Origin of the sequence: Brasilonema sp. UFV-L1, from assembly GCF_012912105.1 — a bacterium.
GTDB lineage: Bacteria > Cyanobacteriota > Cyanobacteriia > Cyanobacteriales > Nostocaceae > Brasilonema.
Map to the genome: position 1 here is coordinate 1 of NZ_QMEA01000030.1, position 53,057 is coordinate 53,057.

At 39.6% G+C, this 53,057-nt stretch carries 48 protein-coding genes and 1 pseudogene; 22 read left to right on the forward strand and 27 right to left on the reverse strand.

Features of this window, described 5'->3' with window-relative positions; translation table 11 throughout:
- Positions 1–24 precede the first annotated feature (24 nt).
- From DP117_RS11475 to DP117_RS35365, 4 genes are all read right to left on the reverse strand, one after another.
- Positions 25–828, reverse strand: a complete 804-nt coding sequence (locus DP117_RS11475; RefSeq protein WP_169218434.1) for a DUF3598 family protein — start codon at positions 826–828, stop codon at positions 25–27.
- Positions 829–907: 79 nt separating this feature from the next.
- Positions 908–1,810 carry an ABC transporter permease gene (locus tag DP117_RS11480; RefSeq protein WP_169218435.1) on the reverse strand — a complete coding sequence of 301 codons (903 nt, stop codon included), beginning with the start codon at positions 1,808–1,810 and terminating at the stop codon, positions 908–910.
- A 200-nt stretch (positions 1,811–2,010) separates the two neighbouring features.
- Positions 2,011–2,718: a methyltransferase gene (locus DP117_RS11485; protein WP_211176048.1), complete on the reverse strand. Its 708-nt coding sequence runs from the start codon at positions 2,716–2,718 to the stop codon at positions 2,011–2,013.
- Positions 2,682–2,975, reverse strand: a complete 294-nt coding sequence (locus tag DP117_RS35365; RefSeq protein ID WP_211176049.1) for a methyltransferase dimerization domain-containing protein — start codon at positions 2,973–2,975, stop codon at positions 2,682–2,684. Before DP117_RS35365 ends, DP117_RS11485 begins: the two co-directional genes overlap by 37 nt.
- A 629-nt stretch (positions 2,976–3,604) precedes the next feature.
- Between DP117_RS35365 and def the strand changes: the two genes are divergently transcribed.
- Entirely contained in the window at positions 3,605–4,168 is a 564-nt protein-coding gene (gene def / locus DP117_RS11490) for a peptide deformylase (RefSeq protein WP_169218436.1), read from the forward strand.
- 21 nt (positions 4,169–4,189) lie between these two features.
- Positions 4,190–4,387, forward strand: coding sequence for a hypothetical protein (locus DP117_RS11495; protein WP_169218437.1), 198 nt, complete (start codon positions 4,190–4,192; stop codon positions 4,385–4,387).
- A gap of 154 nt (positions 4,388–4,541) precedes the next feature.
- Here DP117_RS11495 and DP117_RS11500 read toward each other — a convergent pair whose 3' ends face one another.
- The gene (locus DP117_RS11500; protein ID WP_169218438.1) at positions 4,542–4,934 is read right to left on the reverse strand and encodes a carboxymuconolactone decarboxylase family protein; all 393 of its coding nucleotides are present in this window, start codon (positions 4,932–4,934) and stop codon (positions 4,542–4,544) included.
- A gap of 1,584 nt (positions 4,935–6,518) precedes the next feature.
- Between DP117_RS11500 and DP117_RS11505 the strand changes: the two genes are divergently transcribed.
- From DP117_RS11505 to DP117_RS11515, 3 genes and pseudogenes are all read left to right on the forward strand, one after another.
- Positions 6,519–7,595, forward strand: coding sequence for a response regulator (locus tag DP117_RS11505; protein ID WP_169218439.1), 1,077 nt, complete (start codon positions 6,519–6,521; stop codon positions 7,593–7,595).
- 748 nt (positions 7,596–8,343) lie between these two features.
- Positions 8,344–9,105: pseudogene (locus DP117_RS11510) on the forward strand (Hpt domain-containing protein); the annotation flags it as partial.
- A 134-nt stretch (positions 9,106–9,239) separates the two neighbouring features.
- The gene (locus tag DP117_RS11515) at positions 9,240–11,294 is read left to right on the forward strand and encodes an NACHT domain-containing protein (RefSeq protein ID WP_169218441.1); all 2,055 of its coding nucleotides are present in this window, start codon (positions 9,240–9,242) and stop codon (positions 11,292–11,294) included.
- A 61-nt stretch (positions 11,295–11,355) separates the two neighbouring features.
- On the opposite strand, the gene cobA is transcribed toward DP117_RS11515, so the two are convergent.
- The 5 genes from cobA to DP117_RS11540 form a co-directional block, all read right to left on the reverse strand.
- Positions 11,356–12,102, reverse strand: a complete 747-nt coding sequence (gene cobA / locus DP117_RS11520; protein WP_211176050.1) for a uroporphyrinogen-III C-methyltransferase — start codon at positions 12,100–12,102, stop codon at positions 11,356–11,358.
- Positions 12,103–12,203: 101 nt separating this feature from the next.
- Entirely contained in the window at positions 12,204–12,962 is a 759-nt protein-coding gene (locus tag DP117_RS11525) for a sirohydrochlorin chelatase (RefSeq protein ID WP_169218442.1), read from the reverse strand.
- Positions 12,963–13,111: 149 nt separating this feature from the next.
- Positions 13,112–13,795 carry a manganese catalase family protein gene (locus DP117_RS11530; protein WP_169218443.1) on the reverse strand — a complete coding sequence of 228 codons (684 nt, stop codon included), beginning with the start codon at positions 13,793–13,795 and terminating at the stop codon, positions 13,112–13,114.
- A 189-nt stretch (positions 13,796–13,984) separates the two neighbouring features.
- On the reverse strand, positions 13,985–14,365 hold the full coding sequence (locus DP117_RS11535; protein ID WP_169218444.1) for a DUF4359 domain-containing protein: 381 nt from the start codon (positions 14,363–14,365) through the stop codon (positions 13,985–13,987).
- A gap of 459 nt (positions 14,366–14,824) precedes the next feature.
- Positions 14,825–16,906, reverse strand: coding sequence for an AarF/ABC1/UbiB kinase family protein (locus DP117_RS11540; RefSeq protein ID WP_169218445.1), 2,082 nt, complete (start codon positions 16,904–16,906; stop codon positions 14,825–14,827).
- A gap of 426 nt (positions 16,907–17,332) precedes the next feature.
- On the opposite strand from DP117_RS11540, the gene recN reads away from it, so the two are divergent.
- Together recN and DP117_RS11550 are read left to right on the forward strand one after the other, a co-directional pair.
- A complete protein-coding gene (gene recN / locus DP117_RS11545; RefSeq protein WP_169218446.1) occupies positions 17,333–19,075 on the forward strand; it encodes a DNA repair protein RecN in 1,743 nt (580 codons plus the stop codon).
- Positions 19,076–19,673: 598 nt separating this feature from the next.
- On the forward strand, positions 19,674–20,192 hold the full coding sequence (locus DP117_RS11550; RefSeq protein WP_169218447.1) for a hypothetical protein: 519 nt from the start codon (positions 19,674–19,676) through the stop codon (positions 20,190–20,192).
- Between the two features lie 441 nt (positions 20,193–20,633).
- On the opposite strand, the gene DP117_RS11555 is transcribed toward DP117_RS11550, so the two are convergent.
- Positions 20,634–21,569, reverse strand: coding sequence for a DUF4922 domain-containing protein (locus DP117_RS11555; RefSeq protein WP_169218448.1), 936 nt, complete (start codon positions 21,567–21,569; stop codon positions 20,634–20,636).
- Between the two features lie 139 nt (positions 21,570–21,708).
- The gene (locus DP117_RS11560; RefSeq protein WP_169218449.1) at positions 21,709–22,593 is read right to left on the reverse strand and encodes an alpha/beta hydrolase; all 885 of its coding nucleotides are present in this window, start codon (positions 22,591–22,593) and stop codon (positions 21,709–21,711) included.
- A gap of 539 nt (positions 22,594–23,132) precedes the next feature.
- Here DP117_RS11560 and DP117_RS11565 point away from each other — a divergent pair.
- The 4 genes from DP117_RS11565 to DP117_RS11580 all read left to right on the forward strand — a co-directional run bounded on the left by DP117_RS11565 (position 23,133) and on the right by DP117_RS11580 (position 26,975).
- On the forward strand, positions 23,133–24,614 hold the full coding sequence (locus DP117_RS11565) for a CIA30 family protein (protein WP_169218450.1): 1,482 nt from the start codon (positions 23,133–23,135) through the stop codon (positions 24,612–24,614).
- Positions 24,615–24,704: 90 nt separating this feature from the next.
- Entirely contained in the window at positions 24,705–25,049 is a 345-nt protein-coding gene (locus tag DP117_RS11570; RefSeq protein ID WP_169218451.1) for a hypothetical protein, read from the forward strand.
- Between the two features lie 162 nt (positions 25,050–25,211).
- On the forward strand, positions 25,212–25,460 hold the full coding sequence (locus DP117_RS11575; RefSeq protein ID WP_169218452.1) for a peptidoglycan-binding domain-containing protein: 249 nt from the start codon (positions 25,212–25,214) through the stop codon (positions 25,458–25,460).
- A 402-nt stretch (positions 25,461–25,862) separates the two neighbouring features.
- Positions 25,863–26,975, forward strand: a complete 1,113-nt coding sequence (locus DP117_RS11580; protein WP_169218453.1) for a serine hydrolase domain-containing protein — start codon at positions 25,863–25,865, stop codon at positions 26,973–26,975.
- A gap of 42 nt (positions 26,976–27,017) precedes the next feature.
- On the opposite strand, the gene DP117_RS11585 is transcribed toward DP117_RS11580, so the two are convergent.
- The 4 genes from DP117_RS11585 to DP117_RS11600 form a co-directional block, all read right to left on the reverse strand.
- The gene (locus DP117_RS11585) at positions 27,018–28,214 is read right to left on the reverse strand and encodes a hypothetical protein (RefSeq protein ID WP_248277626.1); all 1,197 of its coding nucleotides are present in this window, start codon (positions 28,212–28,214) and stop codon (positions 27,018–27,020) included.
- A 107-nt stretch (positions 28,215–28,321) separates the two neighbouring features.
- Complete coding sequence (locus tag DP117_RS11590) at positions 28,322–29,641, reverse strand: amino acid permease (protein ID WP_169218455.1); 1,320 nt, start codon at positions 29,639–29,641, stop codon at positions 28,322–28,324.
- An 88-nt stretch (positions 29,642–29,729) separates the two neighbouring features.
- Positions 29,730–31,085 carry a serine hydrolase gene (locus tag DP117_RS11595; RefSeq protein ID WP_169218456.1) on the reverse strand — a complete coding sequence of 452 codons (1,356 nt, stop codon included), beginning with the start codon at positions 31,083–31,085 and terminating at the stop codon, positions 29,730–29,732.
- A 176-nt stretch (positions 31,086–31,261) separates the two neighbouring features.
- The gene (locus DP117_RS11600; protein ID WP_169218457.1) at positions 31,262–31,540 is read right to left on the reverse strand and encodes a prolyl oligopeptidase family serine peptidase; all 279 of its coding nucleotides are present in this window, start codon (positions 31,538–31,540) and stop codon (positions 31,262–31,264) included.
- 342 nt (positions 31,541–31,882) lie between these two features.
- Here DP117_RS11600 and DP117_RS11605 point away from each other — a divergent pair, with 342 nt between their 5' ends.
- From DP117_RS11605 to DP117_RS11620, 4 genes are all read left to right on the forward strand, one after another.
- A complete protein-coding gene (locus tag DP117_RS11605; protein ID WP_169218458.1) occupies positions 31,883–33,223 on the forward strand; it encodes a YncE family protein in 1,341 nt (446 codons plus the stop codon).
- Positions 33,224–33,307: 84 nt separating this feature from the next.
- The gene (locus tag DP117_RS11610) at positions 33,308–34,489 is read left to right on the forward strand and encodes an MBOAT family O-acyltransferase (RefSeq protein WP_169218459.1); all 1,182 of its coding nucleotides are present in this window, start codon (positions 33,308–33,310) and stop codon (positions 34,487–34,489) included.
- Between the two features lie 334 nt (positions 34,490–34,823).
- Positions 34,824–35,792 (forward strand): DUF459 domain-containing protein, encoded by a 969-nt coding sequence (locus tag DP117_RS11615; protein ID WP_169218460.1) that lies wholly within the window; start codon positions 34,824–34,826, stop codon positions 35,790–35,792.
- A gap of 118 nt (positions 35,793–35,910) precedes the next feature.
- Positions 35,911–37,125, forward strand: coding sequence for a hypothetical protein (locus DP117_RS11620; protein ID WP_169218461.1), 1,215 nt, complete (start codon positions 35,911–35,913; stop codon positions 37,123–37,125).
- Between the two features lie 198 nt (positions 37,126–37,323).
- Here DP117_RS11620 and DP117_RS11625 read toward each other — a convergent pair whose 3' ends face one another.
- Positions 37,324–37,512, reverse strand: coding sequence for a hypothetical protein (locus DP117_RS11625; protein ID WP_248277627.1), 189 nt, complete (start codon positions 37,510–37,512; stop codon positions 37,324–37,326).
- A gap of 328 nt (positions 37,513–37,840) precedes the next feature.
- Between DP117_RS11625 and DP117_RS11630 the strand changes: the two genes are divergently transcribed.
- Together DP117_RS11630 and DP117_RS11635 are read left to right on the forward strand one after the other, a co-directional pair.
- Complete coding sequence (locus tag DP117_RS11630) at positions 37,841–39,334, forward strand: PLP-dependent aminotransferase family protein (RefSeq protein WP_169218463.1); 1,494 nt, start codon at positions 37,841–37,843, stop codon at positions 39,332–39,334.
- A gap of 154 nt (positions 39,335–39,488) precedes the next feature.
- Positions 39,489–39,701 (forward strand): hypothetical protein, encoded by a 213-nt coding sequence (locus tag DP117_RS11635; protein WP_169218464.1) that lies wholly within the window; start codon positions 39,489–39,491, stop codon positions 39,699–39,701.
- 305 nt (positions 39,702–40,006) lie between these two features.
- Here DP117_RS11635 and DP117_RS11640 read toward each other — a convergent pair whose 3' ends face one another.
- The 6 genes from DP117_RS11640 to DP117_RS11665 form a co-directional block, all read right to left on the reverse strand.
- Complete coding sequence (locus DP117_RS11640; protein WP_169218465.1) at positions 40,007–41,581, reverse strand: GMC family oxidoreductase; 1,575 nt, start codon at positions 41,579–41,581, stop codon at positions 40,007–40,009.
- Positions 41,582–41,770: 189 nt separating this feature from the next.
- Positions 41,771–42,373 carry a heme-copper oxidase subunit III gene (locus tag DP117_RS11645; RefSeq protein WP_169218466.1) on the reverse strand — a complete coding sequence of 201 codons (603 nt, stop codon included), beginning with the start codon at positions 42,371–42,373 and terminating at the stop codon, positions 41,771–41,773.
- Between the two features lie 446 nt (positions 42,374–42,819).
- Positions 42,820–44,502, reverse strand: a complete 1,683-nt coding sequence (gene ctaD, locus DP117_RS11650) for a cytochrome c oxidase subunit I (protein ID WP_169218467.1) — start codon at positions 44,500–44,502, stop codon at positions 42,820–42,822.
- A 29-nt stretch (positions 44,503–44,531) separates the two neighbouring features.
- A complete protein-coding gene (locus DP117_RS11655) occupies positions 44,532–45,443 on the reverse strand; it encodes a cytochrome c oxidase subunit II (protein ID WP_169218468.1) in 912 nt (303 codons plus the stop codon).
- A gap of 75 nt (positions 45,444–45,518) precedes the next feature.
- The gene (locus tag DP117_RS11660; RefSeq protein ID WP_169218469.1) at positions 45,519–46,124 is read right to left on the reverse strand and encodes a DUF2231 domain-containing protein; all 606 of its coding nucleotides are present in this window, start codon (positions 46,122–46,124) and stop codon (positions 45,519–45,521) included.
- Positions 46,121–46,621, reverse strand: a complete 501-nt coding sequence (locus DP117_RS11665; protein WP_169218470.1) for a DUF2231 domain-containing protein — start codon at positions 46,619–46,621, stop codon at positions 46,121–46,123. Before DP117_RS11665 ends, DP117_RS11660 begins: the two co-directional genes overlap by 4 nt.
- Before the next feature lie 623 nt (positions 46,622–47,244).
- On the opposite strand from DP117_RS11665, the gene DP117_RS11670 reads away from it, so the two are divergent.
- From DP117_RS11670 to DP117_RS11680, 3 genes are all read left to right on the forward strand, one after another.
- Positions 47,245–48,306 (forward strand): DUF3445 domain-containing protein, encoded by a 1,062-nt coding sequence (locus DP117_RS11670; protein ID WP_169218471.1) that lies wholly within the window; start codon positions 47,245–47,247, stop codon positions 48,304–48,306.
- 271 nt (positions 48,307–48,577) lie between these two features.
- The gene (locus DP117_RS11675; RefSeq protein ID WP_169218472.1) at positions 48,578–49,369 is read left to right on the forward strand and encodes a YdcF family protein; all 792 of its coding nucleotides are present in this window, start codon (positions 48,578–48,580) and stop codon (positions 49,367–49,369) included.
- Between the two features lie 105 nt (positions 49,370–49,474).
- The gene (locus DP117_RS11680) at positions 49,475–49,696 is read left to right on the forward strand and encodes a hypothetical protein (RefSeq protein WP_169218473.1); all 222 of its coding nucleotides are present in this window, start codon (positions 49,475–49,477) and stop codon (positions 49,694–49,696) included.
- 179 nt (positions 49,697–49,875) lie between these two features.
- On the opposite strand, the gene DP117_RS11685 is transcribed toward DP117_RS11680, so the two are convergent.
- The gene (locus DP117_RS11685; RefSeq protein ID WP_169218474.1) at positions 49,876–50,145 is read right to left on the reverse strand and encodes a ferredoxin-thioredoxin reductase variable chain; all 270 of its coding nucleotides are present in this window, start codon (positions 50,143–50,145) and stop codon (positions 49,876–49,878) included.
- Positions 50,146–50,733: 588 nt separating this feature from the next.
- Here DP117_RS11685 and DP117_RS11690 point away from each other — a divergent pair.
- Entirely contained in the window at positions 50,734–51,294 is a 561-nt protein-coding gene (locus DP117_RS11690) for a Uma2 family endonuclease (protein WP_169218475.1), read from the forward strand.
- Between the two features lie 60 nt (positions 51,295–51,354).
- On the opposite strand, the gene DP117_RS11695 is transcribed toward DP117_RS11690, so the two are convergent.
- The 3 genes from DP117_RS11695 to DP117_RS11705 are packed head-to-tail and all read right to left on the reverse strand — an operon-like array spanning position 51,355 to position 52,495.
- Entirely contained in the window at positions 51,355–51,792 is a 438-nt protein-coding gene (locus DP117_RS11695; protein ID WP_169218476.1) for a hypothetical protein, read from the reverse strand.
- A gap of 26 nt (positions 51,793–51,818) precedes the next feature.
- Complete coding sequence (locus DP117_RS11700) at positions 51,819–52,235, reverse strand: PIN domain-containing protein (RefSeq protein WP_169218477.1); 417 nt, start codon at positions 52,233–52,235, stop codon at positions 51,819–51,821.
- Positions 52,232–52,495, reverse strand: coding sequence for a hypothetical protein (locus DP117_RS11705; protein WP_169218478.1), 264 nt, complete (start codon positions 52,493–52,495; stop codon positions 52,232–52,234). The genes DP117_RS11700 and DP117_RS11705 overlap by 4 nt, the downstream gene beginning before the upstream one ends.
- Positions 52,496–52,573: 78 nt before the next feature.
- Between DP117_RS11705 and DP117_RS11710 the strand changes: the two genes are divergently transcribed.
- Positions 52,574–52,792: a hypothetical protein gene (locus DP117_RS11710; protein WP_169218479.1), complete on the forward strand. Its 219-nt coding sequence runs from the start codon at positions 52,574–52,576 to the stop codon at positions 52,790–52,792.
- Positions 52,793–53,057 lie beyond the last annotated feature (265 nt).

Below are 53,057 nucleotides of genomic sequence, written 5' to 3' on the forward strand. Positions count from 1 at the left end.
TGTACTCAGGTCGGTGTAGGTAGTTCACCGACGTTCTGTGACTAAAGTCAAGCTAACCCATTCGCCTTTATCGCTGTAGTTGCGAATCATCCGTTGTCGTAAATTCGGTTGGATAAGCCAACCAACCTCAAGAAAAAATGGTTGACGTAATTGCAGTTTGAGTGGAGAAGTCGCAGAAGCACCATCAGGGAGAAGTAGAACTTGTATCTGCTTTTGTGGATCTTGGTTAAAGTGGATGATAGAGTCTTTTACAATTGCTGTTGAAGTGATTGTGTGTTGGTCAAAGGTTAAACTTTGCGTTAATCGTCCAGCGCCATCAAGTTGTAGTTGCATTTTGGTGGAGTAACTTTGGGTAGAACGCCAATCTGGATATATTGTCACTGCTTCACCCTGCCATTCTCCCAGAAGGTCATCGACTTTTAAAGGTGGATTTTGTACTGGTTGAGTTCCAGCCAGATGTTCTCGAATCAGGGTAAATTGGTTTAGCTGGAGGTTTTTGTCAAACAACTGAACTAGGCGTAAGCGGCGATTTTCGGAAATGAAACCAAATTCTGCCCCAAATTCGGAAAATGGACCAAGTTGGATAGAACCTTGAGAAAACGCTCCATTCTCAAACAACAGAATACCGCGTCCTAAGGACGAATATTCTAAAATTTTTTCATTTCCCGCCAAGCGGATAGTTTGGCGGATAGTTTGGTTGTTGTTTAACCCTTGCAAGGAAACGACACTGGGAATATCTTCTAGAATTTCACCTTGAGGCGAGAAACGGGTAAATGAACTCTGCCATTCACCCAGGTTGTTTAGTAAAGCTTCCCACTGCGATCGCATAAGTTAGAGTTTTGAGCTATGGACGATATATTATAGCTTATAAAAAGTAAATTTTGTGATTATTCATCATTCATAAATCCTAGCTTTTTGCAAATCGCCACAAAGCAAAAAGACTCCCTAATAGTCCGACTACTGTTCCAAAAAAGAGGAGAATCAAAGGCAATAGTAAAGTTTGTAACAGACTGAGTTGCATACCGTTGCTCAGAAATCGAAGAAACTCAGGTTGATTGACTAACCACTTGTTAAGAAGCTGTTGAGTGCAGATGATGAAACCCGAAGCAGTCGCACCGCCAAGAAAGCCACAAGTCACTCCTTGTAAGATAAATGGCAGATAAATCCATGCTGAAGTTGCGCCCACAAGTTGCATAACTTCAATTTCCCGACGACGGGCTATGACAATGAGGCGAATGGTTGTTGAAGTCACACTAACTGCAGTTAAGGTAAAAACAATTGTAATCGTCAGTGACACCCAGTTTAAAGCTTTATGTAATTGGGCGATTTTTTTGACAGCTTGATCCACATACTGTACAGCGTCAACTCCTTGTAACTTTGCCAGTTGCTTTGCTAAAGTTGGCACAGCAGAAGAATTGCGTGCTTTGACTTTCAATTCATCTACTAAAGGATTATGACCAAGTTGCTCAGTTGCACCTTCAATATCAGAAATCCCTAATTCTTGGACTAATTTTTTCCAAGCTTGCTCTTTGGTAATTGTTTTAATATCTTCTACTTGTGGCATTGTTGCGACTTGTGGCAAAATCACTGCTGCCCTTGTATCTGGCTTAAGATAGACAGAGACTTCCAACTGGCTACCAAAATGATTGAGCAGTTTTTCTAATTGCCAAGAAGTTTGCAGGCTTATACCAAATAAGAATAGTAAAACAGTCACAGTACTGACAGCTGCCCAGTTCATCCATCCACCACGTTGCAAACCCAAGAAGGTTTCTTTGAGCAGATAGTCAAGTTTAGTGATCAACCTCGGCATTTGATACCTCAGTGTTTTTGAGAAAACAACAGTATCTTTTATACCCGAAAGCATGATAGATAGCCAGAGAAATATCTACATATCATGACTACGGGAATGAATATTGAAGTAAAAAAATAACTCAACGTGTTCTCCAAAGATACTGAGGCGCAGACTGCAAGTTCAGCACCTCCTTGTTTTAATCAATCACCAAAACTAACTCATGGTTTTCTTGCGGTTATAAGTGAATAGTAGCCATAGGTTGGGGTGACTGATATATCTTCAAATCCACATTCTGTCAGAATTTGCTCAAGTTCTCCTGCTGTGAATTGCTTACCTTCAGTCACCCAGATCATGCACATTGAAAATGAAGTAGCAACCACGGGGCTATCTTTCGTATCCGATAGTAATATTTCGTGAAGGTAAATGTGACCTCCTGATGGTAATGCTTCAAAGCTGCGTCGAGCCAAATACAGACACTTTTGCCAACCCCAATCATGAAAGATATTACTAAATAAAATTGCATCGTAACCATTCGGAAAAGGGTCTTTGAAAAAATCCAGAGCGTATGTGTCTACTTGGTCTTGCAATCCAGCTTGAGCAATGTATTCTTCTTCTGCAATCTGACATACTGTTGGCAATTCCAAAATAGTGCAACGTATTTGTGGGTAGCGTTGAGCCAAGGCAAAACAAAAGGCTCCAGAGCCACCTCCAATATCGAGAAGACGGTTTACACCTTCAAAGTTACCTCGCAATGCAGCGCCTAATGCGGGAGAGACTGTCTGGCTGTGCATATGTCGGGTAAAGACTCTAGCTTGTTCCAGTTCTACTTCGTGAGTTTCCCAGATATCTTTCTGTTCGTAGATAGTTGATTTGTCCTTGCGTAGAGCTTCTAGCAATGTTGAGTGCGATAGTGGAGTCGTTCGCATAAAATGCAATATACCACCCCAGTAGTAAGGACTGTTTGTAAGTAATAATTTTTACATGAATCGGGTAAGTGAAATTTGCCGTTGTGCTGCACGAGATAACCTAGTGATGCTAATACTCCCAAAAGCGCCTCAGTCGCACGTCCTCCTAAAGACAACTTTTTTGCTACATCTTCAGCTGTTGCTGGAGCTTCATCTAGAAAAGGAAATAGCCCGACTTCGTCTGCAACAGTCAGTGTAGGAAAATGGAACATAGACATCCATGTATCCCAAAGCAATCTATCATCACAAGTTTGTATAGCAAAATGTGTTATTTTATGGTAATTATACATTAATTACAAAGGAAGATGTAGATTCTACTTATTAATATCACAAAGTCCTTTATAACAGGACTTACGCAAAGAAACCCGGTTTATACGAAAAATCGTCTGTTTCGCAACCAAATACGAACGAAGAAACCGAGTTTCTAGCAGATGGTGCGTAAGTCCTTTACCAACGAACTCAGTCGAGATGAATTGGTGGCGATCGCCCGTAGTATGAAATAACCCTCTCCTCAAGAAGCACACACGCCGGTTTGAGTGTACCTCCGCCTGGAAGTTTGACTTTTTTCTGGCGTTTAAACTAGTGTTTCACCACAGGAACTTCGCCGGGTACACAAACCCGGTTTCGATAAAGTTACCGGGTTTCTCAACAGATCGTTCAGCCTGCACAGTTGCTTTGACAGGCTACCTACATCACCGATAAAAACACAAGAGAAAGTTTAGGTAGGTGTAGGCATTGCATTCGGTGATGATGGGTTTTACCCAATTTAGCTACGGGACTGGAATTGTTAAGATTAAAGAACTCAGAATATATTAAAACCTAGCCCACACACGTGAGTTACAGGACCATGCCCATAGAAATCGCTGTTGAAAAGAAAAAGTTACAAAAACCGCCATTAGAACTTCATTACTTAGGCGATCGCGTTCTTCGTCAAGGAGCAAAGCGCGTATCTAAAGTAGACGAAGAAATTCGTCAAACGATACGTGAAATGCTGCAAACTATGTACAGCAAGGATGGCATTGGTTTGGCTGCACCTCAAGTGGGAGTTCATAAACAACTGATTGTCATCGACTGCGAACCGGATAACCCAGCTAACCCACCACTGGTATTAATTAACCCCACTATCAAACAGTTCAGCCGTGAGATCTGCGTGGCGCAAGAAGGATGTTTGAGTATCCCAGGAGTCTACATGGATGTCAAGCGTCCGCAAGTTGTCGAAATTGCTTACAAAGACGAACATGGGCATCCCCGAACATTAAAAGCTGGAGATTTACTTGGACGTTGCATTCAGCACGAGATGGATCACCTCAACGGCGTGGTATTTGTAGATCGTGTAGAAAACTCTTTAGCTTTGACGCAAGAGCTCTCTAAGCATGGGTTTTCACATCAGGCTGTAAAACCAATAAAATGAGGTAGTTAGATAGTGAATATAATGACTCCAAAAAGCGGTTTATTCTTGGCTGGTTCTTGTATTACAGCTATAGCCGCAGTCGGTTCAATGTTTGAACTCGCTTCTGGACAACCAGACTTCGGTACTCAAACAACTGCAATCATTCTAGCAATAAGCATTCCACTGACAGGATTATTTTTCGTTGCTGCAGTTAGGGATGCTAGAGCTAATATTAAATAAGCATCAGGTATAAAGTAAGGAAAAGGAAAAAAGAAAAGAGAAAAAAGAAATCATTTGACTTTTTACCTTTTCCCTTTTACTAAAAGTTGATCATTTCGTTGGAATTGCTGATCAAAATTTGATCATAGAAACAGCATGAGGTAAGGATAAGTCCTTACGTCTTGAATTGCTCATCTACTGGAATTTGGTAACCGTTGGCAAGGCGATTGGTTGTATTGGCTGTAGCAATAATTCCCATCAGTTCGCCAAACATGACATCGCTCATCCCTTTTGCATGCGCTGCTGCTGTGTGTGAGGCGATACAGTACTCGCAACCATTTGTCACACTCACAGCAATGTAAATCAGTTCGCGCATCAGAGGATCGAGTTCGCCAGGGCTAGTCATCACTTCTTTGACTGTTTCCCACGTTCGCCGTAGAGTGGGAGGATGGTTCGCTATGGCTTTCCAGAAATTGTTAATGTAGTCAGTCTTACGAATCACGCGAATGTCATCGTAGACTAAACGAACTTCGTCATTAGCTTCTTCGTATTCAATCAGTTTGTTCATTGTTTAAGATGTTCCCCAACTGTATTGGCTTCATGAAATCTACATAAATTTGCCAATCGCCTGAGTAAGGTAGATTGAGTGTATATTTTTTTCTTTATAGTTGACTTCGTATTTACTAGTCATCAATATATTTTTATTCTTACTCGCTTCTTGCCAGAACATCATCTAAGAATTAACCCTAGAGAATGCAGAAGATGCGAAGGAAATAGACGTACGCAGGGTTATAGCTCATTTTAGACTACCGAAAGAAGTATTTGTATACAAAAGTTTTATACCCTTTGATGATTGCCAAAGTACTGGTAGTATTTCATACTTTTATTTGTCCAAAGACTTATATTTTTTTCATTTTATACACTGAAATACATAAAATTTTCATGAATTTTATCTTTTTTGTTAGGTTACTTAAGTACAAGCACTGAAATTATTAACAGTTTCAAATTCTCTGACAAACTAGACTGGAACAAATGCAATTTTTCATGCTTTTTTCACTTACTTGTAGTACTTTTCATACATTTTTTAACTTTTTGATGAAAATTATAGTAATCTAAATGTTAGTGAGTATGCTATTTACCATCTACCCACTCACTAAAACTTTCTATTTTCTCTGGTATGTACTCGACAAGTTGAGTACCACTGGACATTTCTGAATGTGGCACTCAAACCTCTCCAGGGTGACGATTCATTACAAAACAACGTCACATTGTGTTACCGCTACGTATGATGAAATTACCTTGTTATGAAACAGTGACCTTTGGCTCTCATGGCGTAACGTTGCTGTATGAGTTATTATTACAGTCATTATTACTATGAGTTTACCATTCTTGTCGTTCAAACAATCATCTACTTAGGTGAAAGAAAAGTTGGTGGACAGCCGTCTAATGGCAATGGTAGGTAAGATGAAAACATGCCTCTTGTTGTTGACAAAGATATCAGTAATTCCTTTTTTGGTTTTTAAAAATAGTTTATAAAGCTCTGTTTGAGAAATAGTTGTCCGCTTTGCAAACTTACTTTCATCCCTCATTATGCGGTAAACCTTATGACCAATTACCTTGTTAATTTTCAGTTATCAATTATCAATTATCGATTTTATAAATGCTCATTGTTCATTGTTGATTGATTCTGAAGTCGTGGGATCATTGATAATTGTTCATTGATTTTGACTGAATGTACTCCTCAGTATAACTCAGTACAATCGTTAGATAAGTAGCTTAAACTCTGGTGCGCAAGCCATCCGTTATTTCTCCCTGACTGTCATAAGAAGCAGCAGAACTGAGCAAAACTCAAAACCAGCAAAGCTACAAAATTTACCAGGAATTAAGCATCTCCAAACATCACTCTCCCTGACGGGGAGCACTCTTCGTTTTCAGCAATTGAGTACTATAGGCTTACTTGTGTACTTGCTTTTTATAAACAGGTATAAGTCATGCTGAAACGACTTCTTAATCAGAGAAAGTAAAGTTTGTGGCAACAATATAGAGACTAAGTTACTAGTTATCAATAGCATATTTTTTCTACTATACAGCCACAAGTACTTATCTTCATGTCCAAATCATTCTTTCTGTCGAAAATTATTGATTTATGAATATGACGACACTTCCTATTGGTAGATACAGATTTTTTCAAACATTACAGCCATTATCTCTACTAGGAAAAATGACCAGCAAACCTCTTACTGGTTGTTGGCAAGTTTTTAGTCCGTCAGTTTCTTGGTCAATCTATTTAGATGAAGGGAAACTGATTTATGCTTGCTATACAGATAAAATGTTTGATTTAATTGACAGACATTTAGAGCGTTTAAGTGAGCAATTTCCTACTATTAATCGTGGAATTTCTAAACAATTGCAGACAGTATTTAACGCAGGGCTTGACAATCAAGAAATACTAAATCCAGATTATTTAGCTATTTGCTGGTTAGTGAATCAAAAGTATATAACTCCTGCTCAAGCTGGAGTGTTGATAGAACAATTAGCAATAGAAGTGCTTGAGCCATTTCTGAAGATAAAAGAGGGAAGTTACGAATTTACCTCTGAGAGTTTCATAAATGATATGCCAAAGTTCTGTCATCTAGATTTATGCTTGATAGTCGAAAAATGTCAATATTACTCACAAAATCAAGGAAATACGAAATCACGAAGTAAACGACAGCGCTTTTACTCTTTTGCATCAAAAATCTGGCAGCCACAAAAAAAAACTGAGCAAAAGTTTACAAATACAAACAGTGCGCAGACGACAGAAGTTAAGAATAACGATGGTAAACAGCAGCAGAATTATCAAAAGTCATCTGAAGTAAAAGTTTATAAAATTGTTTGCATTGATGATAGTCCTGTCATCATCAATTCAATCAGTAATTTCTTAGATGACAAAATGTTTTCTGTGATTGCAATCAATGATTCTTTAAAAGCGTTAATGCAAATTATCCGTGTCAAACCTGACCTCATTTTACTAGACATTGAAATGCCAAGTTTAGATGGCTATGAACTGTGTTCTTTGTTACGAAAACATTCATATTTTCAAAATACGCCAGTGATTATGGTTACGGGTAGAACAGGAATAATAGACAGAGCAAAAGCAAAGATGGTTAGAGCGACAGGCTATCTAACCAAGCCTTTTACACAGGTAGATTTGCTAAAAGTTGTCTTTCATCATATCGAAGGTTTATAAGTCATGTAACACTTGTGCTAAACTTCGTCTGTTGTAGCTGGTTTTGGATTTCAATAGTTTAGTATGAATTGGGTTAATCCCTGCGATTCTATAAAATGATTTATCTAATTCATGTCTTCTCTTTGCGCACTATGGTGTGCCTCTGCTGACTTTAAAAATCAAACGAAAACTTGACAATTAGTTTTTAAAGAATGCTCATGATGAGCAGTTTTTCTTTTTATATTAGCTTCAAAATATATCAGGCTCATCAAAAGTTAAATATCTATTCTTTACAGTTAGAAGAATTCAAAAATTAACTGTTTGTAAAAGATAAAGCAGAGTACTGATGCCTATACAGCTAAAAGAATAGCTGCTTAATGAATGGCAATGTAAATTTGAATTTCTGTATGAATAGTTCAAATATTATACTTGTCGTAATACAAACCCTAAACAACTTGGAGATTACTCAATACCCCACTCATTGCATTCTGAATTCTGAATATGAGTTCTTATTTACAGGATTTTTCTAGCAAGATAAACAATTATTAATAGTCCAAAATAGGGAAAGTATTTTGTATTTTTTCATACTTTATACTATCTCACATTGCTTCAATCCCCTAAATTTATGATGGGGGAGGTTGATAATTTTGATCGCTCCTTTGTGGTACGAAGTGCCATATTTTGAATTTTTAACCCCTTGTAAGTGCAGAACACACGTCAAAGGTGTTCACTTTGCAAGGGAATTTATAACTATTGAAGAACAAATACTATGTTACAAGACAAAGAACTAGAAACCCAATTGCAATTTATAGAGTCAGCAATTGACTCTCTCAATACTTTGGAAGCTGTTTTATTAGAAGTCAAATTTAATCGTCAAATCGCTCTACAAAAAATTAATGCTGGAGTGAAAGCTGCTCATTCTATAAAAGGTGGAGCAGGAATGATGGGATTTCGGACTTTAAGTGCTTTAGCTCACCGTTTAGAAGATTCTTTTAAAGTGTTAACAACTCAGAAAGACTCTTTAGAACTTGATATTGATTTGCAAAGTTTACTTTTAGCTGGAGTCGATTGGCTGCGTCAGATACTGAAACTACATTTAGAAGGTTATACCATCGATGAACAATGGTTAGCCACTTTTTGTTATCCAGTTTTTGAAGAGTTACAAGAGCGTTTGGGCGATTTAGTTTCTGAGGAAAATCTCACGATTCTATCACCTGACAATGAACTGCAAGACATTATTTCTTTACTATTTCAAACAGAAGTCGAAGACTGTCTACAACGTCTAGAATCATTGATTTTAAATAGTGAAAAGTCTGTTTTACAGGACGAAGTGACTCTTATGGCAATAGAGTTGGGTGGTTTAGGGGAAATGCTTCAGCTACAACCTTTTACTCTGCTTTGTAAATCCATAACTGAACAATTAGAAGCAGCAGAAGAAGTTGAAGAAATTACGCAGTTAGCCTTACAAGCATGGCGACAGTCAAAAACCTTGATACTCACTCATCAGATTGATAGTTTACCAACAAAGATTACCCATAAGTTAGCAGATTCTCTCAATAGCTGCGTGTGAAGCCGCTAGTTTTGAACCGGAAATAAGCAAATATCCGGAAAGAACAATTCTTTGGATGTATAACAAAGGCTAGATACTAGCTGAAAAGTATGTCCGTGGCTACACACACTTGTCGAAATCTTTTCCGAAGGATTGGTTTAAGCGTCATCGCTTCTCAGATTGCAGTGACATTGCTATACGGTTCCGAAATCTTGCTTTTTAGCAGCACTTCTTGCACAGCGCAAACGTCCGCTGATACGAAAATAGCACCACTGATTGAGAAGTTAAAATTAGAAGGCGAAAAAAATAAGCAGATTCGCCGGGGCGCGGCTGATGCTATCACAAAAATAGGTTTACCAGCTATTCGTCCCCTCGTTCCCATGTTACGGGGTAACAGAAATGGACGAGTTCGCTGGTATATTGGTGAGAGTCTGGAGAATATAGCTGGTGAACTTCAGGACAAGGCAAAAATATTATCGGACTCACAGTTGCAACAAGCAATATCAGACTTGGAGGAAGCATTACGGGCTTTAGAATATAACAAAACCAAATTTCCTCATGATTCTTTCATAGACAAAAACATAGCACGTGTTCGTCGTCCTCTCAGTGCTTTGAAAGCTGAAAAAGAAATCCGTTCAATCTCACTGAGAAAAACATTTGAGTCAATTTTCAAAAATCAATGGCTATTAGGAACGGCGATTTACCTTGTCTTCTTTCCTTCTTTGTGGTTCCTCATTATCCGATTCCGTCCCCTATGGCTGCTACGAATTAACGATTTTCTCAAACCTTACGAATTTAAACTACCGGAAACATGGGGTGGTGCGCCTGTGCGAATTCGTGACTTACTGTTTTTCAGTCTTTTTAGTCACCGCCACAAAGTTCTAGATGCATGGGTAACTAAATATCTCACAACAGCTTATCAGCAGTTTCAGCAGAAAAATACAGTAGGCGAACGCGCTATCCACATTCCTGTTCTTGCGATTTTGAATGAGAAAAAAATAAATTTCCTCACCGGGAATTCTTTACAGTCAACTTTCAACAAAAATCGCGGTTGTTTACTCATCTGCGGTGAAGGGGGAACCGGAAAAACCAGCTTAGCTTGTCAGATAGCCAAGTGGGGAATCGAGGGAAGCCTTTGTGAACACAAGATGCTACCAGTTTTAATAGAGGAAGAACTGAACTTCAAACTTGAGACAGGGAAACAACCTTTACTGGAAGCAATTAGTGGGCAACTCCAAGACTTAATTGATGAAGCTACACCCATTTCTGAAGAATTGCTCAAACACCTTCTACAACAGCGTCGCATTTTGGTGATTATAGATCATTTCTCAGAAATGAGTGAGGCGACGCAACAGGAGATTAAGCCTCAGTCTCCAGATTTTCTAGTCAATAGTCTGGTGATAACCTCACGCCGCCGGGAAGATATCAAAGTCACCCATAGTATCCTCAAGCCATGCGGTATTGAGAGTTCTGGGCTAGTCAAGTTTATGGAAGACTACCTAGAAAAGCGAGAAAAACGTATTTTCTTCACTAATCCAGAACTTCTTGATGGCTGTAGCCACCTTTCGCGTCTGGTTGATAAGCGAGAAATCACCCTTCTACTGGCAAAATTATATGCTGAACAGATGATAGTCGCCTATGAAGATGGAAAACGCGATACTTTGCCTGAATCTATTCCCAATTTGATACTCGACTACATCAATAGGCTAAACGCCAGTGTGACAGAGGAGCAATTTGATGACGCCACCGTCCAACAAGATACCAAAATCCTTGGTTGGGAATCCCTTAAAGCAACCTATCGACCCGCAGATGTCAAAATTAAAGATGTGATGCAAAAATTGGGAGGTGACAATGCTAAAACTCGTCTTAAATATTTAGAAGAACGCCTGCATCTTATCCGCACTATCCCTCCAGCTAAAACTGAAATCCGCTTTTCCCTCGATCCCTTAGCTGAATATCTTGCTGCATTCCGCTTGTTAGATATTTATGGTACAGACGAAAATCATTGGATTAATTTCCTGACAGACGTAGAAGATAAAACCAAGAATAGACAGGAAATTAAAGGCTTTTTGATAGCAGTACGAGATTGCCACCAAGCTAAGATAAATCATACCCACATATCAAACTTCGTAGCAGACGAACTCAGTAGAATAATCCAACTTGTACCGTAAATAGTAAATAAATTAAGCTTCCTCACTCATCTTCTGCGCCTTTGCGCCTTGGCGTAATCTCTTAAACAGGACGACAACTAGATAACATTGCGTGCATCTTAACTACTGCACCAATCACAACAATTGCTGGCGCTTCAAACCCAGTTGCTTCGACTTGCTCTACAATTGTTCCTAGCTGACCAATCAATTCTTCCTGCTCTGGTCGTGTACCCCAACGTACCAAAGCAATAGGTGTTTCTAAACTCAACCCGGCTTCAGTTAACTGCTCCACAATATGAGATAGATTGTGAATACCCATGTATACCACTATTGTTTCTGAACCGTGGGCGATCGCATTCCAATTCACTGCCGGACGATACTTACCAGCAGACTCATGTCCAGTCACAAAAGTGACAGATGAACTATAAAACCGATGCGTCAAAGGTATACCTGCATAAGCTGGAGCAGCTATTCCCGATGTTACACCAGGCACAACTTCCACAGGAATACCAGCTTCTACCAATTCTTCCATCTCTTCGCCACCGCGACCAAATATAAACGGATCGCCCCCCTTGAGTCGCACAACGATCGCATTCTCCTGCGCCTTAGCAATCAGCAAGTGTGTTGTTTCTTCCTGTATAATAGAGTGACGTCCTCGCCGCTTACCAGCATTAATCTTCTCGGCTTCAGGATTTATCATTGCCAAAATTGCTGGACTGACCAAGGCATCATAGATGACCACATCTGCACACTCTAATAATCCCTTACCCTTGAGAGTCATTAACCCCGGATCTCCCGGTCCTGCGCCTACGAGGTAGACCTTACCCAAATTCCTCTTGCTCTCTTCGTTTTCTTCCTTCGCACCCTTTGTGTCTATGTCCTGCGGACACGCTAGCCCCGAAAGGGGCGCTTCGCAAACGCTAACGCGGTTCATTGTTCTAACAAATCCCAAATTAATTCTACTAATTCTGCACTTGCTCCTAAAGGCTCCGCAAGTTGGAAATTTACTTTAGGAAAATGTAATTTTAACTCTTGTTGTCTTCGAGCAACAGCATCCGTTATTCCACCTGAAAACAGAAAGTATGGTATTGTCAGTAAATTTTTATAGCCAGCAGTTACTAAATGTTGCACCTGCGCTTCTAAACTGGGAGATACACTCAAGTATGCAGCCACTGCTCCTATTCTCGCCGCCATTGCTTCCACTGGGGCGATCGCTTGAGGGCGACGACTACCATGAGCTAAAAGAATTTTTGCTTCTGCTTTTGTAGCTATCAATTGCTTCGCCAGCAAGCGTTCTAAAGCAGGGTGACAACCTAAGTATGGTTGCAAAAATATCTTGATATCTTGACTAAGAGCTTGGTCTGCCAGTGCGACTTGCTCTGGAATATCTTCCATCACATGAACTCCACTGAGCAGGAATAGTGGTATAATTTTAATGCTATGACATCCAGAATTTAAAGCATTCTTAGCAAATTTTATGATTTGCTGATGTAAAGGTTGAGGATTAAGTTCCAAGTACGCAGTACCGATCAAGGTTTCACATTTTCGTTGAGAAGTTATACGCCCAGTTGCAACAGCAGATAAATCTTTTCGTATCTTCTGACATAACAGTCCTACCAGATGTTGCATAGCAATTTCTGGACGCGGATCACGACTTCCGTGGGATACCAGCAGATATGCAGATGTCATTGGCAAGGATGTTACTCAAATGTTTTGTTTCATTATTACATATAACTATTAATTGGATTATATAGATAGTTATGAGCCAGGAACTGTCAATTCCTGGCTGTTGTAGAGCTTAATTGAGAATAATGTCAAATTGCGGCTGATTTCTCAACCTACTTTTCTGCAACGGGATCAGCAACGTAACGGAAAGTGGGTTCTGAATTCCAGGGACCACGCTCATCCTTACCATTAGTAGACAAGTTGTAGTAAATGTCTACAGTGTTATCGGGTTGGATATTACCAAAGAATGGCTCAGTTAACTTACCCAAAGAATCTAAAGCTTTCATAAACATTTGGGTATGAGAGACTTCCCGCGTCAGAAGATGAACAAGTGCCTGTTTGGTTCCATCATCAGGAGCTAGCTTAATCAAAGCTTCGTAAGTTTGACGTGCCCCAGCTTCAGCAGCAATGTCAGCACGCAAATCACGCACTACGTCACCACCTTCATTAATATAAGCTGCTGACCAAGCTTGACCTTGACTATCTAGTAAGTGAGGTCCCACACCCCGCACAGCAAACAAGGTACTTTTGTAAGCTTCGGTTTGGTCAGCATTTTTGGTGTGACTTTCGATCAGTCTACCCACCATTTCTAGATGGCTAAACTCTTCGAGAGCAATATCTTGCAACATATCCCGAATTCCAGGATTTTCGCAGTGTAAAGATTGCGTCCAGTACTGCAAAGCTGCTGTTAATTCACCTGTTGCACCACCAAATTGCTCTAGAAGTAGTTGAGCAAAACGTGGATTTGGATCAGCAATTTTAACAGGTTGAATTGTTTCTTTCTTATGAAAAAACACAATCCTTCTCCTTCTTTAATAAGTTTGTGTTCCAGTTTATTAAGAGTTCGTGAATAAAACTCTTGAAATCCGGAAATATTGTCCACCTATTAAAAAATGTTAATTGTAACAGCTTGCTGAAACCTTCATCCTGGGAAAGAGTTGCTCTGTGAGTAGCTCTATCCAAAGTTGTTATTATTTTTGGGTAAGCTATTGCTTTTGGGCACTGTATGTGTAGAAATTGTCAAATGCTCCTACCGTTTCAAATTGATAAGAAGGTATCAAATCATTAAGTTTTAAATCTGTACGGTAAATACTAAAAATAATAAAATCTTGTTTTTCTGTACTCAAGGAGATTATTTCCTTCATACGCGGATTCGCTGCTTCTAGTAGTTTATCGCAGTTCCAGTTTAGTAAATTTTCAAATAAATTTGGACTTTTCTTGCAGACATTGCTCTGCAAGTACTCGGTCAGCCTTTGTGCTGCATACTCTTCATATTTCGTTTGATTGGGATTTGTGTTCGCCATCGTCACACCCAAGATTGTTACTCCAACGACTCCTAGGCATGTCATGATAGTAAAAGCTTTCATTTGTTTCAATTGCTATTTGCCGTATATATTAGACTCTAGATGAACTAAGTCCGTTCCTCTTAAACATTTATAACTGTTAATTGATTTATTCGTTATAATCTTTAAAAGAAAAATCCCCTACGCTATCACCTAGGGGATGACACGACAGGTGCCGTGCAGTACAAGACCCAATAGCTAATTGATAAGAGGAGGTTTGGGTCTTGTGCTGTGTTATTTCTTGTGCAAGAACGTATTAACACCAACGATACTGCTCACAAAATTAGTGCAGTTGCCAAAATGCCGATTTAGTCATTAGTTTTGACATGTATTCAAGCGGTCACGCATTTGTCCCCTAAAAAATTGGCAGCCTTTGTTTGATTGATCGGTGGGACAAGACGGGTACTCGTAGTAGTAAGGCTGCCAATTTTTTTTCGTGTAAGACCTCGTCATTTGGCTAAATCTGAATCAAAGAAACCGAAGCTACACTTTTGCAGCAGGTAAAGATAACCTTCTGGATTGACCTAAATTACTATCTTCAACACTATTGACTTCTGTTGATACTAGTAGTTGGCGAATTAACCTTGCGACAGCTTTCTGCGCCAACTGGTTAGCAACTTGTTGACCCAAACGCTGTACTCCTGGATTGAATAATAACTGAGCAATTTGAGGTGCAAGTTGTGCAGGATCGAAACCACGAGTTTGTTGGAGAATGTTCAGAATACGTTGGATATGATCCAAGGTTTGTTGTTGTTCGATAGTCGCAGAAGGAGTCTCATTGACTGCTGTTATCCCAACTCTTTCGCGCAGTAAATAAGTAAAGTTATGCAAAACATTTTTTGTTAAAGCATCAAATCCTTTAACAATTTCATCTACCAATTTGTCGCGAATAAAAGCGCCGCGTTCGGAAGACAAAAAGTCTACTGTCTGATTTGCGACTAAGTTAAAGTCATAATCTTGACTATTACGAGCATTACGTAACAAATTTTCTAAACGATTCCAGCGAAATCTATTTTCTTTAAACAGCAAGTCTTGTAAGGATGCTCTTAACTCTGGTGCTGGGTCGGTTAATAGGCGTTTAGCAACATAAGGATAAGCTTCACTGAGAACTTTGAAATTCGGATCAATATAAATCGCAATTCCTTCTAAAGTCACCAAAGAACGAATAATCAGAGCATAGTATGGTGGTACGCGGAAGGGATATTCATACATTAAAGCTGAGAGGTCATCAGTGATGCTTTTAATGTTCAACTCAGCAACACTAGCTCCTTGAGCATCAGCAAATACGTTAGCAAAAGCTGGAATAATTGGTGTTAAATCTGTTTCTGGAGATAAGAAATCTAACTTGACGTAGTCTTTTGCCAAGCCGTCAAAATCGCGGTTGACAACGTGAACAATTGCTTCAATCAAACCATAACGCTGCTGTGGCTGAATCTCGCTCATCATCCCAAAATCGAGATAAGCTAATTGACCATCAAATGTTGCGAGTAAATTACCAGGATGAGGATCTGCGTGGAAAAATCCATGTTCCAGTAATTGGCGTAGCGAACACTGTACACCGACTTCAATCAAATAACGAGCATTTATGCCTAAGTCGCGAAGTTCTTCTGTCTGGGTTAACTTAACGCCATTAATCCACTCCATTGTTAAGACGCGACGATTGGTGTATTCCCAGTAGATTTTTGGCACGTAAACATCTTTCATGTGACCATAAAGCTGATAGAAGCGCTCAGCGTTTTGTCCCTCATGAATGTAATCCATCTCTTCAAAGATGCGATCGCCTAATTCATCTAGGATACCAACAAGATCACTCCGCACCCGTTTAAATTGTTTCTTCGCCCACGCAGCTAGTTTGCGTAGAATATACAAATCAATCGTAATCCGCTCTCTCAAGTCTGGACGTTGGACTTTAACAGCAACTTCTTCACCAGAACTCAGCTTTCCTTTATAAACTTGACCCAAGGAAGCTGCAGCAATTGGTTCAGTGGAGAGTTCAACGTAAATCTCCTGCGGAGGTAACCCTAACTCTTCCTTAATGAACTGATAAGCAATTTCGTTCGGAAAAGCTGGTAACTTGTCTTGCAGTTGAGTCAGTTCCTCCAGGTAAATAGGAGGAACAAGATCTGGTCGAGTGGACAAAGCTTGTCCAATTTTGATGTAAGCTGGTCCCAGTCTAGTTAACAGTTCTCGTAGTTGAACTGCTCGCTTTAAGTCATTTTTGACGACAACTCCCCGCTTACTATCCCACCATAACCCCAGTGCAAAAGTCATGGTTGGTATCAAAACTGTGATAATACGCCGCAAAACTTCCAGGGGTCTTTTTTGGTAATGCGCCTCTATCTCTTGGGGATTGTAATCTATGGCTACAGACTCAGTTTTTGTAGTAACCAGCACCTTACTTTCTTGCGTTTCCTCTGAGTCTGGTAAGCTACTAACAACTTGAACAAGCGCACGATTTTCTGGTACTCGCTCAGTCTTGGAAAGTTCGTGTGAATTGGCAAACTCACTTACATGAGTGTCTTGCTTCATTGGTTGGGAAGTTGGGGGAACTGTCTTAGCATTCATCTAGCTTTACCACAGCTTCAGAGTTTGTCTGTTAAATATTGTAACAATTTGTGTTCTTAATATGTAAATTTTATTAAGAGATTTAGAGACGGAGATTCTATACTGTAAAGTGCTTGCTCTGAATCCTCTTTTTGTGAGCGCAGCATGCACGTGGGGCATACTTTGAATTTTGAGAGAAGTCACCACCCGAGGCTTCCAAAGGCTGGTAAACTTCGATGATGCATGAATTTGTTAGCGCAGCGAAGGCAGGCAGCGCAGCAAGAAGCAGCACAATTTACATTCAAGTCGAACTAAACTAAATTTGGTACACTTCAAAAAGTCGTACTCATCCTATAGTATGAGCTATTACTATTTGTTTAAAGTTCATTTCTAGTGTCTCACAACTAAAAAGAATCCGGCGTCTATCCTCACGGAGAATTGAACTGAATGTTGTCTCTATTGCGAATAGAAAACTTTGCCCTTATTGACCAATTAGAACTGGAATTTGGTGCTGGGCTCAATGTTTTGACAGGGGAAACCGGCGCGGGAAAGTCAATTATCTTAGATGCGATTGATGCTGTATTGGGTGGAAAAGTCTCCAGTCGTGTCATTCGCACTGGGACAACTCGGGCTATGGTGGAAGCGACGTTTAGCTCTAACTCGGAATTAACCGCGACTTTGAGCGAACAAGAAATAGATTTAATCGAAGATAATTCTATAATTATTAGCCGAGAAATTGCAGTTACGACAAGTCAGATTCGTAGTCGATCGCGCGTTAATGGAGTGTTGGTTAATCGACAGGTGATGTCAGGACTGCGGGAACGCTTGGTAGAAATCACCGCTCAAGGACAAACTGTACAAGTGGGACAATCTGCTCAAGTCCGCGATTGGTTAGATATCTACGGTGGCGACTCCCGGATGCAGCAGCGACAGCTTGTCGCTTTTGCATTTGGAGAGTATCAAAAAGCACGACTTTTATTAGAAAAACGTCGAAGATCAGAACGCGATCGCCTGCAACAACTCGACTTACTCACATATCAAGTGCAGGAACTCAAAGCCGCAAATCTCGGCGAACCTGATGAATTAGAAAAACTTTTACAAGAACGAGAACGCCTCAATCATGTCGTCGAGCTTCAACAGATGAGTTACAAAGTATACCAAGCTTTGTACCAAAATCATGCTGAAACTCCAGCGGCAGCAGACTTACTAGGAGACAGTGAAACGACATTAAGCGACATGGTAGAATATGATACCCAACTGCAACCGCTGTTGGATATGGTCAGAGATGCTCAAGCAACATTAGCAGAAGTCGCACGACAAATTAATGCCTATGGGGAAAATTTGGAAGCTGATCCGCAACGCTTAGAGGAAGTAGAAGAGCGTATTCAGGAATTAAAGCCAATTTGTCGTAAGTATGGTCCGACACTGACAGAAGTCATCACTTATTACCAGCGCATTCAAGGAGAACTAGCAGAACTGAATGATAGCGACCAATTAATTGAAAGTCTCGAACAACAAGAAAAAGAATGTTTGGACAAGCTAACTCAAGTTTGTCAGGAGTTAACTCGTCTGCGACGCGCCACCGCTACTGCTTTAGAAGCAGAACTGATCAGAGAACTGAAACCTTTGGCAATGGAAAAAGTCAAGTTTCAAGTAGAGATTGTACCAACTTCCCCAACAGCAGCGGGAGCAGATAAAATTACCTTTTTGTTTAGTCCGAATCCAGGAGAACCACTCCAACCTCTAACAGAAATTGCTTCTGGGGGTGAAATGAGCCGCTTTTTATTAGCGCTGAAAGCTTGTTTTTCTCAAGCTGATGAAAGTACGACGCTGATATTTGACGAAATTGACGTCGGGGTTTCCGGACGTGTCGCGCAAGCAATTGCAGAAAAATTACATCAATTAGGTCAAAGTCATCAGGTATTATGTGTTACACACCAGCCTTTGGTTGCAGCGATGGCAGACCGACATTTCCGGGTTGATAAGCAAGTTATCACGACTGCTCAAAGTCATAAAGCAAACAATGGATATCCCGAACAACGTACAGTTGTGCGAGTCACAACCTTGGATAATTTAAACAAGCGTCGAGAAGAACTAGCACAGTTAGCTGGTGGGAAGTCGGCGCAGGAGGCGATCGCATTTGCTGAGTCTTTGTTAACGCAAGCAGCTGATCATCGACGAAAAAGTTAATTTCAAGCACAGATGCAGGCAATTCGGAATCAGGCAATGTATGCGAGACTTGCCAGTGGGGACGTAGACGCGGAGCGGCTTGTCGTCAGACATCGCTCAAGGTTTGCCTATGTCCATCGAGAATTATTTGAATAAGGCGATCGCACTAGATCTAAAAAGAGCGATCGCGCCCTTCGGTATTAGGGACTTCCAAAGAATAAATTAATCAAAAAATTTAAGACATCTACACCGGAGTAATAATGATAATTCTTAACAAGGTAGAGAAAGCAGTTGCCGACGGCAACTGCTGATGAGATGCACCATTATTGTGTAAACGCTCGTAATTAAATCAAATGCTCTTAATGGTACATTTGTTCCGTATATACTGCTCGTGGGTAAAATTTGAACTTATGTCATGCTGAACGTAACGCAGTGCAGTAAAGTATCTCGGAGATTCTTCGCTTCGCTCAGAATGACAGTTTTTAGCCGTTTTTAGTATAATTGAAGTAATTAGGGCATCTGTTAACTTTTAAAGAATTAATAAACTTTATGCGTATAAATAATTAAATTGCTAAAATTCTCATGTATCCAAAAATGCACTTTTAATATTGATATAATTATGAGTATTGCAAGAAAACTCTCCTCTTCAATATTATTCCTTGTCGTTACCATCTTAGTTCCTACTCTCTCTTCATGCAAAGGTGGTGAGGAGGTTGTAAAGATAGTAGGTGGTGCGGTCATAGGTTATGCTGTCACCGAAAGTCTGGATTGTGCAACGAAAGGAGAATGCCCAAATGCGAAAGCTACATCAATAGCCGAACCAGATAAGGCTATTCAAGATTATTATCAACTTGTCAACCAGCGACAGTACTCAGTGGCTTGGGGATATTTGAGTAGTAGGTTTCAGAATGTAAAACCAGATAATAATTACAACAACTATGAAGAATGGTGGAATCAGGTTAACTCAGTAACGATTGATTCTATAAATGTCATCGAAAAAAATAATAATACGGCTATCGTAGATGCATCTTTAAGCTATTTCATGAAAGATGGTCGGAAAATAGATGATCCATCGAGAATTACATTAGTTCTTAATTCAAATAGTAAATGGTTAATTGATGAAAAAATCAAAAAATGATATAGACGATATCCGCCACTTTTACCTTTTGAATATTGCTATTACGAAACTGGAATTTAAAAACTTAAAAACAGTATAGTTTGCCCTTGGATTTTATCTCCGGGTAATTTTTCTGCTTCGAGTTGACCGATTATCGATTGTATGTTGTGGCGAATACTGCTATATTTTTCAGCAAGGTACGTATATTTTGGTTAATTTAATAAAGTATCATATTCATCATGAGTACCGCTCCAAAAGCAGTAATAATCATCTTCCTTTTTTCAAACTAAAGCACGATATCCACCAGTTACACGCGCAGATCAAAGATTTTTGCCAACTTCTTAATCTGGCGATCGCAGTTTTGATGGTGGGTGGCACAGATTATACTTCCAAGAGTGAAATAACAATTAACTAAACAAGTTCCTAAGGCTAACCAGAAGCTTTAATACCACAGAATCTGCCCTATTTTATTCCTATGGCGACTTTCTGTAATAATGTCATAGGTCCAAGGTCTTTGAGAATCTGCATTTGTTGCTCGTTTCGCACGAAAAGCGAACCTGCAAATCCTAATGAGTTTACGGCAATGGACTCGAAAGATTCTTGCGATCGCATTACAATCAACATCCATTCCCTTGTCGCCAAAAGATTGTAAGGACCAGATTGCCTTCCACTCGCTGACTCACTGTTTCCTAAGCCGACGGCGTCTAGCAGAGTGCGATAGCACTCCAGTGTGACTTCAGCAGCTTTCAGTGGAGATTCAAACCCATCGGGATCTAGCTTTGTAAAGGCGTGTACAAAAGGAAACTGCGGTATAGTGCCAACACAGTCTTGAAATTGAGCAGACGCCAACAGAGGTTCAATCGGTACCTGCAACCCATCGGGTATGAGTGGAAGTGGAACCAGTTGCAAATGCTTGTGGCGCTGACTCGCACCCGCAGTTTTGCCACCGTTGTAAAATACTAAACCATCAACCTCCGCTAGACACGCCCACATTGCTGCAAAATCTTGCACAGTCAGTAGAGTTTCCTGTTCCTCAAACGCACGAGTAATGATCAGCAGGTGATGGTCAGTAACATTAAATTTATTTAAGATACATACGTGGGTGTGAGAAATATCTGCAACAAACAAATCTTCCTCGTAAGGAAGAAAAGGATTGAACTCTTGATTAGAAGAAGTTTTTGTCTGTTGTTTTTGCTTAACAGCGTCTTTACGAGCAAGGTTAGATAAAACTCGCACTAAGAAGCGAACATCACCTTGTTCTATGAACTCAAACTCTGTTGGTATTGTTAACAGCGCTCCACATCGCAGAGCATATTCAGTTTGTTCTTTGACACGTTTCCACAAAGAGCCTGGTTTGAGTAAAATTTCTTCATATATAGTTGGTTTTTCTTCTTGCATATTCGATTTTATTCCATAATAAAATTCTATTTTTTAAGAGCACGAATTTCTCTACAAAGTTTTTTAACAAACCGTTATGATGGTAGCTTCCTTATACACTTCACCGAATGCCTTGATTTCCATGCCTCAAAGAAGAGTGTTATAGATATTTTTGCAAGAAACCAATGACAACCTCTGGTCTTTCCAAATGAGGTAACACTCCTGCATCTGGAATTGCATAAAAATCACGAATTGAATTGCTATTTAACTTTATCAAACGCTGTCCCAGTTTAACACCAGTAAATTGTGCTTTTTCTCCCCACAGTATCACTGTAGGAATGGTCAATTGTTGAATATACAAACTCAAGTCAAAGTAAAGATTACCCTGTAAAAATGCCAAAGCTGCAAATTTCGCATTAGGCTGTTGTGCAGAGGTTAAGAAAGCTTTTACCATTTCCTCAGAAACTCGTTCTGGTTTAGCAAATAAAAAACTTTGCAAAAAGTTGCGTACCGCCAACTCATTTTTAGCGCCAAGAGTATAAATAAAATCGTCCAATAATGGTGTGTTGATGAGTTCAAGTGGAAGTCTGCGCCCTACACCTTGGCCAAAATCATCAAATCCAGAAGGACAAACCAAAAACAGTGCTTGAAATAAAAAAGGGTGAGCAATGGCGAGGCGAATCATCAAAGCAGCGGTTAATGAAGATGCCATCACCGTTACAGGTGGACGACAAGTATGTCTGATAAACTCTGTAATAGTCGTCAAATAATCGTTTATTTGATAATCCCGCACAGGATGTGCAGATTCACCCCAACCAATTAAGTCTGGGGCTATGATCTCGTGCGTAGCTGCAAAAGCAGGATAAACTTTAGACCATTCATAAGCGCAAGCCCCACCACCAAAGTTATGGAGAAAGACTAGGGGGGGTAAATTTTCTCTCTCAGCAATCAACCAGGGTGTAGTGGTTTGAGTATAGTAAACCATAAACCCTAAAGAGGTATGAACGACTTTTTGTCCAAAGCCAGGGGGTTGAAACTGGAGCATAATTTGCTACCCTCATAAATATGTGTTTGTAGTGGCAAAGCGAATCACAAGCGCGGTGGTATGTCGGTCAAGACTTCTAGCTGCAAATACAGAATTATGGCGTGTCACTTTTGTCATTGCTATTTTTTGTGTATGCTCCCAATAATTTCATAATATCAATATTGATACAGCAAACCTAAATTGTTTGTGAACATCTTCTCCCTTTTCTTCCTTTGTGTACTTCGCGCACTTTGCGGTTCGTTATCATAATTTTTTGTTCACGACCTATCTGGGATTGCTGTATCATTAATTATTAACTCTTTTTGGCGTAGGTAGCCCTACCAGATGATTTGTGAGAATTATTCAACCGCCTTAGCGAAGCGTGTCCGCAGGACATAGACGCCAAGGACGCCAAGAAGAAATAGAGGGAAAAATCTTACAAATGATTTAGGACTGCCATATACATAAATGAGGTAAAAAAATCAGTCTATATGATGTTGAACTGATGAAAAATTATCGTCATAATAATTTTGCAACAGAACAAGCGTGAGACATGAATCGTGACTAACAATAACCGCTCTCGATGGGATTTAGGCAGATTCATCCAAACCCTCACTTATTTTGAGGTCATCCCTTTTCTGAACTGGGTACAGGATTTGATTCAAGGTCGTCCTAATAGTAGCAAAAATATACCTGATGGAGCAAAACAAGTGGGTGTCATATTAGTAGCAGGCGCGACAGGTGGAGTTGGTAAGCGGGTGGTTAAGCAACTGCTGGAAAAAGGTTATAAAGTTCGTGCGCTCGTGCGAGACATCGATAAAGCACGGTCAATGCTGAGTGATGAAGTTGAATTAGTTGTCGCGGATATTACCAAGTCAGAAACTTTAACTCCCCTAATTTTGGCTAATACTCAAGCTGTGATATGCTGCACAGCAGTACGCGTGCAACCAGTAGAAGGAGATAATCCAGAACGCGCTAAATACTATCAAGGCATCAAATTTTATCAACCAGAAATTGTTGGTGACATCCCGGAAAATGTAGAATACCAAGGTGTGAAAAACTTGGTAGAATCGACTAAAAAATATTTGCATAAAGCTGGAGAAAAATTATTATTTGATTTTACAAAACCATCAACTGAATTAAAGAATACTTGGGGTGCAGTGGATGATGTTGTGATGGGTGGCGTCAGTCAAAGTAATATCCAACTCGTAGAAGAGACAGCTTTATTTGCTGGTAATGTCTCAACTGAAAACTCTGGAGGCTTTGCTTCTGTAAGAACGAAAAATTTCGCGCCTCCCTTCAATCTATCAGGTTACGAAGGTGTAGAATTGCTCTTAAGAGGTGATGGTAAGCGTTATAAATTCCTTCTGCGTACAGAAACACAATGGGATGGTGTTGCCTATAGCTATTCTTTTAACACAGAGGCGAATACCTGGATGAATGTTCGCATTCCCTTTGCTGAGATGATTGCAGTCTTTCGTGCCAAAACTCTAAAAGATTCCCCGCCAATTGATGCAAGCAAAATTTGCTCATTTCAACTCATGTTGAGCAAATTTGAATATGACGGCGAATTAAATCCTAAATTTTCTCCAGGTGGTTTTGCCTTACAAGTCGAATCAATGAAAGCTTATGGTGGGGCAAATTTACCACAGTTTGTCTTAGTCAGTTCAGCTGGTGTGACTCGTCCTGGTCGTCCTGGAATTAACTTAGATGAAGAACCACCAGCAGTCAAATTAAATGACCAGTTAGGAGGAATTTTAACATGGAAGTTAAAAGGAGAGGATAGTTTAAGAGAAAGTGGAATTTCTTACACAATTATTAGACCATGTGCTCTTACTGAGGAAGTAGGAGGCAAGGAATTTATTTTTGAACAAGGTGACAATATCAGAGGAAAAATCAGTCGCGAGGATGTCGCTAAGCTCTGTGTAGAAGCGCTACAACAAACGAAAGCATCTAACGTCACGTTTGAGGTGAAAGAGGGAGAAAAGACTGCTAGTTCTATTGATTGGGAAAAGTTATTTTCTCAATTGCAATCAAACTGACGGTAGAGTTTGCTAGGTGCGTTAATCTGGGTAATTTTTTATGCCATGTTAACGTGCTATCAGTCCAATATCATAAATTGGAGCAAAGTGATGAAACGTATTGGGCTGATAGCTTTAGCCCTGTTTTTGGTAATTATACTTTGGAGCGGAGTCTTTTCAAACACCGCCTCGTCTGGGCAAATAGAATCTCGCTTCTACAACTTAGAAGCGAACTTTAATCGTTTAGAGTCGCGGGTTAATCGGATTGAGTCGCAGTTAGGTCAAACAGGGCGATCGCCTCGCGGTGTCACAACTACACCGTCTACACGTTCTGGAAGAACTGTATCACCGCAAGAACGAGAAAAGATGTTTGATAGACTAGCAACTTTGGTGGTAGAACTCAAGCAACAAGTCAACGCACTAGAAGGACGAGTTGCTAAATTGGAGAAACGCTAGCACTGGTGAATCTCAGCTATTCGAGTTTTGGAACCCAGAATCAGGATAATAAGCCGAGTTTTGCATGAGAACTGCATAAGTTGATTTTGCTGACAACTATAAGGTTTGAAAAGGGGAAGGCAATGACTTTCTCCTTCAAAGCAACCTCAACAAAGGAGAATCATGTCTACTCAAACTCGTCCTCAACTGCAAAAAGGTAGCAAAGATGAATCAGTCAAGCATTTGCAAGACTTACTGAATCGAGCTGATCGCAAACAAAACTTCGGAAATCCTCCTCCTCTAAAAGTTGACGGAGATTTTGGATACAATACAGAAACGGCTGTTAAGCTCTTTCAAAAATATTATGGACTATCTATCGATGGAATTGCTGGTCCTAAAACCTGGGAGAAATTGCAGCAAGTCGTAGGTTAGTGTCCTAGCTTTATGTACCTACGCCCAGATCTTTAATTATGGGCGTAGTGCCATACCCCCACTTAATTTCCTTTAGTTGTGTTGGGTTTCGCTTTAGCTTAAACAACCACGCCACCACACCAAAAACGAAGGTAGCCACAGCACTCAACAGAAAGAATAATACTAGGGGATGATGAACTAGGCACTTGAAATTTATCTATGCGAACGGTTTATCTATATGTTGGGTGGTGACGCTTCATCTTGTCTTGAGGAACAAACTCATCAAACACCCAATCAATTTACAGCAGTTTTGAGTTGGTTGAACCACAATCTTTATCTGAGATACGGTAATACCGTTCTTCTACGAGTAATTGTGGTCGATTTATTTGAAAATAGCTGTTAATTCCATATTTTTGGTCTAATATGTCCAAAATTTTATCCCGCAGGCAATTACTCAATTATGGTACGAAGGCTTTAATCGGTCTTTCAACTTTGAGTTTGATTAGTTTACACCGTAACCGTTCCCTTTTGGCGACAGACAAAATCATTGCCAATTTAGAAACGCAAGTTCCTGTGTGGATGCAAGCTGCATTAATTCCTGGTTTAGAGTTAGCAATTATTCGAGATGGAAAACTGTTTTGGAGTCGCGGCTTTGGGCTGAAGAATAGAGATACGAAACAACCTGTGACCAATGATACTGTATTTGCAGCGGCTTCTTTAAGTAAGCCTTTATTTGCTTATGCGGTGTTGAAAATGGTGGAACAGGGGAAACTCGATTTAGATACTCCACTGACAGAATATACAGCAAAACCTTATATTTCCGATCCAAGAATTAAACTCATCACTGCCCGCATGGCACTATCTCACACCACAGGTTTTCCAAATTGGAGTGGTGAAAACCCTCTCAAGATTGAGTATCCCCCAGGTAAAAGATTTAGTTATTCAGGAGAAGGCTATCTCTACTTACAGAAAGTCGTAGAAGAGATTACACAACAACCTCTGAACGAGTATTTACACCAGCAGATTTTAGAGCCCTTGGGAATGAACAGCAGTAGCTTCATCTGGCAACCAGCTTACCAAACAACCGCGAGTCACGGACACAACCGCCAGGGGAAACCCACACCTATAAGTAAACCGAAGCGAGCAAATGCAGCTGGAAGTTTACGGACGACTGCCACTGATTATGCCCAATTTCTCAGTGTCATGATGAAGCCAGGTAACACTGATAGTTCTAGACTAACAGAAGCTAGTTTAAATGAAATGTTGCGATCGCAGATTCAAATTAATCAGTTTCTAGCTTGGGGCTTAGGTTGGGGATTAGAAAGAATAAAGGATGATCGTTTCTTTTGGCATTGGGGCGATCTCAATACATTTAAGAGTTTTACAGTTGCTTCCAAAGAATCAGGTACAGGAATTGTCATTTTCACTAACAGTCAAAATGGTTTAAAAATATGCCAAAAAATCGTCTACCAAGCAATTGGTGGACAACATCCTGCTTTCAATTTTAAGATGTTTAATGACTCTCTCACACATTAAAATTGCATTGAATGATAGCGGTTACATCTGATGAATCCAAGTTTATCTGTCTACATCTGTGCTCTTGTGCAGTTTCTTAAATGTTTTTACCTCTGCTAACATTAAATTTGAATCATTAACTCCAAATTTATAACCAACACCAAAATTCAAGGGCTTAATACTCTTATTTTTCAAATAAATTTTCCTCAAATCTGATTGATAGCGGTTTGCAAACAAACCAATAGGAGTGGTATAATTACCATAAAACTTTAAATCCCATTTAGAGTTCTCAAAAGCTTTGAAAGGCATACCAGAATCATCTTGTAATACACAGTGACTTTGAGTCAAAATCAGCTTTTTAATCTCGGAAAAATTCTCGTAGTACATTAAATACGATGCGGCTTTCAGATAAGTAAGCTTCTTGTCTAATTGACTGATAAATTTATAAAACTCTGGTCGTTTTTTCAGCCCACCATCTGATAAATCAGTTGAGAAATAATACAGATTACGGGGTTGAGATTCTCCTTTTGGCAGAAACGTCATCTTGACTCCGGAAACCATACCTTTTTGGAATGGTTGGATTTTAGCATTTCGGTCTAACCCAATCTGTTGCACGTCAAGGATACGATTTTCAGTACGTGCCAAAAATACATACAAAATCGGTAAAACTCCTTGTTTTTGCAAATCCACCTTCATTTCATTAGTGAGAAAAAAGCTAAATTGCAGAATTGCATAAAGAGAACCTCTGACTTCCTGCAACTTCAAATCGCGCTTGTTCTCTGAGAGACTAGCCAAATCAGGAATACTACCCACTGGTTCTAAACCCACTAGTACATATTCCTTCCCTTTGGGGAAAAAAGAATAAGCATATAAAAAATCAGGTCCGCTGAAGGGATAAAATACAGACTGAGAATGAATTTGCTTGAGTTCTTGCTGCGACCATTGTCTGACTTTTGTTAATTGTGAAGTTTCTAATTTTGACCAAGCATTCTCAAAAAATCGGTGATGAAGTAGCCAACTCTTATTATTTTGCAATTGAGATAAAGAACTATTACTATCTACACTTATACCAGCAAGGAATTTTGCTGTATTTGTCAACTGTTCAGATTTGGCTTGATCGAATGTCGCGCTTGGTTGTGGTGAAGCTTGAGGAGTTGATTTGAGCGATACTGATTGCTGATTTTCTAACTCAGCAGCTGTATTTTTTTTGTTAATTTTATTTCCATCAGAACAGTTTGCAAGCAGAAATATAACACTCATACAAATGCTTGAAACTAATATTTTTTTAAAAAATGTCATGGTCGAGAATCTTTTGGCAAAAGCTTACACTCAATTATCTTTCTTCTGATCGTTAAAAAGATGAATAATTAAGATAAATTCACTTTATTTCTATGAGCTAAGAAGTAGACGAGTATACCGATAGCCAAAGTTACAAAACCTGCTAAAGATTCAGCAGGTTTATCACGAAAAATAAACACCAACATCCACAAACTGATTGCTAAAAAGATCATGGGTGTAATGGGATAGCCCCAAGTACGATAAGGTCGGGGTATTTCAGGATATCTCATTCTAGCAACGAATACCCCTAAAACAGTGAGAAACGAAGACAAAGTTAAGGTAAATCCTAAATAAGTAATGACTGCTTCAAAGCTAGAAGTAATCAGTAAAATGGTCACCAAAAAGAGTTGGAGAAAAATTGCATAGTTAGGAATACCCTGAGCATTCTTTTTAGCAAGTACTCTAAATAGCGGGATATCTTCGCCAATAACTTGGGTCACTCTAGGTCCAGCTAACACCATTGAACTTATTGAAGAAATGAGTCCTACAGAAATGAGCAACCCCATTATCTTTGCCCCATTGACGCTGAAAAACTGATTAGCGGCTATGTAACCCACCTCAAGTTGTCCTGCTAATTTCTCCAGAGGAGTCGTATACAAAAACATCAAATTGAGTAGCAAGTATAATCCTGTAACAATCAGAGTTCCAACAACAAGAGCGCGCGGTAAATTTTTTTCTGGTTGTTCGACCTCATTGGCTAAATAAATAGCTGCATTCCAACCTGAATAAGAATAGATGACATAGACAAGAGAAATCGCAAAAGGAGCACTGAAAATCGCTCCGACATCTGCTGTTGTAGGTAAAAAGCTCAATGGTTGCGGTTTTGCCAACAGAAAACCACAAACAATTAGCACAACTATTAATATAACTTTGAGCACAGTAAAAATGAGTTGAAAGTTGCTACCAAATTGCAGATTACGGGTGTGAATTAAGGAAACTCCAACCACGACTAATAAAGCTATTGGGATTGAGGGAAGGATGGGAAACACACTTTTTAAATACTGTCCTAAAGCCATTGCAGCAGCAGCAATTGGTGCTGCAAAGCCTACTGTCACCGATACCCAGCCCGATAAAAATCCGACTATGGGATGATAAATACGAGATAAATAATAGTACTCACCACCGTTGCGTGGCATTGCTGCTCCTAGTTCACTATAAGACAAAGCACCGCATAAGGCGAAAATGCCTCCTAGTAACCACAGAAATAAGAGCGCGAAAACAGATTTGATATTTACAACTTGGAAACCTAAGCTAGTAAATACGCCTGTACCAATCATATTCGCGACTACAATACAGATTGCAGTCAGCAGGTTGATCTTGTTAAAGTTTTGTTGCTGATTTAACGACATTCTTTTACTTCTTCTTTTGATTTTGGAGTTTGGATAAAATCATTTAGGAATTATCCAGTGACAGCAGTTAGATTATCTGTACAAATCTCTAGAGTCTTTCTTGAATGCGTGAATGAGTGAATGAGTGAATTGCTCCTTTGGGGGTTGAGTTTGAATGGCGAGAAGTCATGCGGTTGTAGACAAGACGAGATATCTGTGGAAAAATTTTTGTCTCATCAGCGTATGCCGAATCTTCAGCAAAAATCGCCAAAATATAAGTAACTCCATTATTTCCTGTAGAAATCATTGCAGTCTCTGCACGGGAACGAGAAACCCAGCCAGCTTTAGAATAAAATCGGGCATTAGTATCAGACAAAGATTCACCTAAAAACGTTTGTACAGGGTTGAACCCGTCAGAATCTGGAGATTTTTTTTGCCAGACTTTAGGATTTAAATCCCTTTTTAGCCAAGTACACATTTTTTTGCTAGCTTGTGGAGAAACAGCCTGACCAGCGTAACAAGTTTCGTACAATAGTCTAGCTCCCTGTTTGGTTGTTATTTTATTCCAATTCCAAATTGGATTGCCTAACATCTGCAATTCACTACCTTTGGGTTCTGGAAGATTGAGGTAGTCAATGGGAAATGTTTTTTGGCTAATATTAATATCTTTGTAACCTGCTTGTTGGAAAAATCGGTTAACTTGTTGGCGTTTGTTTTTCCAACTTTTAAATTTTTCACTTTCTAGTTCTGGTTCAGAGTGTGTCTGTGTGACTTTATCAAGAATAAAGCTAGCAGCTTCATTATCAGACTCCTTAATCATCTTTGCCACATAAGGAGTAAAATCCTTTTCATTTTTCCATATACCGCTCTCTATTTGGGCATATAAAACCACCATCCAAAACAACTTGACTACGCTGGCGGGATATCTCGGTGTGTCTTGCTGATATCCCGCAGTTTCTCCAGTTTTGGTATCTATCAAAGTAATAGATAAAGCTTTTTTAGGAAGACCTTGAGCAATGGTAAGATTAATAACATCGTCCACAATAGCTTGCAACTCCTGACTCTGCTTAAAATTTGGAGGCGTTTTGAGATTGTAAACAATTTCTGAATCTTTTTGTCTAGCTTGACGAGACGGAATGGGTAGTGACTTGGTAATAGCCCAATCAGGAAGTACCTCCACAGGTGAATTTAACACTTGTTTTGGAGATGGAGTTGTAGATGAATTTAACGCTTGTTTGGGAGATGATGTGGCAATAACCTGGACAGGAAGTACTGGAGGAGTCGTAGGTGAATTGAACACTTGTTTGGGAGATGATGTGGCAAAGTGTTCTGTCTGAGATTTAGTTATTAAGGTGGCTATCAGGACACCCACAATTGTCAATGTCACTGTCAGTTTATTTATTTTTCCAACAAAACGTCGTTTTGAGAGTTGGTTAAGAAAAATCTTTCTACACCATTGTTGCATTTTTTTCTAACTTTTGATAGATGAAAAGCGTATCATGCACTGTTTTCTTTTACTAATAAAACAGTACGTATAGTCATCCTAAATCATAAGTCCTACGTACATGCTACCCATGAACATGAAATATTCTATCTCGCTTGTCATTGGTCAGTGGAGCGATAGTACAGACAATCACAAGATTAAGAAGCATCGCGAATGATACCCTGCTTGATCAAAAATCTTTTGATAGTGGTATAAATTTCTTGTTTTTGATGCTTGCTATAACCACCATGAGCAGCTCCAGAAACTGTGTAAAGTTGATTTGGTACACCAGCTTGAGCAAGGGCCTGATGTAGTCGGATTGCATGATTGTAATGAACAAATTTATCTTTATCACCATGTATGGTAAGGATGGGGGGGGGGTAACCCAGAGGATACATAATTAATCGGAGAAAGCTTTTTCGCGAGTTCGATTTCATTCGCACCAATTTTGTTACCAAACCATGAAATTCATTTCAAAAATTTATAGTGATCAACTATAACTATTTCAATTTTGCACTGCCAAACTGGTAAGTGACTATTGTATAGTCACTAAAAAAATTGTCATTTCAAGCACCTTTGCATAAAGCTGAATTGTTTGCAAATTTGCTGTTTTGAGTACTAGATATATAGAACAATAACTGAGATACCCAAATTGTGTGTACTACACATATACGATGCGTAAGTTCTAAAGGGTGTCTTGTTAACTGCTGTTATTTTCGTTCGGCTCTTCACTAGAACCGATAAACCCCTAATTAATTAGCTAATTCTTACATAAAAATATGAAAAAAAATCTCTGGCTTGCCATAGGTATTTCTATGGCAATTATAGGAGCATACTTTTTAGTTGAAAAAACCCTGTTGAAGTACAATAAAGCTCTTGAAGTCATTTCTGAGTCTAAAGAGTTTGACAAGGCAAATCAGCTAGCCAAGTTAGCAGTCGAACTAGGAAAATCTGCTCAATCCAAGGTTGAATGGCGCACTGTTGCTCATACTTGGTCTGAAGCAATTGCTCTCATGAAATCGGTTCCTATAAACAGTACCAATTATGAACAAGCTCAAGAAAAAATTATAGAGTATCAGAACTATTTTAACAACACTAAAGATAGAGTCAAAAACACTCCTTCCAAGATGAGCCTGATACAAACTATCCGTGGCGATATTAGTCCCAAATCTGTGGTTCATTCTGGCAAGGGTTTATTTTTTGCTCAAAATATGATGTATCGCCACACCATCACCGTTTACAACCGAGAATATAACTTAGTCAAAACAATTAGTGATAAAGTTAAGCTCTCAGATTACGGTTATGAAAAGTACCAGGGAACTCATCAAGGTTCTCCTGTAGAAGCAGCTTTTTCTGATGATGGGAAATATGCTTGGGTATCAAATTACAGTATGTATGGTTCAGGATTCCATCGAGAAGGTAGTGACAGTTGCAACGTAACTGACAATTATGATCCTAGCACTTTATATCGCATAAATACAGAAACACTAGAGATAGAACAAGTTATTTTGGTAGGATCTGTCCCTAAATACAATGCTGTTTCTCCGGATAATCGCTTTGTTCTAGTTAGCAACTGGTGTAGCTGGGATTTAAGTGTCGTAGATACAAAAAAGAACAAAGAAATTAAACGGATTAAACTAGGTCCTTATCCACGTGGAATTGCTATAGATAGTCATTCAAAAAAAGCTTATGTTGCGATTATGGGTTCATCTTATATTGCTGTCATTAATCTTCAAAAGCCTGATTCTTTTGCCGTGACATGGTTGAAAAATATAGGTAATAACCCGCGTCATTTAAATATCGACTCAGCAAGGAATTATCTCTATGCTTCTTTAAATGGTGAAGGAAATGTAACTAAGATTGACCTTTCAAGTGGCAAAGTTTTAAAAAAAATCACTACGGGAAATGCTCCTCGCAGCATGACTCTGTCAGATGACGCGGAATTTCTCTATGTAGTTAATTATTATTCCAACACTGTGAGCAAAGTCCGTACCAGTGATATGAAAGTCATACAAACTGTTAACACAGAACCTCAACCAATTGGAATTACCTACGACTCAAAAACTCATCAGATTTGGGTCGCTTGTTATTCGGGAAGTATTATGGTATTTCAAGATTAGTTTAAGAGATATTACTTTGGCTCTACTCCTCATGAGCACCTCCAACAGCATTAACCTATTAATCATTTAGCGTTACAAAATAATATGTTATTTCCTACCTATGAATTTTTAGGTTTCTTTTTTCTTGTTTTCGGTATAGGAATCTTCCTGAAACAGCAAGTCACTGCTTACAAGTACTTTTTAGTTTTAGCTAGTTTAGTTTTCTATTCATTTTGGAGCTTGAAATTCCTCAGCTTATTGGTGATAGATACCATAATCAACTACATCATTCTTCAAAGTATCACCAGAAGTCAACATAAAAATTTCTTTTTCACTCTTGGCTTAGTTATCAATTTATTATATTTAGTCTTTTTCAAGTACGAAAATTTTTTCGTCGATTCTTTGTTTGAGTTTTTGCATTTGATTCATCTTCAATCACATTTCCAAGTGTTACAAATTATTGCGCCCGTCGGCATTTCCTTTTATACCTTTAGAATAATTGCCCATTTAGTTGACTGCTATAAAAATCAGCTAGACTGTCCGCCTTTATTAGATTACGCTGTATATGTAACCTATTTCCCTCAAATTGCTTCAGGACCAATTGCACGAGCACAAGAATTTTATGTCCAATTAAATTCCCGCGAAAAATACAACTACAAAATTGAATATGTCATTATTTTAATCATCTCAGGCTTGTTCAAAAAATATACCCTATCTAGTTTTCTATTTAACTTCACCCAACTTCCATTTAGTTTACCAGAGCAGTATTCCAGCTTTGACCTTATTCTTGCTGCAGTAGCATATTCCTGTTTAATTTATGTAGATTTTAGTGGTTACTCAGATTTAGCTAATGCTATTTCTAGCTTACTTGGATTCAAACCAATTCCAAACTTTAATATGCCTTATCGTTCTCTAAGCGTACAAGAGTTTTGGCGCAGATGGCATATTAGTTTGTCTGAATGGTTGAGAGATTACTTATATATTCCGTTAGGTGGAAATAGAAAAGGTCAGTTAAGAAAATATTTAAATTTAATGTTAACAATGGTTATCGGTGGTTTTTGGCATGGTGCTGGTGTAAATTTTCTTATCTGGGGCGGTCTTCATGGTGTGGGTTTAATTATTAATCACCTTTGGAAAGATTTAGGCAAGATAATTTCAGCTAAAAATACAATCAGAGAAGAGAAAGAGAAAAACTTTTCTTTCAGAGAAGATAAAAAAAATGTCTTCGCAGAATTGGATGGTCATTCGCTTAGAAAATCTCTGGAAAATCCTCACATCTATTTTTGATTGGTTATTAACCTTTAGTTTTCTGACTGTCACTTGGATATTTTTCAAGACTCCTAATTATGACAATGCCATGAAATTTATAAACAGAATCTTTGATTTTAACTCAGGAGTCTCTCTCGTCCAATTTCATGTCTGGCAACTATATATCGTTTTTTTTATCGTCTTTATGATGAACTTTGCTGGAGACAAGATGACTGAGATTTTATGCAAATTTTTGTCCAAGCAATATCTTGTTTTACAGACAGTTATTGTTGCTTGTTTAGTGTATATCATCCTCAGATTAGGTCCCGATACAGTTCCGCCTTTCATTTACTTCAATTTCTAAGTGAGGATTATGAAAGACAAAAGATTTTTCTTGATTTCTAGTTCTGTCAGTCTACTTTTAATTGTTGCTAATTTTCCGCTCTTCATCAAAAGCTTGGGGTCTAGTCAAATAGCTATTCCACGCATGAAACAAGCAGCACAACAAGTCAAAATTGAAGGTGTTCGTAAACATGAACAAGAATTTTGGAATAGCATTAAAGAAATTGATTTTGACCCCATCAAGAAAAAGTCTGATATTCCTCAAGTTCAACCAACATTATCTCAAATTTATAAACCACAGCAAACTCCCTTAGAAGTATCTCAGAAAAAGCCAGAAAAACCCTATACTCGTTTCTTGCTTCTTGGAGATTCCATTATATATGCATTAAGTGTGGAATTTGAAAATGCAATGAAGAAATCTTCCTACAAATATGATACTCTTAAAGTAGAATATAAAATATCTACAGGATTAAATAGAATTGATTTCTATAACTGGTATTTAAAAACTCCTCAAGTTATTAATAAATACAAGCCAGATATAATGATAGTCGTTTTTGGTGGAAACGATGACCAAGATATTCTAGATACCAAAAATATTTACAGGGCTGAATTGACACCAGCATGGGAAAAGGCTTATCAAGAAAGAGTCGAACGGTATGCCAAATTATTAGAAAAATCTTCAGTGCGAAAAGTATACTGGATTGGTCATCCTATATCGAATCTTGCTCGATATAATAAGTTCTTTCCAATTTTTAATAAAATTTACCAGAAAGTTGCAGATGCTTCTGCCAAAATCGAGTACGTTGACTGTTGGGATATCTTTGCTGTTAATGGTAAGTTCGCTCCGGTAGTTGCTAATAAGTCTGGAAAGAAGGGACAAGTCAGAACCAGTGATGGCGTACATTTTACCCTGCATGGCGCAAACATTCTTGTCAATCGTTTGATGGAAAAGATGGTTAAAGATAAAGTTTTACAACCAAAACCAAAGTCTGAGAAATAAGACGAGCATCCTACTGTCGATGAGTTGAAAATACCTTGATTGGTTCACCATCTTAAAAAAGCGAATTTTCCAATGAATCACTACTTCTTATCCAATTCATCTCCTGTTATTTAAACGTATGGAAAGCAATAAGTTACTATTTGCCTTAGGTATCAGCGTATTAGTTTTTCTCCAGTCTTGTAATTTGACTAGTACTCATAATAAACAGACAATTGCCAAGACAAATAACCAACAACAAGCAAGTCTTAAATCTACTCCACAAACTCCGCCAGAACCCAAAGTAGAGTTTGAGCAAGCAAAATCAGACAAATTGACAAATACAGCGAAGTTTCTTGCCGGGATGGAAGTAGATAGTAACAGCAACTTAGCTGTTTTACAAAAAAAGAGTAACTGGCAAAACCATCGTAGATTTTTTGAAAATGCTTGGTCAAAATTAGAAACCCAACATTTAGCAAAACTTCGACAATGGTCCCAGCAAGAACTAAAGCAAATTAATACTGCTTTTCTACCTGTTTTTTATCCCTTTAGTGGACCGGATTTTTTGTATACTTATTCTTTATTTCCTCAAGCTAAAGAATATGTATTTATGGGTTTAGAACCAGTCATGAATGTTCCTGATTTGGTGACTCTTTCTGAAAACCAGCGTGATTTGAAATTACAGGAAATTAGAAGTTCTCTTCAAGATATTCTGCAATTTAGCTTTTTCATTACTAAGGAAATGAAAGTTGACTTGCAGAAGCAAGGAGTGCTTCCAATTTTGTATGTTTTTATGGCACGTACTCAAAATTCTATCCTCGATGTGCAAGATGTTGGGATAGACAAAGATGCTAAAATCCAGCAATTCCAGAAAGGCATGATTCCAGGAGTGAAAATTATTTTCGTCCCCAAAGGAGAATCCCAACCCCGTAATCTGTATTATTTCTCCACCGATGCATCTAATTCAGGACTCAAACAACGACCAGAATTTAGTCAATTTATCAGCCAATTAGATTTAAGAGTCACTTATCTGAAAGCAGCATCCTATTTAATGTATGGCGAAGATTTTTCTGATATTAGGACTTTAATTTTGGCGAAAACTACTTATCTACTACAAGATGACTCTGGTATACCGCTCAAATTCTTTGATCGTTCTCGTTGGAACTTAAAGTTTTATGGCTCTTATATTCGTCCAATCCCTGTGTTTAATCATGACTATCAACCAGAGTTGAGACAAATATATGTTACTGATAAAACTATTAAACCGCTGAATTTCGGCATTGGTTATAAGTTTGGAGTCAATGAGTCAAATTTAATGTTGGCAGAGACAAAAAAACTTTCTGCTACTAAACCTTAGCCATTAACAGCTATCAGTTACCAGTTACCAGTTATCAATTTTACCCCTTCTAACCTCCCCAAAGCATCGGGGATCTCTTCTAGTTATTTCTATGCATCTTCATATGGAAACGGTATTAGGTAACAACTCTTCTACGCCTGAGATGTTCAGGCGTAGGTGGTAAGTTACTGCAATATCATTTTGCAATGAATCAAAGTTTTACTTGTAGTAACAGTGTTCAATCCAAATTCGCATTTCTTCTTCAGAACCAAAACAAGCAGAACGTCCTGTTAATGGATCATAGGCGTGCCAAGAAAAAGTACGACCACAACGATCTGATTCTTGCCATACTTGCAGTTCAGAACCGCTAAACAGCCATGTGACAACATTTTGCCAAATGTTTTTCATTATCGGTAATATTTCTTTGGAAAAATTAAAGATTTTCATAGCACAATGACCTGACACAAGTTTAGAAGTTTTGAGTGATGAGTAGCAAATGCTGAGTCATTCATCGCACTCACTCATTTCTCATAACTGTTGGGTGAACTATTACTTTTACCTTCGCTCAAGAATTTATAACTGAGAAGGTACACTTTTTGCAGATTTGTACTAGTACAGTTAAGCCTCTTGACAACTGTTCTATTAAAAATTCTACAAACTGTACTAGCTCAACAGAAGAAAAATCGTTTATATTGCCAGTATTGATGATTTTGTAGTCATTAATGAGTGTGCCAGTATGAAGATTTTATTAGAGAGGCAATCGTCTAAACCTATATACTTGCAGATACGAGATCGCATCAGTCGTCTCATTAAATCTGGCGCACTGCAAAGCGGCGACCGCCTTCCCTCAATCCGCTGTTTGGCAGAGAGTTTGCAAGTTAATAAACTCACAATCATTGAAGCTTATAACGTTCTAGAAGCCGATGGTGTTGTGTGTGCGCGTCAAGGTGCAGGATATTTTGTTAATAGCGCATCTGTTCCTTCTGCTAACCTAAAATCAACATTTGCCCCCGCACAAAATGTCATAATTCCAAAACAAGGAGGAAGTTCTTTTTTTGATATGTGTACGGCTGCAGTGCATGCACAATCTCAGCCAGGAATGATTAACCTTAGTATTGGTTTTCCTCATCCGCCAAAAGATATAGATTTAATTGCTAGACGAGCACTTAGACAAACTCCTGATACCTTATTTCAATACGATTTGCCTCAAGGACAATTGACTTTGCGCAGACAGATTGCTCAGATGTTAATCCAACAAGGAATGGAGGTATCAGCAGACAATTTGATTATTACCAATGGCTCTGAGCAAGGGCTATCATTGATATTACAATATCACATACAACCAGGTGATTGGGTGATTGTTGAGAGTCCTACATATTTTGGGGCGATCGCCATTCTGGAAAAATTAAAAGCCAAAATTATAGGCATTCCCATGACTGCAGAAGGGATGAATTTAGAGTTATTAGAGCAGTATCTCAAAAGCCATCATCCAAAATTAATTTATACCATCAGTACTTTACATAACCCTACAGGGATAACGACAACTCAAGCACATCGCCAAGAATTACTCAGGTTAGCAGAAAAATACGAGTGTCCGATTTTAGAAGATAATGCTTATGAAGGACTATGTTTTGAAATGGTACCACCACCAATCAAAGCTTTTGACAAACAAGATTTGGTGACTTATGTAAACACCTTTTCTAAAACTTTGATGCCAGGGTTACGGGTCGGTTATATGGTAGTGACAGGCAAACATTATCAAGACATTCTTGAGCAGAAATTGCTCTATGATTTCCATACATCCACCGTTTCCCAAGCAATAGTCAGCGAGTACCTAGCATCAGGACACCTCCGCCGTCACCTCAAGCAAATGCGTGCAGAACTCCTTCAAAGCCGTAATCTTATGCTTCAAGCTTTGGAGTGTTACTTTCCCGAAGAAGCACGGTGGACTGTTCCAAATGGTGGATTATTTCTTTGGGTGCAGTTACCTGAGAATCTTCCGACTAAGACCATTCGTATCGAAGCTTTATCACAAAATGTCTTACTTGCTTGTGGTTCGGCGTTTTTCCCAGACAAGCAAGGTTATCCAGCTATGCGGTTGAGTTATTGTCTCACACCGGAGGAGATTGAAAAAGGTATTTCTATATTGGGTAAATTGCTGAAAAAACATCTTTACAAAGGGTGTGAGAGGATATCTAATAATCATCAAACACTTGTTCACAGCATTTAGATCAGCTAATATTTTGTATTCTTGTTCAACACTGCAAAGTGATAATTCATCCAAAAGACAGATGGAGTGATTAAGCATAACTACATCTTAGAGAGAAGAAATCACATTCCTACACTTCCTAAGATGTTAGCAGTGTTAAATGCGGAGTTTACCTATGTCTTATCCAGAAAACGACCAAGTACAAAATCAAAAATCTGAAGAACAAAATACTTCTACTTCCGGTGGTTATCAAACCCCTATTGAAGAAGAAACCCGCAAAACTGGTAATGCTGTCAAAAACGATGCAAAAGAGTCTGCAGTACCAGAATCTGGTAGCAGCGATCAGTTTGTTGAGGGCGGTGGTAATCAAGGAACTGAAAAGCGTTAAGTTTCAATTCAACTGAAACTAGTCGTATACACAAGCAGGACAGGTGGAATTGTGTCATATTAAGCATTTTTCCACCTATTTTTCTGTATTCAATAGCCCGTACAGGCGGGCTGAATTTGTATAGTTTTCGTCTTCTATAGCAATCCTATTTGATTTCTAAAAATCGCCCATATTCACCCTTCCCAACAACTTCCACGAATTTGGGAATCTTGTTGTGTAAGTTCTTTGCGCGTGCCTGCAGGACTTATAACTTAGGATTGCTATAGACTGAAAATTATGAACGAAAATTTGATATCACACTCGTACTAATTCAACCGTGAAATCAAGTGTTCGCCAACACGCAACGCATTCGCCATAATCGTCAGTGCAGGACTCACAGCAGAACTAGATGGGAAAAAACTGCCATCTACAATATAGAGATTATCTACATCATGCGTGCGACAATTCAGGTCGAGAACAGATGTTGTCGGGTCTTCTCCAAAGCGACAAGTCCCACTCTGATGCGCCACGACTCGAATAGGCGTATTGCTATAAGGATATATGCTTAACGGTAACACCGAGCTTTTTGTAGTTTTGTCTATAGCTTTCAACACCTCTGTCCAATGATAAATCAAACGGTCATGAGCCTCAACATTATTAGGCGTGTAATCCAGATGCAGCTTGGAACCTTGCACGCGCACTCTATTGTTGGAGTCAGGCAAATCTTCTGTTTGCAACCACCAACCGATTGTACGTGTTGCTAGCTGCTGTAGTCCAAATTCTGGTATGAATCTTGATAGAAGAGACAACAAAGGCGGTGCTTCAGCAGGAATCATATCCTGAAGAATACTACCTGTATTTTGGATATGACCCATCGGATATTCAAAATCTGAGTCTCCCCAATAAAAATCGTGGACGTAAATCGTCTTCTGAAACACAGCAGAGTTAGGTGTGGGAGTAAGCTGTACCACTGCTGACAACAGGTGTTTCATAAAATTGCGTCCCACCTGATCAGAACTATTAGCTAATCCAGTAGGGTGTTTTTCATTTGGCGATCGCAACAACAAAGCTGCTGAATTTACAGCACCACACGCCAGCACTACAATATCACTGAAAAACAGATAAGATTGACCAGCAATTTCCGCTTCAACGGCTTTTACTTCTCGACCAGACGGACTAGTGTGTAAACGTACAACTTTAGCATCAGTCTTCAGCGTCACGTTAGGAAATTCTAAAGCAGGGACAACTCCTGATACCTCAGCATCAGCTTTACCATCAATCTTACAGGGAAAGCCATCACAAGTTTTACACCGGATACAAAGACTCTGGCTACCATCACTTTCATTTAACCTTAAACCCAAAGGTAGATATCCTGGATGCAGCCCATGATGAGAGATAGCATCGCAAATTTGCTGCATTCGGGCTTCGTGGCTGATTGGAGGATAAGGATAATCTTCACTTCGAGGAGGTTCTGTTGGATCGTCTCCCTGTTTACCATGAACAGAGTAAAGCTTTTCTGCTTCTGTATAGTAAGGTTCAAAGTCTTGGTATTTTAAAGACCATTCTGGAGAGATACCATCTTGATGTTGAACCTTCTCAAAATCCTTTTCGCGCATCCGTAACAAAGCCGCACCATAAACCTTGGTGTTACCTCCAACCCAATAGTTGGTTTGGGGACGAAAAGGTTCTCCGGAAATATCGTACCACTGTTCACGAGTGTGATAACGTCCTTTTTTAAAAACCTCTCCGGCATTCCAGTTTTCATTTTCTTTGGGTAAGAAATTGCCTCTTTCTAAAACAAGAATTTTCTTACCTGTCGGTGCAAGTTTATGTATTAATGTACCTCCACCAGCACCTGTACCAACGATAATTAAGTCATAGTGTTGGTCATCAATAATCATAGAAATTTTCCTCCTTTAAGGGTATAAGGAAACAAGTAACAAAGCAAAAGTAAAAAGATAATTGCTTTCTTAAAGACTGACGCAAAGAAACCCGGTTTCTACCAGAAATCTCTGTTTTGCAATCAAATATGAACTCAGAAACCGGGTTTCTAGCAGATAGTGCGTAAGTCCGATTCTTTCTACTTTTCTTCACTGCCAGATATAAATGAGAACAAACAAAATAATCCAAATCACATCAACAAAATGCCAAAACAAAGATGTGGCATTCACACCAAAGTGACTAGAATCATAATTACCCGGAATAAACGAGCGAGCAAAAATAATCATTTGCAATATGATTCCAGTGAGAACGTGCAAACCGTGGAAACCAGTTAACAAATAGAACGTCCCACCAAAAACACCACTGGTAAAGCCAAAAGCAAGGTGATTCCATTCAATCGCCTGCCCAACAAGGAAGTAAGTTCCCATCGCCATTGTTGCCAAAAGAAACAGGCGAAATTGATTCAAGTTGTGACGTAATAATGCACGTTCTGCCAGATAAATAACAAAACTACTAGCAACAAGAACCACCGTATTAATAGCAGGGTCTTTAATTTCTAATCCAGAAACACCAGACGGTAACCAGTCGGGAGTTGTTGTTTTGTAGACAATATATCCGGCGAAAAAACTTAAGAAAATCACACTTTCTGAGAGTAAGAACACAACAAAGCCAAACATTTTGTTGCCTTCTTCGTCGTGAGTATGCTCATGCAAAGGTTGCTGTATTTGTTCTGTAATGATGGAACTATCCATTGATGAAATTCTCCTTTATTTTACGGCTGATTATTTGTACTTAGTCGTTGGCAGTTACTCCTAGGACTTACGCAAGAACTCTCTAAAACTTTTATTCCTATGCCCTGCGGGCACGCTGCGCTAATGCGTCCTTTGCGTCCTACCCTGCGGGAAGCCCTTCGGGGAAGACCTTCGGTCTCGCTGCGCTAACGCAGTCGCCTCTGTCGGGAAACCCTCCTGCAGCGCTGTCTCACCGCTGCGCGTCTATGCGGTTCGTTTTTTCATAATTTTGCGTAAGTCCTGACTTCCTTCCCACCAAAAGATTACTGATTTTAAAACCGCACCAGACGCAGAGAACGCAGAGGAAATACGCTTCGCTGCCCAAAAGAGGTAATTTTAGAACGAGAAGGAAGTAGTTAAACTAACCACCAACAGTCATCACAAGAAATACATTTCTTTATGTCAACCTACGATTTGTGATTATGAACTTGACCCGCTGTAGCTACCAATGGTTCAGATTTTCCGTAGCCATATGGTTCAGAAATCACCACAGGAATTTCTTCAAAATTCTCTACAGGTGGTGGTGAAGAAACCAGCCACTCTAATCCAATTGCCCGCCAAGGATTTTTAGGAGCTTGCTTACCATGCATCCAGGAAGCTATCATGTTGAGAATAAAAGGTAAAGTAGACATTCCTAGTAAAAACGCTCCAATACTGGCAACAATATTCCAGAATTCATACTCAGGAGCGTAGGAAGAAACACGACGCAACATTCCTTGTAATCCTAGAGGATGCATTGGGAAAAAGTTGAGATTGGTGCCAATAAATGCTAGCCAAAAGTGCAACTGACCCCAGCCTTCATAATACATACGTCCAGTCATCTTAGGGAACCAGTGATATATGGCAGCATACATTCCCATCGTTACTGTACCGTAAAGAACGTAGTGGAAATGACCGACTACATAGTATGTATTATTGACGTGAACATCAATCGGAACAGAAGAGAGTGTAATGCCAGTTATTCCTGCAAACACGAACAAGATTAATCCACCCAACGCAAATAGCATTGGCGTATTTAGTCGTAGCTTTCCTCCCCAGATAGTTGCAACCCAAGCAAAGACTTTAATCCCTGTAGGTACAGAAACGAACATTGTCGAAAGCATGAAAATCATCCGCATCCAGCCCGGAGTCCCACTGACATACAGATGGTGTACCCAAACCAAAGCACTGACTCCAGCAATCAAGAGTGATGAAAGTGCAACGACTTTGTAACCGAACAGAGGTTTACGAGCATACACAGGAAAGATTTCTGAAAAAATCCCGAAGACTGGTAGAATGATGACGTAAACTGCAGGGTGTGAGTAGAACCAGAAAAAATGTTGAAAAAGAACTGCATTACCTCCCTTTGCAGGATCAAAAAAGCTGGTTCCAACTGTCAAGTCAAAAAGCAGCATGACTGCGCCTGCAGTTAAGGCAGGGAGTCCAAACAGTTGAATAATTTGGGCGCTGAAGACTGCCCAGACAAACAAGGGCATCCGAAAGAATGTCATGCCTGGTGCCCGCATTTTGACAATTGTTGTCACAAAGTTGACTGCCCCCATAATCGAGGAAACCCCCGATATTGCCACAGCTAAAAGCCAGACAAATTCACCATTTATCAATTGACCTGACGGGTTTTGCAAACTGACGGGAGGGTAAGACCACCAGCCTGCTTGTGCTGGACCACCTGGGACAAAGAAACTCGCCATCAACAAAATTCCGGCTATGGGAACCATCCAGAAGGCAACAGCATTCAAGCGGGGAAATGCCATATCTCGCGCCCCAATCATTAACGGCACAAGGTAGTTGGCAAAACCTACTAATACTGGAAATGTCCAACCGAATAACATGACTGTGCCATGCATAGTAAACATGGCATTGTAAACTGTGCGGTCAACGAGGTCTGATTCTGGGGTAATCAGTTCCCCCCGAATCACCATTGCAAATATGCCACCAACAAGAAAGAAAATGAAAGCAGTGACAATGTACTGAATACCAATGACCTTGTGGTCAGTGCTAAAGCTGAAGTATCGTTTCCAGCCTGTTGCGGCTTCGTGATCAGGTTTTGCACCACTAGTTAGACTAATGTCCTTAACAGAAATATTCGTCATTTGTTATTTATCCTTGCGAAACTCACAAATCACAACGGATTGCTGTAATTAACCACAGGAGGCTGTGCAGGCGAAACTGTCGCCCAGCCAGTTTTGATGGATTCTTGTGTTTTCTGCGTATACTCAGCAAAAGCTTGATTCGGTGCAGGAGAAAGCTTTTGAGTTGCGGCTTGTGCAAGCCACTTATCGTAATCTTCAGGAGATTCAACAACCACATTCGCCTGCATTGTGGCAAAGTAAGTACCGCTAAATTGGGAATCGGTTAATCGATATTTGCCCACCCGAATGGGAGTGAATTCAAAATCAATTGTGCGTTTGGGAATGATGTCTTGCTTGAGTCGGAAAGCGGGAATATAAAAGCCGTGGATAACGTCTTCTGATTGCAGTGCTAAACGAACGCGGTGATTACTTGGTAAGTGCAATTCAGTACTGGTGACATCTTGATTTGGGTAGCGGAACACCCAAGCCCACTGTTTCGCATTGACTTCAATGTTTTCTACAGGTTCAGCTGAGGAGTTTATAGGTGCAGCATACGCTGATTCCATTCCTATTGGCGTATGCAGGTGGACAATTTCCATTGGACCACGAATCGCCATTTGGTCGTAAACTTGATAGCTATAGCCTGCAATCCATAACACCACCAAAATTGGGATGGCTGTCCAGACTACTTCCAGTGTGACATTTCCTTCAATAGGAGGACCATCTTTAAAATCATACCTGCCTGCTCGATGGAAAGTCACGGAATATATGAGAGTTGCAGTCACTCCAAAGAAGATGAATGCACCCAGTGTGACGAGAAAGCTGAACAAATCATCTATCAGTTGTGATTCTGCTGCAGCTTGCGGAGGAAGCCAAGAATATGCCTGCTGTCCTATCCAGAGACTGACAACACTCAGGGCGATCGCACTTACAATGAGTATTAAAACATTCCAGATTTTCATAGTCATTAGTTATCAGTTATCAGTCATCAGTCATTAGTCATTAGCAAATAACAAATGACTAAGGACTAGAATTATTTACTTCAGCAACGTATTGGGGTTTTGACCCAATCGCAACAACATATCGGCGGTATTATGTACCCCAAACTCAGCAGCCAGTTGTGCTCCTAGTGTTCCATGTAGGTACAATAAGAACATGATTGCGAAGCCAGAAGCTAGGTAACTCCAATGCACTTGTTGGCTTTCGTCCTTGCACCACACATAGCGCTGCAATCCTCTCCAGACAGTCATACCAACAATCAGCGTTAATAAGAAAACACCACCCACACCATGCCAAAGCATTGTTTCTATTGGTTGCAATCCCCAGGCACTCTTCACATCAGATGGTGCATCTGCTAGCATCATTTCGTAAAAGCCTGCTGCTACAGTAAAAAATGTGATAACAGCTGAAGCCAGCACGTTATACCAGCCAACATCAAAGAAGTTGGAACGAACAGCCTTAATTGCCAAAAACTTGAAGACTAGAGTTTGTAAAGGGAACAATACACCAACGACATCAAAGAGAATGCCAAGAATAAACAAACCTAGGGTGAGATGAACCAAGTTTGGATGAATTGGTATCGCATAGGGCAATCCGTTTGCACCAAGATGTGTTTTTAATTGGTCAAGAACTTCAGCGTTCATTGTAATAATCCCTCCTTGAGTGCTTCAACAACTGGTACTGTATGCAGTCCATACACCCAAACCAGTTTGTCTCCGAGATATACTTGTACGCCAACCATAAGAGTTAAAATCAGTCCCAGTGCAAGATAAGAAAACGGTATTTTATGTGGAGTACGGCTACGAATCACATACCGCCAAGCTGTAATAGATGCAAGGATTCCTGAAAGTGACCAACCAAGAAATGTATGGACATTCAGCACTGACTCAACAGCATCATAAGGTTCTGCCAAACCTGCTTCAAACTGACCAAAAATAATGGCAATGAAGATGGAAATTGTAGCGAAAAACATATTCCACCAACTCACCTCAAAAAGACGATATTTTCCGCTTAAATAGCCAATAACATCGCAAATGAAGGCAAACAAGACCATCGCAATCACAAAGTGTACAACAATGGGATGAACTGTATCCGGATACGGTAAATTGTGGTCATTCAAAGCCGGAAGATACTCAAACATATTCTTCTCCTAGACATATCTCCTGAATTATTTCCCACTGCAAATCATCTGTTCAGTAAATACTTTTTATACTGAAATTTATCAGTCTAAACAAAATTGTACTTTTACAGCATTTCATGTTTGTCAATTGGTGACAAAATAACTTTTTCGGACTTTTTGTCAGCCGTTGTAGAGAGTGTTTAACAGTTATCAGTTATCAGTTATCAGTTATCAGTTGCTTTATAATTGTTCATGACTAACTGATTGACTGAAAACCTACTACTTAACAGAATGACGTTTGAGTCATCTGGCGTGCAATAAACACGCGTAATCATGCGATACCTACTTTGAGGTTCAGATGCTCAATCATGAAGTTAGAAAATAGCCATAGGTTTTCAGTTCAAACCTGACTCAATAGCAGCCCCATGCCCAATACATTTGTATTTTTGTGGTAACTTTATCCCCTGGGCTGTTTACCACTGTTAGCTATCTTAAACTTATGTAAATAAAATTTATGTATCGTTTGATAGTTTCATATTTTTTTTATTTTGTTATCATAGGACAATAAAATCAACTTTTTTCTATCTTTAAGATTATAAAAAGTAGCACAAACAATCACAGAACCAAGCATATCAACAATAGTTATGCAAACGCTTGCAGACAGTTTGTTCCAAGAAGCAAAGACAGTCGAGGCATCTAACGGTTCGGCTTGCTATTTTCCCCTTAATAATGGGCGGTACGAGGTAAAGCCTGGTTTTATTCCTTTCGGCTTCTGCTTCGGTAACGGTGAGGCAGACAAGCAAGTCTTTCAAATTGATGATAACTTCACTCACTACCATCAAGTTAAGCTTTTGGCTCGTGCTGAACGATTGAGCAAATATTACCAAACCTGTTATTATTCTGATACTGTTACAAGTGAGTTAACGCGGAGTGATTTGCCATCAGGCATTGCTCATTTGATTATTCACCGTCTTACTCAAGAACACCCTCAACACTTTTACACTGAACGGTTACCCAGTGGCGAAATAGCATTTTACAGCCAGCTAACCGGAGAAACTCTTTACCTGAATGCCAATTGCGAGTTACAGCAAATCGAAACCCAGGGTGAACAAGTTATTCCACCTTACGCCTCTACCCTCGATGCTTTAGCAGTACAAGTACAAGAAGACATAGCAGTGATCCGTCGTTGGGCAGATGGTAGCAACGTCTTGAGTGCAGTTCATCTATGCTACCCCAACCATTGGTCAGCCGAGGAAAAAATTGGCAAGGACTTTGTTACTGTACACTCACCTGTAGCTGGTATAGATAAAATTAATCGACGGGCGAGTGCTATTGTCAATACGATGATTGTCCGGGAACCAATGGTGCGCTTTTCTTGGGGCTTGAGTACTGACACCCGCCTAAATCACCATCCCGAACCACCTCTCAATGTAGCAATTAACCAGTGGCAGGGGAGAATGTTTCATCGAGAAAACCCCCAACTGTTTCTTAGAATTGAACGACAAGTCATTTGGGGGCTACCAGAATATGATACAGCACTATTCACCATCCGTACTTACTTTAGGGATTGTCGTGAAGTTAAAAAAGATATAAATTTGCGGCAAAAACTATCTTCTTCCATCCAGTCTATGACGCAAGAGTCCCTAGTTTATAAGGGTTTGGTGGAAAATAGAGACAGTATTCTCGCATGGCTAGAGGAAGTTTGAAGCATCCAAAAATCTGTTTCATTCTTTCCAGTGGAATCACTCTGCAAGGAAAACGAGTCGTAATTGTAGATACCGTAACTTCTTGTACTCGACCACACAAGTTTTGACAGGTTATCAAAAACCAGGTTTGGTGATAACCCGCTTTCTAGCCGTACTTGTCTCCTGGAATTCACGCCTTGTTCAGTACAGATGAGACAATAGTATAGCGCATAGTCAGTGCTTGTGTATCGTTTGTAAAGTATCCTCGTATCCTTACTGTAAAATTTGTCAAATGTTCTTATATCTCTCTAAATTGCTACCACTGTTTTTCTATCCTCTGGGACTAGCTTGCTTATGCTTGCTAGTCGCACTTTTCATGTTATGGAAACGACCACGCACAGCGACACTTGCAATTGTACTGGCAGTGATTCTATTATTGTCTAGTAGTAACGGCTGGGTTTCTTGCTTACTTGTGCAGTCTCTGGAATGGCAAAACCTTCCATCTGCTGAAATACCGACGGCAGAGGCGATCGTTGTTTTGGGTGGTGCAACTAAATCCGCTTTACCGCCACGACCAACTGTAGATTTAAATGAAGCAGGCGATCGCGTTATTTACGCAGCTCAACTCTACCGCCAAAAAAAAGCTCCTATCATTATTTTAAGTGGTGGTCGCATTGATTGGAACGGAGGCGGTCCATCAGAAGCGGGAGATATGGCTAATATCCTTACTTCTATTGGTATACCAAAAGAAGCCATTGTACAGGAGCCTGATTCTCTCAATACTTATCAAAATGCAGTGAATGTCAAGAAAATTCTCAACTCTCGTGGGATTCGTCGTGTTTTACTGGTGACTTCAGCCATTCATATGCCGCGATCGCTCCTCATTTTTAAACATCTAGGTATCGATGTCATTCCAACACCCACTGACTTTCTCATCAGTCAGAGTGAATTACAAGAATTGAGCAGCACTCCAAAGGCAGCCTTACTAAATATCTTACCTGATGTTGACAACCTACACCGATTTACTTCTGCTTTGAAAGAATACGTTGGTATTCTTGCTTATCGTTTGCGCGGATGGCTGTAAAAGGAAGTGATGAAAGTTATTAGCCCGACAGGTACGTAATAATGAATAAAGATTTGCACACTCAATCCCCATCTCTAACTCTTAATTTTTAAATTAACTCAGATTATGTCTCAAGAGTTACCCCACATCATACCTTCTCCTCAACCAGAAGTTGAGGACACATTCTCTGCATACCAAACAACTCACCAGTTTTACACAGAAGTTCAAGCGCGGTCAGAGTTAAAGCAATATTGTGAATGGTACAATACTACAGCAGAGCGTCATCGTCAAGAGCTACAAAGAATGCGGGGCGAATTGAATATCATGCAGTGGTTTCGCAGAAGGTAAATCAGTTGTGGTACTCATCGTACGTTTCGTTTTTGGTTTCTACAAATCCTTCGTCATTTCTGGGAATAATGTAAGAGTCATGTAGATAAAGTAGCGTACAGCCTCCTGCCAAAAGGAGGCTACTTATTTTCAGCTGTGATTTGGGTGAAAGTGCAGTGGTTTCACCGCAAATAAGTGATTTAGAGAATTTCTAATTCATTATCACGTAAATGAGCCTTAAATTTTTTACTAAACTGGACATAAATCGGCAAATTAGCACTCACAGGTCTACCTTGCCATTGATTGACAATACCTATCACGTCACCTTCTGTGCCTTCGAGGTCAAAAGCTTTCCCGCGATGCTCAGGATGATGGTAAACTATGACGGATTCTTTAACGCGGACGCGATCGCCAATTTTCATATTAGTATTTACACCTAGTTTGTGTTCCACAAGTGTCTCCACAGCCATCCCTCACTGAACTTGCTTTTTTGAAAAATAGACTGCTTGCACATTTTGTTGCTGTTCGTACTTGGTTTGCACAGAAGACACGACGTTTGAACGCCTCTGTCACTGCTAGACAAACAAAGCCTGCCCATGCAGGCTTTATTATTCAATGATGAGCCTTAGTCTATATCCCTTTGTTCTTCCAATCAACAAACAGACGAACAGGGATCGGGCAACATCAAACTCCCCTCGTACTTCGGCAAGAGGTCTAGTCCTTATTATCTTCACTCTAGGATGTTCCCAAGGTCAACTCTTTCGCCAATTGCTGGAAATCTCACAAGAGTCTAAGTCACATCTTGGACTTTCTAACCATTCTGAAATAAAAAACAGGAAAATAATAAGAGTCACGCCTACTCCGGAACTCCGGTCAGAAGACACTCATTGCAACTTTTTATACTAAATGCTTATCAACTACTTATAGAAGCAGAGTATGGAATCAATTAAATCCGTTTATTTACTGGACAGTTGTACAAAATGCCCAAGCGAGATTTTGACAACTGACGGGTGTGAATTCTTGATAATTATAAGATACAAGAAAAAGTGGAGGTAGTAATGTCTGTACAATTACTAAGACGGAAATTCACAGTTGAGCAATATCATAAAATGGCTGAGTTTGGCATTCTCAGGGAAGATGAACAAGTAGAACTGATACGGGGAGAGATTATTGAAATGTCACCGATTGGGACAAAACATGCTGCTTGTGTAAATCGATTAGTTAACCTGTTAATTCAGCGGCTAGGAAAACGCATAATACTTGCTCCCCAAAATCCTGTAATATTGAGCGATAACTCAGAACCTCAGCCAGATGTGACATTACTGCAACCCCGTGAAGACTTTTATGAAAATGCACATCCTCAACCAAACGATATTTTTCTCATCATAGAAGTTGCAGATACAACAGTGAAATATGACCGAGAAGTGAAAATTCCTTTGTATGCAGAAGACAAGATAACTGAAGTTTGGTTAGTAGATATTAATGAGCAATGTGTAGAAGTTTTTTCTGAACCTACGGCTGATGGATATCAGAATGTTCAGAAGTTTAGGCGAGGTGAAAGTTTAGCGATTCAGGCGTTTGGTGATGTGAAGATTTCTGTTGATGAAATCTTAGGATAGTTTTCGTTTTTACTCAAGATATTTAGTTCAATATTTTGTATGTATAAATTGTAGGGAGATTTATTTCTTCTCTTCTTCAACCTCTGACGCAGTGTATTTACAGAAAACATTCAGCCCAATTTTCAAAATGTATAACGCGACGATTGTAGCGATCGCCCCATCAACAGGTATGCCATGTAAGGCTGCAATTGTCACCAATGAGCCGATAATACTGTTGAGTAAAGAAGCGCTACCAGGATTATTCGTGTATTCCTTAAGTTTACCGCGTAAACCCTCATCACCACAGATTTCAGCACGGATTTCATTAAGTGTAAGCTGCAACAGAGATTTGCCTTTGCCGTAGTCTTGAATGCCGAATTGTTCGTGCCAAAGGGTATCAAAAGTCGCTTCTAAATTGCCATTGTTTTGTTCTAGGGTGGAAAGTGCTTTTTGCGCGGGTTCGTCTTTGAGAATTTGTTGGATTTGTTGGATTTCAGAAGGGGTTAATTGCGTGTTCATAAATAAATTTTTGGCAAAATAATCTATCAAGGATTTATTAATTCTTGAATTAACTGTTCAGGAGTAATAATTCGTGGAGTCGTTACTGGAAAATCTCCAGGATTGCGAGTAATAATAGCATATAAGCGATTAAGAACCGCAGTGCTGTATTGAATAGCGTCTTCAAAATCTTTGAAGGTGGTAGTTAGCGCCATGTTGATTGTGGTATTGTCTACTGTGGCGACTTGGCAAAGAGTCGTCATTCTTTGCAGAAATTGCAGTGTCCAAGTGTGACCTTTTACTTTGCGGATGATATAGTATAAATCGCTGAAAGTAGATGCGGAAAGATAACCTTGAATCTCCTGCCGTTCTACTCTTGCTAGAACTTGTTCGCTATTTGTGAAAAAAGGATCGCGATCAAGTGCTACGTCAACAATAATGTTCGTGTCTAGGAGAACCTTCACAGGTTATGCTTCTCCTTCAACGCTTCCCATCGTGCTTCATCTGGGTCAAAATCTGGTGGTGTAGGTGGAGCATTTTCGAGCAAATCTTTCAGGGCTTGGACTTTGTATTCCCGCTTCTTGGTTTGTTTAGGAGTGTCGGTAGTAGTTGGAGTTGGCTGCAAAATAATAACTTCCACTTTTCCAGGAGCAATATTAAGAGGTTCGTCAATAATTAAGTGACCTGATTCATCAATTGTTGCATTTAGTTTGTAGGCTTGCATAATTTTGCTCCTTTTTATTTCTAGAATAAAACACGGCTGTTAGAAACAGTGCGATCGCATTTCCAAATCATCGTTTGATTGTTGCGACAATGGCGATCGCATTCCCAAATCAATCGCACTCCCGAAGTTGTTGTCGTTACTCCCGAAGTTATTGTCGTTACTCCCGAAGTTGCTGTCGTTACTCCCGAAGTTGCTGTCGTTACTCCCGCAGTTGTTGTCGTTACTTCCGAAGTTGTTGTCGTTACTTCCGAAGTTGTTGTTGTGGCTAACGCTTATGTGTTCGTAACCAAAGGTTAAACAAAACTTATAAATAATATCAAGTTTACGCAGCACCCCACCCCTTAATCCCCTCCTCTGCTTGCGGCGGCTACGATGTACACACATCTCACTCAAAACCTCACCCTCGCTTTTAGCTGCGCTAAAATCTTTCCCTCTCCTTACTAAGGAGAGGGATGCCCGGAGGGCAGGGTGAGGTTCCATAGCCGCGATTTCTCATCGCCAAGGTATGGAGAGGGATGCCCGGAGGGCAGGGTGAGGTTCCATAGCCGCGATTTCTCATCGC

Bases quoted from the DNA above. Each gene is read 5' to 3' on its own strand.
- DP117_RS11505 (WP_169218439.1), top strand. From the start codon at position 6,519: ATGACGACACTTCCTATTGGTAGATACAGATTTTTTCAAACATTACAG.
- DP117_RS11575 (WP_169218452.1), top strand. From the start codon at position 25,212: ATGTCTACTCAAACTCGTCCTCAACTGCAAAAAGGTAGCAAAGATGAA.
- DP117_RS11485 (WP_211176048.1), bottom strand. From the start codon at position 2,718: ATGCGAACGACTCCACTATCGCACTCAACATTGCTAGAAGCTCTACGC.
- DP117_RS11615 (WP_169218460.1), top strand. From the start codon at position 34,824: ATGAAAGACAAAAGATTTTTCTTGATTTCTAGTTCTGTCAGTCTACTT.
- DP117_RS11495 (WP_169218437.1), top strand. From the start codon at position 4,190: ATGACTCCAAAAAGCGGTTTATTCTTGGCTGGTTCTTGTATTACAGCT.
- DP117_RS11570 (WP_169218451.1), top strand. From the start codon at position 24,705: ATGAAACGTATTGGGCTGATAGCTTTAGCCCTGTTTTTGGTAATTATA.
- DP117_RS11690 (WP_169218475.1), top strand. From the start codon at position 50,734: ATGTCTGTACAATTACTAAGACGGAAATTCACAGTTGAGCAATATCAT.
- DP117_RS11590 (WP_169218455.1), bottom strand. From the start codon at position 29,641: ATGTCGTTAAATCAGCAACAAAACTTTAACAAGATCAACCTGCTGACT.
- DP117_RS11675 (WP_169218472.1), top strand. From the start codon at position 48,578: ATGTTCTTATATCTCTCTAAATTGCTACCACTGTTTTTCTATCCTCTG.
- DP117_RS11535 (WP_169218444.1), bottom strand. From the start codon at position 14,365: ATGAAAGCTTTTACTATCATGACATGCCTAGGAGTCGTTGGAGTAACA.
- DP117_RS11685 (WP_169218474.1), bottom strand. From the start codon at position 50,145: ATGGCTGTGGAGACACTTGTGGAACACAAACTAGGTGTAAATACTAAT.
- DP117_RS11550 (WP_169218447.1), top strand. From the start codon at position 19,674: ATGAGTATTGCAAGAAAACTCTCCTCTTCAATATTATTCCTTGTCGTT.
- DP117_RS11665 (WP_169218470.1), bottom strand. From the start codon at position 46,621: ATGTTTGAGTATCTTCCGGCTTTGAATGACCACAATTTACCGTATCCG.
- DP117_RS11680 (WP_169218473.1), top strand. From the start codon at position 49,475: ATGTCTCAAGAGTTACCCCACATCATACCTTCTCCTCAACCAGAAGTT.
- recN (WP_169218446.1), top strand. From the start codon at position 17,333: ATGTTGTCTCTATTGCGAATAGAAAACTTTGCCCTTATTGACCAATTA.
- DP117_RS11625 (WP_248277627.1), bottom strand. From the start codon at position 37,512: ATGAAAAACATTTGGCAAAATGTTGTCACATGGCTGTTTAGCGGTTCT.
- DP117_RS11640 (WP_169218465.1), bottom strand. From the start codon at position 41,581: ATGATTATTGATGACCAACACTATGACTTAATTATCGTTGGTACAGGT.
- DP117_RS11705 (WP_169218478.1), bottom strand. From the start codon at position 52,495: ATGCAAGCCTACAAACTAAATGCAACAATTGATGAATCAGGTCACTTA.
- DP117_RS11630 (WP_169218463.1), top strand. From the start codon at position 37,841: ATGAAGATTTTATTAGAGAGGCAATCGTCTAAACCTATATACTTGCAG.
- DP117_RS11525 (WP_169218442.1), bottom strand. From the start codon at position 12,962: ATGACATCTGCATATCTGCTGGTATCCCACGGAAGTCGTGATCCGCGT.
- DP117_RS11695 (WP_169218476.1), bottom strand. From the start codon at position 51,792: ATGAACACGCAATTAACCCCTTCTGAAATCCAACAAATCCAACAAATT.
- DP117_RS11600 (WP_169218457.1), bottom strand. From the start codon at position 31,540: ATGAAATCGAACTCGCGAAAAAGCTTTCTCCGATTAATTATGTATCCT.
- DP117_RS11480 (WP_169218435.1), bottom strand. From the start codon at position 1,810: ATGCCGAGGTTGATCACTAAACTTGACTATCTGCTCAAAGAAACCTTC.
- DP117_RS11475 (WP_169218434.1), bottom strand. From the start codon at position 828: ATGCGATCGCAGTGGGAAGCTTTACTAAACAACCTGGGTGAATGGCAG.
- DP117_RS11610 (WP_169218459.1), top strand. From the start codon at position 33,308: ATGTTATTTCCTACCTATGAATTTTTAGGTTTCTTTTTTCTTGTTTTC.
- DP117_RS11595 (WP_169218456.1), bottom strand. From the start codon at position 31,085: ATGCAACAATGGTGTAGAAAGATTTTTCTTAACCAACTCTCAAAACGA.
- DP117_RS11585 (WP_248277626.1), bottom strand. From the start codon at position 28,214: ATGAGTGTTATATTTCTGCTTGCAAACTGTTCTGATGGAAATAAAATT.
- DP117_RS11635 (WP_169218464.1), top strand. From the start codon at position 39,489: ATGTCTTATCCAGAAAACGACCAAGTACAAAATCAAAAATCTGAAGAA.
- DP117_RS11670 (WP_169218471.1), top strand. From the start codon at position 47,245: ATGCAAACGCTTGCAGACAGTTTGTTCCAAGAAGCAAAGACAGTCGAG.
- DP117_RS11605 (WP_169218458.1), top strand. From the start codon at position 31,883: ATGAAAAAAAATCTCTGGCTTGCCATAGGTATTTCTATGGCAATTATA.
- DP117_RS11540 (WP_169218445.1), bottom strand. From the start codon at position 16,906: ATGAATGCTAAGACAGTTCCCCCAACTTCCCAACCAATGAAGCAAGAC.
- DP117_RS11500 (WP_169218438.1), bottom strand. From the start codon at position 4,934: ATGAACAAACTGATTGAATACGAAGAAGCTAATGACGAAGTTCGTTTA.
- def (WP_169218436.1), top strand. From the start codon at position 3,605: ATGCCCATAGAAATCGCTGTTGAAAAGAAAAAGTTACAAAAACCGCCA.
- DP117_RS11560 (WP_169218449.1), bottom strand. From the start codon at position 22,593: ATGCTCCAGTTTCAACCCCCTGGCTTTGGACAAAAAGTCGTTCATACC.
- DP117_RS11660 (WP_169218469.1), bottom strand. From the start codon at position 46,124: ATGAACGCTGAAGTTCTTGACCAATTAAAAACACATCTTGGTGCAAAC.
- DP117_RS11620 (WP_169218461.1), top strand. From the start codon at position 35,911: ATGGAAAGCAATAAGTTACTATTTGCCTTAGGTATCAGCGTATTAGTT.
- DP117_RS35365 (WP_211176049.1), bottom strand. From the start codon at position 2,975: ATGTCTATGTTCCATTTTCCTACACTGACTGTTGCAGACGAAGTCGGG.
- ctaD (WP_169218467.1), bottom strand. From the start codon at position 44,502: ATGACGAATATTTCTGTTAAGGACATTAGTCTAACTAGTGGTGCAAAA.
- DP117_RS11580 (WP_169218453.1), top strand. From the start codon at position 25,863: ATGTCCAAAATTTTATCCCGCAGGCAATTACTCAATTATGGTACGAAG.
- DP117_RS11555 (WP_169218448.1), bottom strand. From the start codon at position 21,569: ATGCAAGAAGAAAAACCAACTATATATGAAGAAATTTTACTCAAACCA.
- DP117_RS11655 (WP_169218468.1), bottom strand. From the start codon at position 45,443: ATGAAAATCTGGAATGTTTTAATACTCATTGTAAGTGCGATCGCCCTG.
- DP117_RS11645 (WP_169218466.1), bottom strand. From the start codon at position 42,373: ATGGATAGTTCCATCATTACAGAACAAATACAGCAACCTTTGCATGAG.